Here is a 55,885-nt window from a genome sequence, read left to right as displayed (position 1 = left end):
TCGTCGACCAGCGCCCGGCCGCCGAGCTGCAGCGGGACCTGGGCGCAGCCGGCCTGGATGCGGACGAGGCCGGCTGCGCGGGGGGAGTAGGAGGACAGCCGCAGGGCGGCGACCCCGCGGGGTCCCAGTGAGGTGCAGACGGCGGGCCCGAAGAGCCGGCGTGCGGCGGCGATCCGGGCGTCGGAGAACGAGCCGAGGCAGATGCGGTCGGCGACCTTGAGCCGCCTGACCGTGCGCACCAGGGGGGCCAGGACGCCGGCGGCCTTGATGTCGAGGTTGAAGCGGACGTCGGGCCAGGCGCCCAGCAGGTCCTCCAGCCGGAGGATCGGCTCGCGCCCACCGATCCGCGCCGTCGACACCTCCGCCCAGGTCAGGTGCTCGACCCGCCCGGGGCGGTCGGTGACCCGTTCCAGCGTGGGGTCGTGGAAGACGACCGGGACGCCGTCCGCGGTCACCCGCACGTCCGTCTCGAGGTAGCGGTAGCCCAGGTCCACGCAGGCCTGGAAGGCCGGCAGGGTGTTCTCGAGGTGCTCGATCGCCCCGCCGCGGTGCGCCATCGCCAGGGGGAGCGGCCCGTCGAGGTAGGCGTAACGCGCGGCGGGCACGACGACACGCTAGTGGGGCCGGGCGCGCCGGTCAGCGCGCACCCACGGCGGCGGCCATCCGCTCCACGATCGTCGTCAGGACCGGCCTCGGTGTCGCGAAGTTGAGTCGGACGTGCCCGGCTCCCGGCGGCCCGCACTCCGGTCCGTCGACCAGCGCCACGCCGCCCCGGTCGAGGAAGAAGGCGCCCGCCGAGCCCTCGAGACCCAGCCGCCGGCAGTCCAGCCAGGCCAGGTAGGTGCCCTCCGGCGGCGTGTAGCCCACCTGCGGGAGCCGCTCGGCGAGGAGCTCGGCCAGGAAGCGGCGGTTCCCGTCCAGGTACGCCAGGACGTCGTCCAGCCACTGGGCGCCCTCGTCGTAGGCGGCCGTCGCGGCCAGGACGCCCGGTGTGGACGCGCCGTGGCCGTACAGGAAGCCGACCCGTGCCCAGTGCTCGGCGTCCTCGGCGTTGGACAGGATCAGCTGCGCCGTCTTGAGCCCCGGCACGTTCCAGGCCTTCGACGTCGACGTCGCCGTGACGGTGTGCCGGGCCGTCTCGGGGGACAGGGAGGCGTAAGGGCGGTGCGTGGCGCCCGGGTAGACCAGGGGCGCGTGGATCTCGTCGGCGAAGACCCGGGCGCCGGCGGCCGACACGACGTCGGCCAGGGCCAGCTGCTCGTCGACGGCGAAGACCCGGCCGAGCGGGTTGTGCGGGTTCACGTGGACGACGAGGCGGGCACCGCGGTCGAACGCTGCCGCGATGCCGTCGAGGTCGTAGCCCATCCGGCCGGCGCGATCGACCATGGGCACCTGGATCAGCTCGCGGCCCAGCGCGCCCGGGACGGCCAGGAACGGCATGTAAGCCGGGGTCGGCAGGACGATCGGGGTCCCCGGCGGCGTGAACCGCTCGATGGCCGCCTGCAGGCCCGCGACGACGTCGGCCAGCGGCGTGATCCATGCCGGAGGCACCTCCCAGCCGTACCGCCGGGCCTGCCAGCCGGCGCAGGCGCGCGCCATGTCCGCGGCGGCCTCCGGGGTCAGGTAGCCGAGCTGCCCCCGCTCGACGGTCCCGGACAGGCTGCGGGTGACGACGGGCGCGGTGCCGAAGTCCATCTCGGCGACGAACGCACCGATCGCCGTCCCGTACCGGGTCCACTTGAGGCTGCGGCCCTCCCGCAGACCGGCCTCGGTCAGAGCGTCGAACGCCGGTAGCCCGGGAGGCTCCGATATGGCCATCCGACGCCTCCTGCGCTGTTGTCGGGCGTGTTCGCCCAGGACTGTCGCCTGTGACGTCTACCGTGCCCAGACGTGGCAGAGCGACACGCAGCGGGCACGGCGACCGAGGTTCCCGTCGCCCCCATCCCCAACCGGGGGAGCGGGGAGCAGCGGCGGTGCGGTTGGTGCCGCCGCGTCCTCCCCGAGCAGGGGTCCGTGGGCCGCCCGCGGTTGTACTGCGGCCAGGCGTGCCGTCAGCGGGCCTACGAGCAGCGGTCGGCGACGGCGAAGGCGGGCCTGCCGGGCGACGTCGTCCTCGTGTCGCGCACGGAGCTCGACGGCCTGCAGGACCGGCTGTACCAGCTGCGCTGCGCGTTGGAGGACGCACAGACGCTGCTGACCGAACGCCCGACCAAGGCCGAGCTCGAACGCCAGCTCGCCGAGCTGCTGCGCTCCACCGGGCGCCTGGACCGGCTCTGGGTCACCGAGCGCACCGGCTGATCCGTCAGTTGTTGCCGGTGCCGCTCCCGGAGTCCGGGTCGGAGTCCTCGTCCGGGTCGCTGTTGTCCGGCAGGTTGCCCTGCGACTCGTCGGAGGGATCGTTCCCGCTGGTGTTCTCCGCCGTGTCCTTCGGTGTGCCCGTGCCGCTCTCGGTCGGGTCGCCGCAGGCGGTCAGCGCGCCTCCGCCGACCAGCGTCAGGGCGGTGATGAGCGCAACGATCGGTCGTCGGATCTCCATGTCCTCGACCCTACGAACACCCGGACGCCGGCGCCCGTCGAGCCGCCCATATCACCTTCCTAACGTCACTGTGACGTTAGACGGGTGGTGTAGGCGGATGGGGGGACCAGCCATCCGGGGGCGGTCACGAGCCGCTGAGCCGGTCGAACAACAGGCCTGAAGCTCTTGATCTTGGTTTCCGAGGAAGCAAGATCAACAGAGCGGGGGAGTTGATCATGAAACGCGAACCGCCGGCGGGCACGAGTTCGCAGCAGTCGGGAGCGACCGCCCAGTGCCGACGGGGTGGCGCGGCTCCGGGGTGCGGGCGCCGGAGGACGACGAGCCCGGCGGATTGCCGACGGTGGTGCGCGGCGGCGTGTGGATGGTCGACCGGGCGCACGTCGGGTCGGAGTTGATCTTGGACGCCGAACCCCCTTCTGAGCCTGCTGAACCAGCGCCGATAATGCACATTATGTCAAGTCATCTGGACGGGCCGCTCCCGGACCCGGCTCCCCAACGCTCAGCTGCAGCCACTCGGCCAGCCGGTCGATCTCCTCGCGCACGTCGTCCCGCATCGCCCCGGTGAACGGCACGTCCTCGTGCAGCGCGTGGACGACGAGCCGCCCGTCCTTGCGGTCCGCCGTGGCATCCAGCTTCCCCACGAGCCGGTCGGAGTGCAGCACCGGCAGCGCGAAGTAGCCCCATCGCCGCTTGTCCTTCGGCTTGTACATCTCCAGCTGGTACTCGAAGCCGAAGAGCTCCTCCGCCCGCCGCCGGTCGTGCAGCAGGCGGTCGAACGGTGAGAGCAGCGCCGTCCGCCCGGTGAACGGCTGCCCGATCGCCGCGGGATCGACCCGCCACTCGCCGGGCACGCCCTCGACGGTCGCCGGCTCCCCCGCGTCCCCGACGTCCCCGGGCTGCATGGGGAAGGCGGTGGTCTTGGCGCGGGCGATGCCGAGTGCCTGCAGCCGGCGCTGGTTCCGGATGCAGTGGGCCTCCTCCGCCGGGACGACGTCGACGTCCTCCGGGTAGACGCGTTCGGCCAGGTCCCACAGCCGCTGCCGTCCGCGCCGTGCGGCGATGGCCACCTCTCCGCGCATCATCAGCGACTCGAGCAGCTGGGTGACGTTCTGGTTGTGGGTCCAGCCCGTCGACACCCAGGGCACGACCGCCGTGTCCGGGATGTCGCGCGACAGCAGCGGGCCGGCCTCCCGCAACCGGGCGAGGACGTCGCGCCGGAACGACTCGTTGCTCCGCAGCCACTGGCGGCGGCCCTCCCACTGGGGCCAGGCGGCCATGTCCGCCCGGTACAGCCGCAGGTCCTCGATCGGCCGGATGAGCGCGTTCAGTTCGAACAGGGTGCGATCGCGCTCCAGCGCTTCCGTCAGCTGCGCCGTCGCGTAGCCGGATCCCAGACGGCTCCACGCCACCAGGTCCGCGTTGGGCGCGATCGCCGCCGTCGGGTCGATCTGCAGCAGGGTCAGCCGGCGGACGACGTCGAGCAGGTCCCCCGGCCGGTGGGCATCCAGCAGCTGTGCCCGCACGGCGATGGCCCGCGCCTCGGCACGGTCGAGTCGGTGGGTCACCTGCTCGCCGCCCGGCCGGCCCGCTCCGCCCGTTGACTGCACACCGGCTCGCCCAGCTCCATCTCGGCGAACGACCGCGGCCAGTCCGCCGCCCCGTAGCCGGCGTCCAGATCCGTGTGGTGCAGCTCCAGCTCGACCAGGCGGCGCACGAGCAGCTCCTCGACCGGCAGTGACCCGGCGGGCCCCTGCACCTCGCCGTCCCACGAGACATTGGCCGCGTCGATCTGCGTCAGTAGTTGCTCCCTGTCGGCGGTCATCTCGCCGACCGTATCGCCGCGCTCGCCGCCGATGAGTTCTCCGGCGCCCGGGGTCTCTGCTCAGGACAGCGCAACGACCAACCTCGAGGAGTCCGCATGCCGAGCACCGTCCGGCCGATCATCGTCAGCAACGACCTCTCGCGCCTGCTCGCCTTCTACACCGGCCTGTTCGGCGCCGAGGAGGTTCAGCGCTTCCCCGACGACGGCCCGGTCTTCTACGTCGGCCTCACACTCGGCGACTCCGAGCTCGGCCTCTCCTCCGACGACTCCGTCGTCCCCGGGGCTCCGGGCCGGATGCTGCTGAGCATCGAGGTGCCCGACGTCGACGCCCTCCTCCCCCGGGTCACCGAGCTCGGGGGCTCGGCCCCCGGGCCCGCCAACGACATGCCGTGGGGTCAGCGCGTCGCCCACATCACCGATCCGGACGGCAACGTCGTCAACCTGACGGAGACCCGCTGAGCACTGCTGTCGGCGTCCTTTCGTCACGGTGACTCAACCCCCCGCTCTCGTGCGGGACGCGTGCCCGGACGACGCCACGGGTAGCCGGAACCGCATGACCGAACAGCGTCCCGACACCGACGAGCGCGACGAGCCCGGCGGAACACCGTCCCCCGGGCCGGACAGCCTGGCCGCGAAGCCGGTGACGCCCGGCTTCTCCGACGAGACGACCCGCCCGAGTGCGGTGCCGGGCACCTACGACGCCGACGAGGACGACCAGCAGCGGGGCCGGGCGGTGAAGCCCGGCAACTGACGGGTCCGTCCGGCGCGTCGATACCATCGCTGCTCCGCGAGCACCGAGGAGCGACCGCATGCCCGAGCTCGACCGCGTCGACGACGTCTACGTCCTCGACCTCGGGAACACCGAGAACCGCTTCTCCCCCGACTGGCTGACCGCGCTGGAAGAATCGCTGGGGATCGTGGAACAGGCAGCGGGGCCCCGCGCCCTCGTGACGACGGCGACCGGGAAGTTCTTCTCCAACGGGCTCGACCTCGAGTGGCTGGGTGCGCACGGCGACCAGCGGGCGGCCTACATCGCGCGCGTGCAGGCACTGTTCGCGCGCGTCCTGGCCCTCCCGGTCGTCACGGTGGCCGCGCTGCAGGGGCACACCTTCGCCGCGGCCGCGATGCTGTCTCTCGCCCACGACCACCGGGTGATGCGTGCGGACCGGGGCTTCTGGTGCCTCCCCGAGGTGGACATCGGCCTGCCCTTCGCGGCGGGCATGTCCGCCCTGATTCGGGCGCGGCTGCCACCGCAGGCCGCGCACGAGGCCATGGTCACCGGGCGCCGTTACGGCGGCCATGACGCCCTCGCCGCCGGGATCGTCGACCAGGTGGCCGACGAGGACGGCGTGCGGACGGCGGCCCTCGACGTGGCGCGGCTGCACGCGGCGAAGGCCGGCCCGAACCTCACCACGATCAAGGCCGGCATGTACGGGCCGGTGCTCGACGCGCTGCGCGGGAACCCGGGCCTCGGCTGAGGTCAGCGGCTGGAGACGGCGACCCGCAGGCCCAGGCCCACCAGCACGGTGCCGCTGACCGCCTCCAGCCGTCGCCGGATGCGGGGACGGCGGAACCAGGCACCCGCCCGGGCGACGCCGGCCGCCAGTCCGAGGTACAGGGCGGTCTCCACGGTGATCTGCAGCAGCCCGAGCAGCGCCGTCGTGACGAACACCGGGCCGTCGGCCGGCACGAACTGCGGATAGAAGGCGATCATGAAGACCGCGGCCTTCGGGTTCGCCAGCTGCACGACGACGCCCTCACCGAACGCCCCCCACCAGCGCCGTCGTCCCGGCGGCACGGGCAGTGGGGCCACCTCGGTATCGGGGTTCCGCCGCTCCAGCCAGGCCGCGCGGAACGCGCGCAGCCCCAGGTAGAGCAGGACGGCCGCGCCGACCACGCGGAGCACCAGGTAGCCGACCTCCGACGCGGCCACCAGCGCCGCGAACCCCGCCCCGGCGAACAGCGCCCAGCAGTAGAGGCCCAGTTCGAGGCCGAGCACGGTCGGCACCGCGCCGGACAGTCCACGCAGGGCCGCCCGCCGGAAGATCAGCGCCATCGCCGGTCCCGGCGACGCCGAGATCAGCAGCACCGCCAGCAGGAAGGCCGGCAGCGAGGTCGCGAGCTCCACGCCCGGATGCTCGCACCGCCGCTCCACCGCCGTCGACCGACTATCTGCCGACACGCCCCGCTCCCCCGGGCTGCCCGGGAACGCCCAGGTCGGTGCGGTTGACTCCCAGGCGTGGACGCCCTCGGCCGGTTCTGGGCACAGGTGACCGCGACGACTCCCGACCTGCGGCCGGAGGTCCTGCTCGGCAGCGCCGCGGTCGCCGCGCTGCTGGTCCTCTCCCCCACCCTCTGGCGGCCGACCCGCCACGTGGTGACGATCGCGCACGAGGGCGCCCACGGCCTGGTCGCGCTCGCGGCCGGACGGCGGCTGTCGGGCATCCGGCTGCACTCGGACACGTCCGGGCTCACCGTTTCCGCCGGGAAGCCCAGCGGCCTCGGCATGGTCCTCACCTGCGCGGCCGGCTACACCGGGCCCGCGCTGTTCGGCCTGGGAGCCGCCGCGCTCCTGGCCGCCGGGCACGCCATCGGGCTGCTCTGGGCGCTCCTCGCGCTCCTCGCCCTGCTGCTGGTGCAGATCCGCAACTGGTACGGCCTGTGGTCGGTGCTCGTCACCGGGGCGGTCGTCTTCGGCGCCACCTGGTGGCTGCCCCCCGAGGGTCAGGCGGCCTTCGCAGCCCTGGCCACCTGGTTCCTCCTGCTGGCCACACCACGGACCGTGCTGGAGCTGCAGACCTCCCGGCGGAGACGGCGCGCGCCCGACTCCGACGCCGACCAGCTGGCCGGTCTCACACCGTTCCCCGCGCTGTTCTGGGTCGGCCTCTTCCTGCTGGTCGACGTCGGCGCCCTGCTCCTCGGCGGGTACTGGCTGCTGACCTGAGCTACCTGCGGGCGCGCCGGCGCGGCTCGCAGCCCACGGGCTGGCTCACCGGGTCCACCTGCGGCGGGGGCGGGATGTCGAGCACCATGTCCGTGTGGTCGACGGTCACCTGCCGGCCGTGGTGGCGGATGTCGAGCGGTTCGCCGTCCTCCAGGCGATAGGTGGCCTGCCCGGGCGTCACGGTGACGGTCAGCTTGCGCCCCCGGTAGACGACCCGGAACCGCATCCGGGTGATCCGCTCGGGCAGCCGCGGGCCGAAGGTCAGCTCCCCGTTGTGGTCGCGCATCCCCCCGAAGCCGGCCACGGCCACGGTCCAGCCACCGGCGAGCGAGGCGATGTGCAGGCCGTGCCCCGAGTTGTGGTGCAGGTTCTGCAGATCGGTCAGCGCCGCCTCGGCCCAGTAGTCGTAGGCGAGCTGCAGGTGCCCGGTCTCGGCCGCCACGACCGCCTGCTGGCTGGCCGAGAGCGAGGAGTCCCGCGTCGTCCGGGCCTCGTAGTAGGCGAAGTTGGCGATCTTCTCCTCGAGGGTGAACGCGTCCCCGCGCAGGTGCAGCGCCATCACGAGGTCGGCCTGCTTGACCACCTGCTTGCGGTAGATCTCGAAGTACGGGTAGTGCAGCAGCAGCGGGTACTTCTCCTTCGGCGTGTTCGCGAAGTCCCACTCCTCGTGGTGGGTGAACGCGTCGGACTGCATGTGCACCCCGCGCTGGGTGTCGTAGGGCACCGCCATCAGCGACGCCGCGCGCAGCCAGACCTCCACCTCGTCCGGATCGACGTCCAGCCGTCCGGCGACGTCCGGCTGGCGCTTGACGGCCTCCGCCGCCTCCCGCAGGTTCCGCTGCGCCATGAGGTTCGTGTAGACGTTGTTGTCGACGACGGCGGTGTACTCGTCCGGCCCGGTCACCCCGTCGATGCGGAACCCGTGCTCGGTGTCGAAGTGCCCCAGCGACGCCCACAGCCGGGCGGTCTCGATCAGCAGCTCGGTGCCGAAGTCGCGGTCGAAGTCCTCGTCCTGGGTCGCGTTCCAGTAGCGGACGACGGCGTCGGCGATGTCGGCGTTGATGTGGAAGGCCGCCGTACCCGCAGGCCAGTAGCCCGACGTCTCCTCACCGCGGATGGTCCGCCAGGGGAACGCCGCCCCCTTGCGGCCGAGCACCCGGGCCCGGTCGCGGGCCATGTCGAGGGTGGAGTGCCGCCACCGCAGCGCGTCCCGCACGGCGTGCGGGGCGGTGTAGGTGAGCACCGGCAGCACGTAGGTCTCGGTGTCCCAGAAGGTGTGCCCGTCGTATCCGGGCCCGGTCAGGCCCTTGGCGGGGATCGGCTGCCGCTCGCCGCGCAGCCCGGCCTGCAGGACGTGGAACATGCCCACCCGCACGGCCTGCTGCAGCTCGTCGTCGCCCTCGATCTCGACGTCGGCCTCGTCCCAGTGCTGGTCGAGCAGCTCGCGCTGCTCCCGCACGAGCCGGTCCCAGCCGGCCAGCTTGGCCGTGGCCAGCGCGGCCTCGACCTGGTCGCGCAGCGCAGGCCCGGACCGCCGCGACGACCAGCCGTAGGCCAGGAACTTGACCAGCTTCAGCGAGCCGCCGGGCGGGATCCGGGCGGCCAGCGTGTACCGGGCGAGGTCGCCCATGGCCTCGATGTCCTCAGTGCTGCTGTCCGGGATCTCGATGGTGTGGTCCATGCCCGCCGCCATGCGCAGGCGGCTGCGCTTGGTCTGGTGCACCAGCACGGCTCGCCGTCCACGGCCCACGGCGAGCTCGGACTGCAATGGCCTGGCCATCGCGGCCGCGGCGCGGGGGTCGTCGTCCTCGGTCGGCACCGCCTCGTTGGCCAGCAGGTCCGACTGCAGGGCGACATACAGGTCGCCGAGGTCGTCGGTCAGCTCCACCTTGTACTCGATGGCCGCGATCGACCGTCGGGCCAGCGAGACCAACCGGGTGCTGGTGACCCGCACCTTGCGGCCACCCGGTGACAGCCACTCCGTCGACCGGCGCAGCACGCCGGCGCGCAGGTCGAGGGTTCGCGTGTGCTCGATGATCTCGCCGTAGTCGAGGTCGAGCGGTGAGTCCTTCACCAGCAGTCTGATCAGCTTGCCGTCGGTGACGTTGACCATCGTCTGGCCCTGCTCGGGGAAGCCGTAGCCGGCCTCCGCGTAGGGCAGCGGGCGCTCCTCGAAGAACCCGTTGAGGTACGTGCCGGGGATGACCACCGGCTCGCCCTCCTCGAACGAGCCACGCATCCCGATGTGGCCGTTGGTCAGGGCGAACACCGATTCGTGCACCGCGAGGGAGGCATGGTCCAGCCCGACCTCGGTGAGCGACCACGGCTCGATGGGGAAGGTCGCGCGTCCCTCCGTCATGCCCCGGCCCCCAGCAGCTCAGACAGGTCCTGCACGACGACGTCCGCACCGTTCGCCGCCAGTTCGTCGGCATGGCCCACGCGATCGACCCCGACGACGTAGCCGAAGTTCCCCGCCCGGCCCGCCGCAACCCCGGATATCGCGTCTTCGAAGACGACCGCCTCGGCGGGATCGGCGCCCAGCAGGCGCGCGCCAGCCAGGAAGGTGTCCGGTGCCGGTTTGCCCCGCAGCCCCTCACGGGCGGCTACGACCCCGTCGACCCGGACGTCGATGAGGTCGGCGAACCCGGCCGCGCCGATGACCTGCTCGCCGTTGGCCGAGGCGGTGACCACCGCCGTCGCGAGCCCGGCCTCCTTCACCGCCTTCAGGTAGCTGACGGAGCCCGGGTAGACCTCGACCCCGTGCTCCTCGAGCTCCGCCAGCACGAGCACGTTCTTGCGGGAGGCGATGCCCTGGACGGTGGCCGCGTCGGACGGGTCGCCCGGCGACCCCTCCGGCAGCACGATCTTCCGGCTGGCCAGGAAGTCGCGGACGCCGTCGGCGCGGGGCTTGCCGTCCACGAAGCGGTTGTAGTCGAGCTGACTGAACTCCGGCGCCCCGCGTTCGTGGACCCGCAGGAACTCGTCGAAGGTGCGCTTCCAGGCGGCCATGTGCACCGTGGCCGTCCTGGTCAGCACACCGTCGAGATCGAACAGGCAGACGCGGACGGAATCCGGGAGGCCCAGGGACCCAGGAGCTGGCACGTCGGCGACGCTACCGGCGCGTCGTGCTGGGAACCTGTCAGAACGGTTGCAGTCGCGTGACGTCGCCCGGGCAGCCCCACCCGTCCCGTCGAGCGGTGCGGCCACGGCCTGCCTAGGGTCCGGTGCGGGGAACAACCCCCGGACCGAGGAGACGACCGCCATGGCCGACCGGCCGACGCCGCCCAACCCCTACGACTTCCTACCCCAGGTGCCGAGCTTCACCGTGACCAGCAGCGACTGCGCGGACGGCGAGACGCTGCCGATGCCGCACGTCAGCGGTGTCATGGGGGCCGGTGGCGAGGACCACTCCCCCCAGGTGTCCTGGTCCGGGTTCCCCGAGGGCACCAAGAGCTTCGCGGTGACCGTCTACGACCCCGACGCGCCGACGGCCAGCGGCTTCTGGCACTGGGCGGTCGCGAACATCCCGGCCACGGTGACGGAGCTGCCGAGCGGGGCCGGCGACAAGGACAGCCCGCAGCTGCCCGAGGGCGCGGTCCAGCTGCGCAACGACGGCGGGTTCGCCGGGTACGTGGGCGCCGCTCCCCCGTCCGGCCACGGCGCCCACCGCTACTTCGTCGTCGTCCACGCGGTGGACATCGAGACGCTCGACGTCACCGCGGACACCACGCCCGCCGTCCTCGGGTTCAACCTGTTCTTCCACACGCTGGGTCGCGCCACGCTCGTGAGCACGTACGAGGAGGCCTGAGGTGTCGCTGCGCACCTGAACGCATGCGCAGCGCAGGGACACCCAGGGATTCCATGAATCCTGAAGCAATGCCTCTCCCGCGGAGGACCATGGGGGCATGGCGACGGTCCGCCCGCCCCGCTCGCGCCCGGCAGCGCTGAGCCGCGGGCGAGGGCTGGTCTGGCTGGCGCTGCTCGTGGTCCTGGCCGAGGTGTTCCTCCCGCGGGCGCAGGCCGCCGCCGACCGACCGCCGGCCCACGTGGTGCCGGCGGTCGTGGCCGCCTACGGCGGCATCGGCACGCTCGCGGTGGTCCTCGGCCACCAGTTCACTCCGGGGCGGGAGCCGGCACTCGGGCCCCGCGGCCACCGGACGGTCGGGTGGATCGCGCACAACGGGGCCGCCGACCGGCCGTTCCCGACCGCTTCCATGGTCAAGCTGTTCATGGCCGCGGACATCCTGCACCGCAACCGCATCGGCGAGATCCGACTGGACCGGACCGAGTTCGCCCTGTTGCAGGACATGATCCGGCGCTCCGACGACCCGGCGGCCTCGGCACTGTGGGTCCGCTACGGCGGCGGCCGGATGGTCAGCGACGTCGCGGCACGGTACGGACTGACCGGCACCGCTCCCCCGGACGTACCTGGCCAGTGGGGGCAGGCGACCACCACGGCCCGCGACCTCGCCCGCTTCTTCGCCCTGCTGCCGGTCGTGGCGCACCCGTTCGACGCCGCCGCCCTCCAGGTGTGGATGCGGACGGCGACCTCGGAGGCCGCCGACGGCTTCGACCAGAGATTCGGCCTCCTGGCGGCCGCTCCGGCCTTCACCGCGGTCAAGCAGGGGTGGATGTGCTGCGTGGGCGGCAACCGGCACCTGCACTCGGTCGGCATCGTGGGCCACCGGATCGTCGTGCTGCTCAGCGAGGTGCCGAGATCGGTGACCGACGATGCCGCCCGTGCGGCGCTGACCGCCGCGGCCGGCGCACTGCCGCGGCCCCGCGTGCCCTGACCGCGGGATCAACAGGGCGACGCGGGCTCCGCGACGGCGGCGGTCGCCAGGCGGGCGAACCCGACGCGCTCGTAGATCCGGGCGACGTCGTCGTCACCTGCGGCGAGGAAGACCATGTCGGCGGTCTCGGTGGCGTGCGCGACCAGCGCGGAGGTGATGCCGGCTCCCAGGCCGCGTCCGCGCAGCCGCGGCAGGGTGGCCACCCCCACGACCTCGCTGACCTCGGTCCCGTCGATGTCCACCGGCTGGTGCGAGCCCACGGCCACCGGCTCGCCGTTCTCGACGGCCACCATCATCACGGTCCGCCCCGAGGCGATCCGCTCGCGCAGCGCGGCCGTGCGGGCGAGCGCCTCGGCCGAGGAGTCCAGCGGCACGTCCAGCACGTCGCAGGCGCCGCCGGGGTGGGCGAAGGCGGTGGCGGCCACCCGCTGGTAGCGCGGCAGCTCCGGGTCGTCGGCGCCGACGAGGTAGAGGCGGACACCGACCGGCAGCAGGACCTCGACGGGATCGGCGGCCACCAGCAGCGGCAGCTCCTCCACGCTGAGTCCGGCCGCCCGGGCCGCCGCGGCCGTCTCCGGCGAACGCTCCGGCACCCACTCCACGGCGGCGGGCAGACCGGCCGCCTGCAGCAGGCCGACGGCGGCGCGCACGTCGTCGGCGGTCACCGGTCCGGCACCGGACCGCGGCCGGGCCGGGTAGGGCCAGGCGGGATCACCGATCGGGACGTCGAGTGCGCCGGCGGTCTGGATCCGCGCGTCCGGCAGGGGCGCAGCGGCGAAGTAGCGCTCGATGCACTCGAGCAGCCCCGGACGGGTCGGCACACGAAGAACCCTAGACGCGGACGTCGTCGGCGAGCCGCTCCCGGGCCCGTTCGCCCGCGCGGCCCACCCGGGCGGGTGACCCGCGCGTTCGCCGGGGGCGCCCCGGACGGCACCATGTGTGCCGTGACGTCGGAAACGCGCAGCTCGGTCTCGCCGTACGCGGTGTTCGACCGCGACTCGTGGCGAGCTCTGGCCGCCGGTTCCCGACTCCCCCTCGACGAGGCCGAGCTGCGCGCGCTGGCCACGCTCGGCGACCGGATCGACCTCGACGAGGTGGCCACCGTCTACCTGCCACTCGCCGAGCTCCTCGACCTGCACGTCGCGGCGAGCCGCCGGCTGTGGGCGGCCCAGGCGGAGTTCCTCGGGAACACCACCGCCAAGGTCCCGTTCGTCATCGCCGTCGCGGGCAGTGTCGCCGTGGGCAAGAGCACCACCGCGCGGTTGCTCCAGACCCTGCTGGCCGCCGCACCGGGTTCCCCCCGGGTCGACCTGGTCACCACCGACGGCTTCCTGATGCCGAACGCCGCCCTGGACGCCCGGGGACTGCTCGGCCGCAAAGGCTTTCCGGAGAGCTACGACCGGAGGGCGCTGATCCGTTTCCTCGCCGACGTGAAGTCCGGGCGCGACACGGTCACGGCACCGGTCTACGACCACCAGTCCTACGACATCGTCCCGGACGAGTTCCAGGAGGTCGACCGGCCGGACATCCTGGTGGTCGAGGGCCTGAACGTCCTGCAGGCCGGACGGCGGACCGACGGCACCGCGCCCGAGGTGTTCCTCTCCGACTTCTTCGACTTCTCCGTCTATGTCGACGCTGCCGAGGCCGACATCCAGCGCTGGTACGTCGAACGGTTCCTGGCGCTGCGCCGGACGGCGTTCCAGGACAGCACCGCCTACTTCCACCGCTTCGCCGGGCTCACCGACGAGCAGGCCCGCGAGACCGCCCTGGACATCTGGGCCGCCGTCAACGGGCCGAACCTGCGCAGCAACATCGCCCCGACCCGCTCGCGGGCGCGGCTGGTCCTGCAGAAGGCCACCGATCACTCGGTGCGCCGGGTCCTCCTCCGCAAGCTCTGAACCGCGCGACTCGCCGGTCCCACCTGCGGAGACGCCGCAGGGTCACAACCGGGGCTGGCAGTACCTGACGACTCCTTCGGGTGATCTGGTGACCTTGCTCACTCCACCGCTCTTCAGGACGGGCGCACACTTGCCGAATCTGGTAATCGGACGAACACGGTAAGTAACTCTCGGCACCGTGCCGGGAGGCCGAACGGATGTGACGCGATGTGCCACCACGTAACGACCTGCCCCGACGCCACCAGCGAGGCGCGTGACCTCGCCACCGTCGTCAGCAGCCACCCCGAGCAGGGGTGGAGCCTGCTGTGCAACGGCGTCGTCCTGTTCGACGACGACGGCGAGCTGCTCCCCGACGGCAGCGCCGTCCCGGACCACCACACCTGGCTGGCTCCCGAGCTCGCCGGCGCCTAGACGACCGCTCCGCCGGCCGCGGCGCTCTTGGCGGCGGCCTCCAGCCGGCTGCGGTGGCTCTCCCACCACGCCCGGTCGACCTCGGGCATGTTGTCGCTGCCTGCGCGCAGGCCGGCGACACCGTCGATGAGCTCGCGCACGATGTCGGCGTGACCGACGTGCCGGTCGGTCTCGGCGATGACGTGCACGAGGACCCGGTGCAGGGTCACCTCCGCGCGGTCACCCTGCCACCACGGCACCCGGCCGGGGGCCTCCAGCGGGAGCACCCCGATCGTCGCGTCGGCGTGCGCCCACGCCCGCCGGTACAGCGACACGACGTCCGCGCGGGACTCCTCGGCGGTGGCCCACATGTCCCAGTTGGGGTTCGAGCCGTCGTCCTCGATCCAGGCCTTCGCGTCGGCGTCCGGCCGGCCGAACGTCTCACCGAAGTAGCCGAGTTCCACGTAGGCCAGGTGCTTGACCAGGCCCAGCAGGTTGGTGCCGGTCGGGGTCATCGGGCGCCGGACGTCGTACTCCGACAGCCCCTCCAGCTTCCACAGCAGGGCGTCGCGGCCGCGTTGCAGGTAGTTCTGGAGGTCGGCCTTCGCGTCGGTCATGCCGGCCAGCCTGTCAGGACCGGACGACAATCTCCCGTGCGCCGGCAGCCTCAGGCCTGCGCGCCCACCACGTCCGCCGTCGTCCCCAGGTCGTCCGGTGCCCCCGCGCCGCGCGCCGGTACGTGCCCGTTCTCGGCAGGCGCCGAGTCGTGCTCGAAGTCGTGCTCGGCGAACGCCTCCGGCGGCGGGCACGAGCAGACCAGGTTGCGGTCGCCGTAGGCCTGGTCGATCCGCCGCACCGGGCTCAGGTAGCTGCGGCCCTGGAGACCGCGCACCGGGTAGACCGCGGTCGTGCGCGGGTACGGGCGGTCCCACTCCCCCGCCAGCATCGCCAGCGTGTGCGGGGCGTTCCGCAGCGGGTTGTCGGTCCGGTCGTACTCCCCGCTGGCGACCTTCTCGATCTCCCCGCGGATGGCGATCATGGCCTCGACGAACCGGTCGAGCTCGGCCTTGTCCTCGCTCTCGGTCGGCTCGACCATCAGCGTGCCGGCCACCGGGAAGCTCATCGTCGGGGCGTGGAATCCGTAGTCGATCAGTCGCTTGGCGATGTCGTCGTTGGTGACGCCCGTGGACTTGGTCAGCGGCCGGATGTCGAGGATGCACTCGTGCGCGACCAGGCCGGTGGCGCCGGTGTAGAGCACCGGGAAGTGGTCCTTCAGCCGCGCCGCCACGTAGTTGGCCGCGAGGATCGCGTGCTCGGTGGCCGCGAGCAGGCCGTCGGGGCCCATCAGGCGGACGTAGGCCCAGGAGATGGGCAGGATGCCGGCCGAGCCCCACGGGGCGCCGGAGATCGGGCCGGGCCCGGTCTCCGGTCCGGCCGGGACGACCGGGTGGTTGGGCAGGAACGGCACCAGGTGCTCGCGGACGCCGATCGGGCCGACGCCCGGGCCGCCGCCGCCGTGCGGGATGCAGAACGTCTTGTGCAGGTTCAGGTGACTCACGTCGGAGCCGAAGCGCCCGGGCTTGGCCAGCCCGACCATCGCGTTGAGGTTGGCACCGTCCACGTAGACCTGACCGCCGGCGTCGTGCACGGCGCCGCAGATCTCCTGGATGTCGACCTCGAACACCCCGTGCGTCGACGGGTAGGTCAGCATGATCGCAGCGAGCCGCTCGGCGTGCTGGTCCACCTTGGCGTGCAGGTCGGCGACATCGACGTTGCCGGCCTCGTCGCAGGCGACGACGACCACGCGCATGCCGGCCATGACTGCGCTGGCGGCGTTCGTGCCGTGCGCGGAGCTCGGGATCAGACAGACGTCGCGGTGCTCGTCCCCCCGGGAGCGGTGGTAGCTCCGGATGGCCAGCAGGCCGGCGAACTCGCCCTGCGACCCCGCGTTCGGCTGGACGCTGACGGCCGCGTAGCCGGTGACCTCGGCGAGGGCGTCGCACAGCTCCTGGATCAGCTGGGCGTAGCCGCGCGCCTGCTCCAGCGGGACGAACGGGTGCAGGTTCGCGAACTCCGGCCAGGTGATGGCGGCCATCTCGGTGGCGGCGTTGAGCTTCATCGTGCAGGAGCCGAGCGGGATCATCGTGCGGTCGAGCGCGAGGTCCTTGTCGGAGAGGGCGCGCAGGTAGCGCAGCATCGCGGTCTCGGAGCGGTGCGCGGAGAAGACCGGGTGGGTGAGATACGGCGTCCGGCGGCGCAGCGCGGCCGGCAGGGCGTCGTCGCCGTCCCCGTCGACCTCGCCCGGCTCGACGCCGAACGCAGCGGCGACCGACCGCAGGATGTCCACCGTGGTCGTCTCGTCGCAAGCCACCGCCACCGTGTCGGCGTCGACCAGGCGCAGGTTGATCCGCCGTTCGGCGGCAGCCGCGACGACCTCGGCAGCGCGACCGGGGACAGCGACCTCGAGCGTGTCGAAGAAGTGCTCGTGCCCGAGGTCCAGGCCGCCGGCGCGCAGCCAGCCGGCCAGGGCGTACGCGCTGCGGTGCACGCGCGCCGCGATCGCGGCCAGCCCCTCGGGGCCGTGGTAGACGGCGTAGGCGCCGGCCATGACGGCCAGGAGGACCTGCGCGGTGCAGATGTTGCTGGTCGCCTTCTCGCGGCGGATGTGCTGCTCGCGGGTCTGCAGGGCGAGCCGGTAGGCGACATCGCCGTCGGCGTCGACCGACACCCCGACGAGCCGGCCGGGCAGCTGGCGGGCCAGGCCCTCGCGGACGGACAGGTAGCCGGCGTGCGGGCCGCCGTACCCCATGGGGACGCCGAAGCGCTGGCTGGTGCCGCAGGCGACGTCGGCGCCCCACTCCCCCGGCGCCTCGAGCAGCGTGAGCGCGAGCAGGTCGGCGGCGACCACGACGGCGGCGCCTGCCTCGTGCGCGGCCGCGGCGAGGGCCCGGTGGTCGCGGACGGCGCCGCTCGCGCCCGGGTAGGACAGCAGGACGCCGAAGGCGCCGGCCTCGGGCAGGTCGGCCGGCCAGCCGGCGGAGAGGTCGGTGACGTGCAGCGTGATGCCGAGCGGCTCGGCCCGGGTCTGCAGGACGCCGAGGGTCTGCGGGAGCGTGTCGGCGTCGACGACGAAGACCGCCTCGGGCTTCGCGCGGCCGGCCCGGCGGACGAGCGTCATCGCCTCCGCGGCCGCGGTCGCCTCGTCGAGCATGGACGCTCCGGCGACGTCGAGGCCCGTCAGGTCGGCGACCATCGTCTGGAAGTTGATCAGCGCCTCGAGCCGGCCCTGGCTGATCTCCGGCTGGTACGGCGTGTACGCGGTGTACCAGGCGGGGTTCTCCAGGACGGTGCGCTGGATGACGGCCGGGGTGACCGTGCCGTAGTAGCCCAACCCGATCATCGAGGTGTAGACGTCGTTGGCGTCCGCGCGCTCGCGCAACAGACCCAGGACGGCGGCCTCGTCCTGCGCCGCCGGCAGGTCCAGCGGCGTCCGGTCGCGCACGCCCTCGGGGACGCAGGCGTCGACGAGCGACTCGAGCGTCGCGTGGCCGACGGCCGCCAGCATCTCGGCGGTGTCACCGGGGCGAGGCCCGATGTGCCGAGCGGCGAACGAGCCCGCCGGGTGCAGTGAACTCAGGGACGGTAGCGAACCGGCCAGCGGCGCGGTCTGAGCACGGTCGACCATTACTCGAACGCTACCAGCGGACATCGCCACGCCGGAGCGCAGGAAACAGACGTCACACGGGTCCCGACGAGCGGGGTCCCGGAGGGCTCCCCGAGGAGAGGACGGGGCACCACTCGCGCAGCGGTCCCGCCGAGCGGGGGCCCGGAGGGTCCCCCGAGTCGGGACGGGCAGGGCTCAGTGCAGCAGGGGCACGGCACCTGGCCGCGGTTGGAGCCCGTAGGGCGACAGGTTAGACAGCGGCGCGCGCCCGACGGCGCATCGAGAGCTCGTCGTCGCTCGCGTTGACCGGGCCGCCGTCGATCCGCTCGGCAGGGAGCTCGGCGAGCTCACCGGAGAGCTCGCGCAGCGCGCCGGAGACTGCGATGCCGAAGACGCCCTGGCCGCCGGCGAGCAGATCCACGACCTCCTCGGCCGAGGTGCACTCGTAGACGGTGGCGCCGTCGGAGAAGAGGGTGACGTTCGCGAGGTCCTTGATGCCGCGGTTGCGCAGGTGGTCGACGGCCTTCCGGATGTTCTGCAGCGAGACGCCGGTGTCCAGCAGCCGCTTGACGACCTTCAGCACCAGGATGTCGCGGAACGAGTACAGCCGCTGCGTGCCCGAGCCGGTCGCGGTGCGGACCGAGGGCGCGACCAGGCCGGTGCGGGCCCAGTAGTCGAGCTGGCGGTAGGTGATCCCTGCAGCGGCACACGCCGTCGGGCCGCGGTAACCGACGAGATCGGTGTCGACCTCGTCGTAACGCGGCGCGCCGACTGCGGCGTCGCTGAAGAGCTGACCCTGGGAGCCGTTGCTCTGGTCGCTCACGTCAGCGTCCTCCTCTGGTCCCGCAGCGCTCCCGCGCTCCGGGTCGACGGCCCTGCACCTGAAGGGGTATTGCACCCACTGACCTCAGGTGTCACACCGTTGTTGTTCGCCGACCGTAAGCCGGGCGCTGGGGTCGGTCAACTGAGCGGGGCGGCGTGTCGCCCCGCTCATCATTTCGAGTGGAGGTTCTGAGCGTCGCTGCCGATAACGATCGGTTCGCCTCAGGCCCGCTCCCGGGTACCGCCCCGAGCGTGCGAGGGGCGGGGAGGAGGGGGTCCTTCCTCATGCGGGGCCGCCCGAACCCGACCCCGCGCCGAAGTCCTCCGGCGAGATCTGGTCGAGGAACTCGCGGAACTTCTCGACCTCGTCCTCCTGCTCGTCCGGGATCTCGATACCGACCTCGTCGAGCAGGTCGTCGGCGCCGTAGATCGGCGCACCCGTGCGGACGGCGAGGGCGACGGCATCCGACGGACGGGCGCTCACCACGCGGTCGTCGCCGAAGACGAGCTCGGCGATGTAGATGCCGTCGCGCATCTCGGTGATGTTCACGGCCTCAAGCGTCGCCCCCAGCGTGCGGACCACCTCGCGCAGCAGGTCGTGGGTCATCGGCCGGGCCGGACGGACGCCCTGCTGCTCGAAGGCGATCGCAGCGGCCTCGACGGCGCCGATCCAGATGGGCAGGTACCGCTCCCCCTGGGTCTCCTTGAGCAGCAGGATCGGCTGGTTCCCGGGCAGTTCCACCCGGACACCGACGACTCGAAGCTCCTGCACGGTGCGGCTCCCTCAGCTGCAGGCCCGATGGGGTGGGCGGGCGGTCGTGTCGTGAAGCGGGGCGTGCGGCGGGCGGGTCAGGTGCGTCGGCGACGTCCATCTGCGACCCCTCCACGGTACGCCGGAGTCAGGGGCGCAGGAGTTCCCGCAGGCGTGCCTCGAGCAGCGCCGTGTGCAGCTGTGCGGACAGCGTGGCGAGCTCACGGAGCTTCTCGGTGGCGCGGGTCCGGGCCTCCTCCGAGCGCGCCCGGAGCACGGGCGCGACCAGCTGCTCGACCAGCCCGGCCTCCCGTTCCACGCCGGTCCGGTAGACGCGGAGGTGCCGCGGCTCGATGCCGTGCCGGGCCAGACCGGCCGCGGCCCGGGCGATCGGCAGGTCGCCGGCGGGGTGGCGGCCGTCGGCGTCGGTGGCCAGCAGGCCGAACTGCACGCAGTCGGCGAGCTGCTCGGGCTCCAGGCCGGCCGCCCGCGCGAACTGCTCGGCGGTGAGCGGCGGAACCCCGGACTCGGCACCGTCGTCCTGGCCGGCCGGCGGCGGCACCGTCGCTCCGGTCACCGCACCCGGGGGCAGCGGCTCGCCCCGGTCGAGGGCCTCGAGGTGCTCCTTGATGACCCGCAGCGGCAGGTAGTGGTCGCGCTGCGCGGTCAGGACGTAGCGCAGCCGGCTCACGTCGGCGCGGGAGAACTTGCGGTACCCCGACGGCGTGCGCTGCGGGTGGACCAGGTCCTCGGACTCGAGATAGCGGATCTTGCTGATCGTTACGTCGGGGAAGTCGTCGCGAAGAACGGCCAGCACCTCGCCGATGGTGAGCCGCGGCGTGTGCTGGTCGGCGGCGTCCCCGAGCGCGTTGTCGCGCTCGGGCACGGCCGTCACGTCCTGTTCTCGCCCGGGCCCTGGGCGGGCGATCCGGGCGACGACGCCCACATGGGTGCGCTCACTAGCGAGCGGCCGGCTCGCCGGTGCGCGGGCCGGTGAGGTACACGAGGCGGAACTTGCCGATCTGCACCTCGTCACCGCCGGCAAGGGTCGCGACGTCGACCGGCTCGCGGTTGACGTAAGTGCCGTTGAGGCTGCCGACGTCGTGCACGGAGAAGCCGCCGCCCTCGCGGTGGAACTCCACGTGCCGGCGGCTGACCGTCACGTCGTCGAGGAAGATGTCGCTGTCGGGGTGGCGCCCCGCGGTCGTGACGTCCTGGTCCAGGAGGAACCGGCTGCCGGCGTTCGGGCCGCGCTTCACCACCAGCAGCGCCGAACCCGCCGGCAGGGACTCCACCGCGCCGGCGTGCGCATCGGCCGCGGACTCGGCGATCTCGGGCTGCTCGCTGGAGTCCTCGCCGCCGACCTTGGGGATCACGCTGGTCGACTCGCCGACCCGCTCCTGGGAGAGCGCCGAGCCGCACTGCGCGCAGAAGCGACTGCCCTCGGGGTTCTCGTGTCCACATCGAGTGCAGTGCACGTTGCGTCTCCTCCGGTGCGAGGGCCCGCCGCGGGCCTCGGAACGGGCCGCTGGCGGCCGGCGGACGACGGACCGGACAGTCCGTCGAGGGTCGGCTGCCGCGAGCTGAGCGGCGGGCCGTGGGTCATGGAACCAGCCGGTCGGCCCGAGGGTCAACCGGACGTACAGGGTGAGGAACGGCGGGTTCCCCGGCAGCTCACCGGGGCGCCGGACGCCTCAGCGAGATCATAGTGATCTAGCCGCCACCGAGCCCGGCGGCGGCCCGCTCACGACCCGTCGACGAGGGACTGATAGGCGTCGGCGTCGAGCAGCTGACCGATCGGGTCGCCCCCCTCGCCGTGGACGGCGATGTCGACCAGCCAGCCCGCACCGTAGGGATCGGCGTTAATCGTCTCGGGGGCGTCGGCGAGCGCCTCGTTCACGGCCGCCACGACTCCGGCGACCGGCGCGTAGACGTCGGACACCGACTTGGTGGACTCGACCTCGCCGATCGGGGTGCCCGGCCCAACCTCGTCGCCCACCGAGGGCAGCTGGACGAAGACGATGTCGCCCAGCGCGTCCTGCGCGTGGTCGGTGATCCCGACCCGCACGACGGTGGCCGTGCCGTCTGTGCCCTGCACCAGCGCCCACTCGTGCTGGTCGGTGTACCGGCGGTCGTCTGGCGTGGCCATGCGTCGATCGTCTCCTGAGGAGGTCGGTGGTGCGGGACCGGCCTGGGCCGGCGGGGCGCTAATCGCCCGTGTCGGGGGAAGCGTATTGAGGCGTGTCGAGGGGCCGCAACGCGTCCACGACCAGCTCGTCGGACTGGTTGATCGACACCGACGCGCCGCGGCTGGTGAACCGCGGCACCACCCCGCCGGGGATGTTCATGGCCGTCTCCATGTTCTGCGGGGAGCCGATGACGACGAACTCGTAGGGCGCGATGATGGGCCGTCCGTCGATCATCAGGCTGCCGGGGTTCCCGGTGACCGCGGTCGAGACACCCACCCGCACGCCGTCGATCTGCATCGTCTCCGCACCCGCCCCCCGGAGTTCCTGGATCGCGTCGAGGATGTCGGCCACCCGCACCACGTCCTCGGGATCGCGGACGGTCATGGTCAGCCCCGGCCCCTGGGCGGCGATGGTGCCGTTGAGGATGCCGATCGCCTCCGCGCGCCGGCGGGCCTCCTCCAGCGCCGCCGCCGACTGGCTGTCGGAGCTGGTGAGCTGCTGCAGCGCGTTGCGCTGGTCGCTGATCTGCTCGCGCAGCCGCTCCTCGCGGGCGTTGAGGTCGTCGAGGATGCGGACGAGGTCCTCCTCGCGGGCGCCGGCCAGCAGCTGGTCGTTCCCGACGTTCCGCACCTGGACGGCGAAGGCGAAGCCGAGCAGCAGGGTGAGGACGCCGATGAGCGCCGCTGCCAGCGGGTCCCTGCGGCGGCGGGCCGTGATCGCGACCTTGCTGCGGACGACCTCGGTCGCGGGCACGGCTGCCGGAGGTTCGGTGTCGGCCTGCCCGGAGTCGTCAACCGTTTCTACGGGCTCGGCCGGCTCGTCCGCCGGCTGCACCTCGGGCTCCTCCGTCACGTCGGGCTCGGGCTCGGGCTCGGCCGCCACCTCGGCCTCCGTGTCGGCCGCCGTCTCCGGCTCGGCCGCCGTCTCCGGCTCGGCCGCCGTCTCCGGCTCGGCCGGCTCTGCGGGGGCCTCTTCCGCAGTGGGCGAGGGCCGCTCCCCCAGCCGCCCCCGCCCGAACGGGTGCGGCACGGCGTCGTCGTCGTCCGGGTCCGGAGACCCGGGGCGCCCCTGCGGCTGGTCCTCGGTCATGCCCGGAACACGTGCCGTCGGATGGCTGCGGCGTTGCCGAAGATCCGGATGCCGAGGACGACGACGACCGCGGTGGACAGCTGCGCGCCCACGCCCAGCTGGTCGCCCAGGAAGACGATCAGCGCGGCGACGACGACGTTGGACACGAACGAGATGACGAACACCTTGGCGTCGAAGATCCCGTCCAGGCGGGCGCGGAACCCGCCGAAGACGGCGTCCAGGGCGGCCACGACGGCGATCGGCAGGTAGGGCTGCAGCCACAGCGGGACGGTCGGGTCGAAGAAGAGTCCGAGGAGGACACCGGCCGCGAGTCCGAGGATCGGGATCACGGGTCAGCCTCCCGGCGTGGGGTCGGTGGCGGGAGCGTCCCCCGCGGGGGCCTCCGGCACGGCGATGCGGAGCTCGGGCGTACTGGCGGCGGGCAGGGTGAGCTCGTCCTTCCGGGCGTAGTCGAAGCGCAGTCCGAAGGATTCGGAGATGAAGCCGAGCGAGCGCACCTCGGGGCTGAGGAGGAACCGGCCGGCCATCGTGTCGGGGTCGCCGATGGCGCTGATCTCGTAGGGGTTCATGACCGGCTTGAAGTCGACCAGGACGGCCTCGCCGGCGAAGCGGATCGCGGTGAGGGGCCCCAGTCGCTGGCCGTTGATGCTGACGGCTTCGGCGCCGGCGGCCCACAGGGCGTTGACCACGAGCTGGAGGTCGCCGTCGCGCACCCGGCCGCGGGGGTCCTCCTCGGTCGTCCCGCCGACCGGGTCGTCGTCGGCCGTCGGGTCGGCGTTGGCCAGGGTGACCAGCACCCCGGGCCCGGTCACCCGGACCGCCGCGGACCCGCGCTCGGCGCCGGCCAGCTCGTCCAGCACGTCCTGGCCGACCTCGGTGGCGGCCAGCACCTCGTCGCGGGTACGGGTGACCTCGTCGCTGAGGTCCTCGAGCTGGACCGCGAGCTCGTCGCTGATCGCCGACTCGCGGTCGATGTCGCCGACCAGCGCCTCCCGCACCTCCTCGCGGCCGTCGGCCCCGGCCGCGGCCTGGTCGTAGGTGACCGAGACGAGCAGACCGGCGATCGCCATCGTCAGCGCCACGATCGCCCGCCCCCGCCAGCGCGGGCGGGCCGGCGACTGCCCGGCCGCACGGGCAGCGGCCGCCTGCGCGTACGCCGGGTCGAGGGTCTCGGCGAGGACGTCGTCCAGCAGCGAGGCCCCCAGGGAACGCGGGGCACCGCCCCGCGGGGTCGTGGTCACGGCGACGCCGGCACCGTCCGCTCGGCCCGCACGATCCCCGCCACCTGGACGACGTAGAGCAGCCCGGCCAGCAGGTAGAGCGCCGTCCCCCAGATGGTGAGGGCCCAGGCGAACGGTTCGCAGGCCCGGGCGAGCCACCCCGTCCCGTCGGCGATCAGCAGCACCGGGAAGGCGTAGAGGAGCAGCAGCGTCGCCGCCTTGCCCAGGTAGTGCACCTGCAGCGGCGGATACCCGTAGGCCCGGAGCACCAGCAGCATGACGCCCAGCACGAGCTCCCGGCCGACCAGCAGCGCCGTCACCCAGAGGGGCACGATGTCGCGCAGGGTCAGCGCCACGAGCGTGGCCACGATGTAGAGCCGGTCGGCGGCCGGGTCGAGGAGCGCGCCCAGCCGGCTCCCCTGGTTCAGCCAGCGGGCCAGCTTGCCGTCGAGCCAGTCGGTGAAGCCCGACACCATGAGGATGACCAGGGCCCAGCCGTCCTCCTCCGGGCCGAGCAGCAGCCAGAGGAACACCGGCACGCCGAGCAGCCGCAGCACCGAGAGCGCGTTGGGCAGGGTCCACACCCGGTCGGGCAGGTCCTCGCGGTCCAGCACCACCGGGGCGCCGGCCGGCCGGTCCGAGGGAACGGGAACAGGCGCCGACGGACCGTTCGACGACGTCACCACGCCTCCACCCCGCCCGACAGCCCGCTGCACACCGTGCCCGAGGCTAGTAGAAGGACGGCGTCCTCCTCACCACTCGCAGGCCTGCGGCGAGCCTCTGGACGGGCCGACCCTAGGCGGGGACCGCCACCGAGGCGGGGGCGGCCTCGTAGCCGAGCGGGCTCCGGGAGAAGCTCCCGGTGCCGTGGGTGACCGAGCGCAGCACCCCCGGGTAGGTGAGCAGCTCGATCTCGGGCACCTCGGCGCGCACCGTCGTCCGGTCGCGGGACGGATCGGCCTCGCTGCCGGTGACGCGGGCCCGTCGTCCGGACAGGTCGCTCATCACCGCCCCGACGAACTCCGCGGGGACGACGACCTGCACCTCGCACCAGGGCTCGAGCACCCGGGTGCCGGCGGCCGCGGCCAGCTCCCGCAGCGCCAGCGCACCGGCCGCCTGGAACGCGGCGTCGGAGGAGTCGACCGAGTGGGACTTGCCGTCGACCAGCGTCAGGCGGACGTCGACGAGCGGCCGGTCGCCGCTGATGCCGCGCTCGGCCTGCGTCCGGATGCCCTTCTCCACGCTGCCGTGGAACTGGCTGGGCACCGTGCCGCCGACGATCTTCTGCTCGAAGACGACGCCCGATCCGGGCGCCCCGGGTTCGGCCTCCACCACGACGACGGCGTACTGCCCGTGGCCACCGGACTGCTTGACGTGCCGCCCGGTGACCCGCGCCGACCCCGCAAGCGTCTCCACCATCGGGACGCGGACGGGCACGGTGTTCACCGCGACGCCGTGCCGGGTGCGCAGCCGTTCGAGCAGGACCTCGGCGTGCGCCTCCCCCACGCACCACAGCAGCAGCTGCCCGGTGTCCGGACGGCGCTCCAGCCGGACGGTCGGGTCCTCGGCGACGAGCCGGGCCAGTGCCGTGGCCAGCCGGTCCTCGTCGGCGCGGGATGCCGCCTCGACGGCGACCGGCAGTTGCGGGACGGGGAGCTCCCAGGGCAGGACGACCCGCGGGTCCTCCGGGGAGGACAGGGTGTCGCCGGTCTCCGCGCTGACCAGCCGCGCCAGCGCGCAGATGTCCCCCGCCGGGCAGGCCGCCACCGGGCGCAGGGTGGCGCCGAGGGGCGAGGAGATCGCGCTGACGCGTTCGTCGACGTCGTGGTCGGGGTGCCCCCGGTCGGCCAGGCCGTGGCCGGAGACGTGTACGGGGGTGTCGGGTCGCAGCGTGCCGGAGAAGACCCGGACCAGCGACACCCGGCCGAGATAGGGATCGGTGGTGGTCTTCACGACCTCGGCGACGAGCGGCCCGTCGGGGTCGCAGGTCAGCGGGGGGGCCGCGGAGCCGTTCGGGCGGTAGACCGTCGGGCAGCCGTGCTCCATCGGGCACGGGAAGGCCGAGACGAGCAGGTCGAGCAGCTCTGGTACGCCGACGCCGCTCAGCGGGGCGACGCACAGGACCGGGTGGAAGTGCCCACGGGCGACCGCGGTCTCCAGGTCGCTGACCAGATCGGCGACGACCAGTTCCTCTCCGGCGAGGTAGCGGTCCATCAGCGTCTCGTCCTCGCTCTCGCCGATGATCCCCTCGATCAGCTCGCCGCGGAGCCGGTCGGCGTCGACGGCGGCCGTGTTCGCCTCGGGATGCGGCTCGAGCAGCGACACCAGGGACCGCACCGCGCCGTCCGGACCCCGCTCGAGCAGGTGCAGCGGGAAGACCCCCTCCCCCAGCATCCGCTGGCACATCCGGACGGCGTCGTCGACGTCCGCGCGGGCGCGGTCGAGCTGGGTGATGACGACGGCGCGCGGCATGCCCACCGCGGCGCACTCCTCCCAGAGCTGGACGGTGGTGGCGTCCACGCCGTTGACGGCGGAGACGACGAAGAGGGCGGCGTCCGCGGCGCGCAGGCCCGCCCGCAGCTCACCGACGAAGTCAGGCGACCCGGGGGTGTCCAGCAGGGTGATGCGGTGGCCGTCGTGCTCGACCGTGGCCACGCCGAGCGACACCGAGCGCTGCTGGCGGACCTCGACGTCCTCGGTGTCGAGACAGGTGGTGCCGTCCTCCACCCGGCCGGCCCGGGGCAGCGCACCGGTGGCGACGAGCAGGGCCTCGGCCAGGGTGGTCTTCCCCGACCCGGCGTGGCCCACGAGGGCCACGTTGCGCACTTTGCCGGCGGGACGCGGTGCCGGCGCCGTCGCGGTGTCCTTCGCCATGAGTTCGGCCCCTCAGCTTCGTGAGGGGCCGGGTCGGACGACGGCCGGGGTTCCGGCCGGGTAGAACAGCGCGGTGTGCCCGTCGGGCGCCCACCGCACGCGGTACGGCGGACCACCGCCGGGCTCATGGCACTCGATCACCTCACCGGTGCGTTCCGGCTCTCCCTGGTGGGTCGAGTGGACGACGATCGTGTCTCCGACATGGGCTTCCACGGCAGTCTCCAAGGCGTTGCCCGGCTGTGTCCTGCATCACAGCCTGCCCGTACCGGGGGGCCCGATCAAGGCCCTGACGAGTGCGACCTGCGCGCGGGCGGCGCGTCGTGGCCCAGGCGTTCAGCGGCCCGCGGCGAGGAGGGCGGACAGCTTGTCGAGGCTGTCGTTCCAGCCGCTGCGATGCAGGGCGAGCCGCTCGTCGGTCGCGAAATCCCCCTGCCGCAGCGACAGCTCCGTGGCGCCGCCGGCGTCGGCCAGGGTCAGCGTCACGACCGTCTCCCGATCGTCGGGCGTCGGCTCGTCCCAGCGGAAGGTGTAGGCGAGTGCGGACGGCGGGGTGACCTCGAGGAACTCCCCCGACACGTGGAACCGGTCGCCGTCGGGTGGCTGCATCGTGAACCGGTAGCGGCCGCCCACCCGGAGATCGAGCTCGATCTCCGGGGTCGTGAACAGGCGCGGCCCCCACCACCTGGCCAGGTCGTCGGGCCGGATCATCGCGTCGAAGACCCGTTCCCGGGGCGCCGCCACCACGTGCCTCAGGAACAGGACGAACGGGCCGACCGGCCGGCTCATGCCGAGACCTTCCCACCGTGGTGCGCGGGGATGGCCTTTCCCGCCCGTGGCAGTGGTCGAATGCGCCGGAACAGCCCGTCGACGGACCGGGAGGCATCAGCGATGGCGCAGTACGTGGAGGCCGGCGGGGTGCGCACCTGGTACGACGAGGTCGGCGACGGCGAACCGCTGGTCCTGATGCACGGCGGCCTGGTGGACGCGCGCTTCTTCGCACCGAACCTGGCCCCGCTGGCCCAACGCTTCCGCGTCTACACGCCCGAACGGCGCGGGCACGGCCACACGCCCGACGTCGAGGGACCGATCACCTACCAGCTCATGGCCGACGACACGATCGCCTTCCTGGACAAGGTGATCGGCGGCCCGGCGGACCTGGTCGCGCACAGCGACGGCGCCTTCGTGGCGATGCTGGTGGCCATGCAGCGTCCCGATCTGGTCCACCGGCTGGTGATGATCAGCGGCGGGTTCGACAAGTCCGGCGAGGCGGCGCCGGACATGGAGTTCGACGTCGACCAGGTGGTGGCGTTCCTGGGCGAGGCCTACGGCGAGGTGTCACCGGACGGCGTGGAGCACTTCCCCGTGGTGGTGGCGAAGATCGGCGAGATGATGAAGGCCGAGCCGCGGATGGACGTCGCCGAGCTGTCCCGGGTCCGTGCCCGCTCGCTGGTCATGTTCGCCGACGACGACCTGATGACCCTCTCGCATGCGGTCGAGATGTTCGAGGCGCTGCCGGACGCCGAATTGGCCGTCGTCCCCGGGACGTCGCACTTCCTGACGCAGGAGAAGCCGCACCTGGTGAACGCGCTGGTGCTGGACTTCCTCACCAACGACCCGGTCCCGACCGTCGCACCGATCCGCCGGGCTCCCCACCCCGACTGACGCCGACCGGCCCAAGGCTCCGGCCACCCGGGATCGCGCAGCGGTCAGCCGCCGTACGCCGACCCGTGGCCCGCGAGCTGCTGACAGGTGTTGGCCAGGTCGCCGGACGGCGGACGGTGCACGACCTGGCTGACCGGCGGGGCCTCGCCGGCCGTGACCCACTCGGTGAGGCGCTGGAACGCCTCGCGGTAGCAGGGCAGGATCGGCCGGATCTCGGCCGGATAGAGGTCGGCACGGTCGTCGACGTGGTTCCCGTCCTCGATCGTGTAGTAGCGGTGCAGATCGCTCCGGCCGGCGTCGGCGATCATCGCCGTGTAGACGTCGGAGTCCGCGCGGATCGGCAGCAGGGCGTCGAGGTCCCCGTGCAGGGTGAGCATCGGCTTGCCGATGTCGCCGGTCAGGGACACCGACGCGACGGCGTCCTTCACTGCCTGCGGACGCGAGGCGTAGTCGTACTCGGCGTCGCAGGCCGTCGGCGTCCCGGGGGCGGTACCGGTGCGGCAGAACGGTGTCCCCGCCTTGGTCGCGCCGTCGTACTCGGGGTCGAAGGCCTCGCGGTAGCTGCGCTGGGTGAGGTCCCAGTAGACGGCGTAGTGGTCGGGCCACAGCACCTCGGAGCCGGGCTCGAACCCGACGTCGTACATGCGCTGGCGGGCGGCGGGATCCACCGCGGCCTGGGGGTACTCGCGCAGCGCCGTCGGCAGGTAGGTGAAGAGGTTGGGCCCGTCGGCGGTCATCAGCGTGCCCTCCCAGTCCACGCCGCCGTCGTAGAGCTCGGGCCGGTTCTCCAGCTGCCACCGGGTGAGGTAGCCGCCGTTGGAGATGCCGGTCATCCACGTGCGGGCCGGGGCGGAGCCGTACCGCTGGGCGACGACCTCCTTGGCGGCGACGGTGAGCTCGGAGACCCGGTCGTGCCACTCGCGCACCGCCTGGCCCGGCGCCGAGCGCGAGCCGTTCTCGTAGAAGGAGGTGCCGCTGTTGCCCTTGTCGGTCGAGGCGTAGGCGTAGCCCTGGGACAGCATCCAGTCGCTGAGGATGTAGTCGGGGGCGTACTGCTTGCGCACGCCCGGCGCACCGGTGATCACCAGCTGGCCGTTCCAGTTCTCGGGCAGCCGGATCACGAACTGGGAGTCGTGGTTCCAGCCGTAGGTCGTGTTCGTCGTCGAGTCGTCCGGGAAGTAGCCGTCGATCTGGATCCCGGCACCTGCCGGCGGATTCACGGTCTGCTTGGAGTGCAGACCGGCCCAGTCGCTGATGTCGCTGCGGCCCTTCGCGGCCAGTGCGGTGGCCGACAGGTCGGTCTGGCACTCCGCGCGCTGGAGCTCCGCCCCGGGCACCTGGATCGCCTCCATGCCGGAGCACGGCCCGCCCCCCGTCGCGCCGGCAGGGGTGGTCAGCCACGACGCGACCAGCACCGGGACGAGGGGCAGGAGCAGCAGGCGGCGAACCGAGAACATGGGCATTCCCCTTCGAGGAAGCGGCGACCATCGGCACTGATCAACGAGCCGGGACCGCCGAGGTGACGCCCGCCACCGGCCCGCCCGATAGCGTGACCTGCGACATGCCCGCCCTCCCCGGTAAGGCCGCCCCGCTCATGGACGCGATGTTCAGCCCCCAGACCGACGCCGCGATCGCCTCCGCCCGGCAGCACTCCGTCGGCGACCTGCTGCGCCGGACGGCCGCCCGGTATCCGGACAAGCTCGCCGTCGTCGCCGGCGATCACCGGTTCACCTACGCGGAGTTCGAGGCCGCCGCGAACCGCACCGCACATGCCTTGGCCGACCGGGGGCTGGCGAAGGGCGACCGACTGGCGCTGCTCAGCCACAACTCGTGGCAGTACGCGGTGCTCGCGTTCGCCACCGCCAAGCTGGGCGTCGTCCTCGTGCCGATCAACTTCATGCTGGGCCCGGACGAGATCGCCTTCATCCTCCGGCACTCCGGGGCCACCGGGATGGTGAGCGAGGACGCGCTGGCGACCACTGCGGAGAAGGCGCTCGCCACGGCCGAGGTGCAGGGCGGCGTCCGCGGGTGGATCGGGCTCTCCGGAGCTGCGGCCGGGGCCGGCTGGGAGGACGTCGACGCGTGGTGGCGGGCGGGCGACGAGAGCGCGCCGGACGTCGCGGTGGCCGACGACGACCCCCTCCGCCTGATGTACACGTCGGGCACCGAGTCCCGTCCCAAGGGCGTCGTGCTCTCCAGCCGTTCGCTGATCAGCCAGTACGTCAGCTGCGTGATCGACGGGGGCATGAGCGCCGACGACGTCGAGGTGCACGCGCTCCCGATGTACCACTGCGCCCAGCTCGACTGCTTCTTCTCCGTCGACGTCTACCTCGGCGCGACGAGCATCATCCTGCCGTCGCCCGACCCGGCGGCGATCCTCGCCACCATCGCGCGCGAGCAGGTCACGAAGCTGTTCTGCCCCCCGACGGTGTGGATCTCGCTGCTGCGACACCCCGACTTCGACGCCACCGACCTGAGCAGCCTGCGCAAGGGCTACTACGGCGCCTCGGCGATGCCGGTGGAGGTCCTCCGCGAGCTGCAGCAGCGGCTTCCCGACGTCGCGCTGTGGAACTTCTACGGCCAGACCGAGATGTCCCCGCTGGCCACGATCCTGCGCCCGGACGAGCAGCTGGAGCGGGCCGGCTCGGCCGGGCGGGCGGCGCTGAACGTGGAGACGCGGGTGGTCGACGACGAGGGCACCCCCGTTCCGCCGGGCGAGGTCGGCGAGATCGTCCACCGCAGCCCGCACGCAACCCTGGGCTACTACGAGGACGAGGAGAAGACGGCGGCCGCCTTCGCCGGTGGCTGGTTCCACTCCGGCGACCTCGGCGTCCTCACGGCGGACGGTTACCTGTCGGTGGTCGACCGCAAGAAGGACATGATCAAGACCGGCGGCGAGAACGTCGCCAGCCGCGAGATCGAAGAGGCGATCTACGAGCTGGACGGCGTCGCCGAGGTCGCCGTCTTCGGCATCAGCCACCCGCACTGGATCGAGGCGGTCACCGCGGTCGTCGTCCCGAAGCCGGGCGCCGCGATCAGCGCGGACGACGTGAGTGCGCACGCCCGCGCCCGGCTCGCGTCCTACAAGCGCCCCAAGTACGTCGTGCTGGCCGACGCCCTGCCGAAGAACCCCAGCGGCAAGATCCTCAAGCGCGAACTGCGCGAGGTCCACGCCGGTCTGGCGCAGACCGATGCGGGGATCCAGGACGGCTGACGGGAGACCACTGCTCCGCGGTCAGGCGGTGCGCGCCTCGTGCAGCGCCCGCCGCAACTGCCGGCGGGTGCTCACGCCGACCTTCGCGAAGACCTTGCGGAGATGCGACTCCACCGTCCGGGAGCTGAGGTACAGCTGGGCGCCGATCTCCGGGTTGGTGAGCCCCTCGGCAGCGAGCCGGGCCATGTGGCCCTCTTGGGCCGTGAGTTCTCCCGCCGCCTCCACGGAGCGTCTGCGAACGGTCTCGCCCGTGGCGAGGAGCTCGCGTCGTGCCTGATCGGCGAACGCCTCGACCCCCATCGCGGTGAATGCTTCGCAGGCGGTCCGGAGCTGGGCCGGGCGGCGTTCCGGCCCCTGCGCTGCCGCCCGCCGGCTCAGACAACCACTTCGGCCAGCGACTCCGGGGCGAACAGCTCCTCGGGCTCGTAGCGCCGAGTCGCCAGGCCCTGCTCGTGGGAGTACCGGAGGAAGGTCGACAGCGTCGTCCGGTTCGGTTCCAGGCCGTAGGGCCACCAGTCCTCGCCGAGGGCCAGTCGGGTGCGCTCCACCTCCGCCCACAGCCACGGCAGGGCGTACGGCAGCGCCGCTGTCTCCCCGATCCCGGCGAGCGCCAGCTGCTTGGCGGTGGCGCAGGCCTTGACCAGCTCGCGGGCGAGCCACCGGTGTTGCTGGTAGACGTTCCGGCGGATGACGAGCGTGTGCATGATCGGGAAGATGCCGGTGCGGGCGTGGTACTCGCGCTCGGCGGCCACCGGGTCGGGCAGCAGGCGGCGCAGCCCCCCGCGGTCCGGGCGGTTGAACGGACCGGGGTTGCGGGCGGAGTAGACGGCGTCGAGTGCGCCGCCGAGGAGCAGGTCGGAGAGCGTCTCCCCCGCACCGACAGGCTCGACGTCGACGTCCGGGGGCAGGTCCAGGCGCATCTTCTCCACGCGGCCGGCGGTGTCGAGCCCGCCGGTGCGGTAGCGGACCGACGCCACGGGGACGCCGTGGTGCTCGGCCAGGATGCCGCGGATCCAGACAGCAGCGGTGATCTGGTACTCCGGCACCCCGACGGTCGTCCCGGCCAGTTCCGCGAGGTCGGTGAGCGGGGAATCCTCGCGGACGTAGACGCCGCTGTGCCGGAAGGCGCGGGACGGGAAGACGGGTACGGCCACGAAGGGCGCGTCACGACCGAGTGTCAGGACGTAGCTGGACAGCGAGAGCTCCGCGATGTCGAACTCGGCGAAGCTCAGCATGCGGAAGAAGGTCTCCTCCACCGGCAGGTCGAGGAAGTTCAGCTCGACGCCGGCGATCCGCACCGTGCCGTCCCGGAGCGGCTGCATGCGGTCGTAGGCCTGGCAGGCCATGGTCAGTGCGGGCGCGGCCATGGTCGTCAGGGGAGGAACCGATCGAGGTCCGGCTCTTCTTCGAGCGTGCCGTACTCCACGGCCTTCGCCCCGAGCAGCTCCAGGGCCTCCCGGCTGAACTCGGTCCGGAAGGTGGGGATGACGATGCGCTCCAGCACCGCCGGCTCGATCTCGGTGTACGTGCCGGTGATCCGCCGGACCTCGTCGGGGTTCTCCTGCGAGTACTCCAGCGAGCGGTTCATGGCCCGCGTGAAGGCCTCCACCAGTTCGGGGTCCTCCTGCAGCAGCTGCTCGGAGGCGAAGACACAGGAGATGTCGAGCTCGGGGTGGAACTCCGAGAAGTTGTAGGACAGCACGCGCGCGCCCGCATCGACGGCCTCGGTGAGGAACGGTTCGAGGATCCAGGCGGCGTCCACCTGCCCGCCGTCCAGCGCCGCAGGCGCGTCCGGGAACGGGATCTCGACGAACTCCACCCCTTGCGGGTCGCCACCGGCCTCCTCGACGACCGACCGGATCGTCGTGTCCCCGATGTTGTTGAGGGTGTTCACCGAGACGGTGTTGCCGGGCAGCTCGGCCACGGACTGGATCGGCGAGTCACCGCGCACGACGACGGCACCGAAGTCCGGGTCACCGGCCGTGGAGTTGGCGTTGGTGATACACCGCAGGGGCAGCCCCGCCTCCACGGCGATCATCGTCGACAGGACGTTGCCACGGCCGAACTGGAAGTCCCCGGACACCACGCTCGGGACGACGGCCGCGCCCCCGGCCGCGGACTCGATGGTCAGCTCGATGCCCTCCTCCTCGAAGAACCCCTGGTCGACACCGAGGTAGAGCGGGGCGGAGTCGACGATCGGCTGCGTGCCGATGGTGACGGGGGTCAGGCCGCCGTCCGACTCGCCTCCCCCGGCATCATCGGAGCCGCCGCAGGCGACGAGGGCGAGCAGGGCGGCGACACCGGCCGCGGCGGCGCGCGAGCGGGTTGCGGTCATGGATGCACTCCTTGGGAGGATGGGCGGGCGCGGTCGCGCCAGAAGGCCCAGGCACGAGGGATCTGCGGTCGGTTGGTGGCGACGGTGGCGGCGCCCTCCTCGTCGGTGAGGTAGACGCACCCGCCGAGGCGCATCGCCTCGGCCTGGACCCGGGCGTTGACCTCGGTGTAGACGCCCCGGTACACCGCCTCCTCGAGCGAGGTGCCGACCGCGGTGGCCCCGTGGCCGCGCATGAGGACCACCGAGGCCCCGCCCAGTGCACGGGCCAGGGCGGCTCCGGATTCGGGCGTTCGGACCAGGAGGTCGGACGCCGGGCCGAGGGTGTCGCGCGCCTCGAACACCGGGACCTCGGGAGCCAGGAAACCGGCCATGTGCAGGACCGGCCGGAGCGGCGTCCCGGCCACGCCGAACGGGATGACCGCCGGCGAGTGGCTGTGCACGACGGCCTGCACGTCGTGCCGGGCGCGGTAGATCTGGGCGTGGATGTGCGATTCGAGGTACGGCGGACGGGGGTCCTCCGTCGTCCCGTCCAGCGTGAAGAGCTGGACGTCATCGTCGTCGACCAGCCCCGGGGCGAGATTTCGCGACAGCAGGAACGTGTCGGGGTTCTCTGCCGAGCGGACGCTCACGTGACCGAAGGCGTCCAGGATGGCCTGGTCGACGAGGATGTGGTTGGCCTCGGCGAGCGCCCTGCGCTGGGCGCGGAGCTCGCTCGACACGGCGCGGTCGGGTGCGTGCTCGCCCACAGGGTTCCTCTCGGTCACCGGGATGTCCTCCCTCGGATGGTGACCCGCGCCACGACCGGATCCGACAGGATTCTGTTGAGCAGAACCCCGTCCAGGGGCCGTTCATGGGGAACTCTCAGCCCCGCGAGGCGAGGTCCTGCTCGATGTCCCGCGCGGTGAGGGCCAGCACCGAGATGAGGTGAGACAGCCGCTCCTCGGAGAACCGCACCGTGGGCATCGACACGGAGATCGCCGCCTCCACCTGGTCTCCATGCGTCCGCACGCCTCTCCCGATCGCGGTGAGGCCGGCCTCGGTGCGTCCTGCATTGATCGCGAATCCGCGTTCCCGCACGGTGCGCAGCTCGCGGCGGAGCGCGTCGAGGTCCGGCCGCTCCCCCGGCCGGTCAGCCCACTTGTCCTCGGCGTAGTAGGCCTCGATCTGGGAGTCGGGCAGACCGGCCAGCATGAGCTTGCCGCCGGAGACCAGGTGCGCCGGGAAGACCATTCCCGTGCGGTCGCCCACACGCAGGGCCTGCGTGCACTCGACCGAGGCAATGAACCGGACGTGATCACCGGCGAGGATCTGCAGGTTCACGGTCTCGTGCACGCGCTCGACCAGCGCCTCCAGGTGCGGCAGCGCGACGGTCCGCAGCAGCGCGGTGCGCGACTGCGACTGCGCGCCGAGGGAGAGCACCGGCCCCGCCAGGTAGCGCCGCCGGTCGTCCTGGACGGCGAAGTCGCGGTACACGAGCATCGTCAGCAGCCGGTGCGCGGTCGAGCGGGCCACCCCGAGGCGCTCCGCCGCCTCCTTCACGCCGAGCGAGCCCTCCACCTGCAGGACGGTCGCCAGCTGCAGCGCGTGGTCGACGCTCGCAATCGCATAGGACGGCGAGGTCTTCACCCGAGAATCCTATGGCGGTCCTGCAGAACGCGGTCCCCCCGACAACTGGACTGTCAGAAACCGATCAGGGGCCGTGCCGGATCTCTCCGGAACGGCCCCTGACGTGCTCTGTCGGGCTGACAGGATTTGAACCTGCGACCCCTTGACCCCCAGTCAAGTGCGCTACCAAGCTGCGCTACAGCCCGCGTGCCGTGCGCCACCGGATACCCCGGGCCACGCGACGACCGCCTGAGCAGATTACCGCACCGCCGGCTGCGTCCTGACCGGTGGTTCAGCGCGGTGATCAGCCCTTGGTCTTGTCGCTCCCCCGGCCCTCGCGGACCTTGACCGAGACCTCGATCGGTGTGCCCTCGAAGCCCCACCGCTCACGGATCTTGCGCTCCAGGAACCGGCGGTAGCCGGCCTCCAGGAAGCCGGTCGAGAAGACCACGAAGCGCGGCGGGCGGATGTCGGCCTGCGTGACGTACTTGATCTTCGGGGCGCGGCCGCCGCGGGCGGGCGGCGGCGTCTCCTGGACCAGTGCCCGCACGAAGGAGTTCAGCTCCGACGTGGGCACACGGGACTCCCACGCGGCGAGCGCTGACCGCAGGTGGTCGGCGAGCTTGTTCACCCCGCGGCCGGTCGAGGCGGAGATGTTCACGCGGGTCGCCCACTTGATCCGGGCGAGCTCTCGCTCGATCTCCTTCTCCAGCTGCATGTGGCGGTCCTCGTCGAGGGTGTCCCACTTGTTGAACGCGATCACCAGGGCCCGGCCGGCCTCGACGACCTGGGTGATCACCCGCTGGTCCTGCTCGCTGATCACCTCGTCGGCGGCCAGGAGGACGACGGCGACCTCGGCAGCCTGGATCGCGGCCTCGGTGCGCAGGCTGGCGTAGTACTCGGTGCCGCTGGCGGTGTTCACCTTGCGTCGCAGGCCTGCGGTGTCGACGAACCGCCACTCCTCGCCGCCGAGCATCACCAGGGAGTCGACCGGGTCGACCGTCGTCCCGGCGACGGAGTCGACGACCGACCGTTCGTCCTTGGCCAGCCGGTTGAGCAGGCTGGACTTGCCCACGTTGGGCCGCCCGACGAGGGCCACCCGGCGCGGACCGCCCTCCTCGAGCTGCTCGCGCGGGGCCTCGGGCATCGCGTCGAGGATCAGGTCGAGCAGGTCACCGCTGGAGCGCCCGTGCAGGGCGCTGACCGGCTGCGGCTCGCCGAGGCCGAGCGACCACAGCTCGGAGGCGCCGGCCTCGCTGCGCTCGTCGTCGACCTTGTTCGCCACGAGGATCACCGGCCGGTCGCTGCGCCGCAGGATGCGGGCGGCGGCCAGGTCGGTGTCGGTGGCGCCGACGGAGCTGTCGACGACCAGGACGATCAAGTCGGCGGTGTCCATGGCGTACTTGGCCTGGCGGGTGATCGAGGCGCCCATGCCGGTGGCCTTCGGGTCCCAGCCGCCGGTGTCGACGACGGTGAACCGCTTGCCGTTCCACAGCGCCTCGTAGGAGATGCGGTCGCGGGTGACGCCCGGGATGTCCTGCACCACCGCGGCGCGGCGGCCCAGGAAGCGGTTGACGAGGGTGGACTTGCCGACGTTCGGACGGCCCACGACCGCGACGACGGGCAGCGGCCCGGTGGGTTCGGTCATGACCGCTCCCCCGCCCCGACGGTGGAGGCCGCCAGCTCGACGACCTTGTCGACGACGGCTTCGCGGTCGAGGTCGGTGCTGTCGACGACGATCGCGTCGACGGCCGGGCGCAGCGGGCTGTCGGCCCGGCTGCTGTCGTACTCGTCGCGGCGGCGCAGATCCTCGGCGAGGTCGGCGATCTCGGCGGCGGTGGTCAGGCCCAGCTGCCCGGCCCGCCGCTCAGCGCGGACCTCGGGGGCCGCGGTCAGGTAGACCTTGAGCGTGGCGTCGGGAAGGACGACGGTGCCGATGTCCCGGCCCTCGACGACCACGGCGTCCGCCGCCGCGACGAGCGCGCGCTGCTGGTCGACCAGCTGACGCCGGACGGCCGGGACCGCGGACACCGGGGAGACCGCGCGGGTCACCTCGGCGCTGCGGATCCGGTCGGCGACGTCGACGCCCTCGACCTGCACCAGCTCGGCGTCGGCCGTCGTCCCGACCTCGATGGTGGCGCCGGCGACGACGCGGGCGACCGCGTCGGCGTCGTCCAGGGAGACGCCGGAGTCGAGCACGACGACGGTGGCGGCCCGGTACATCGCGCCGGTGTCGAGGTAAGCCGCACCGAGCCGGGCGGCGACGGCGCGGGCGACGCTGGACTTCCCGGTGCCCGAGGGCCCGTCGAGGGTGATCTGCCCCCGAAAGGTGGCGGTCACTGCGCGATGTCCCGGCGGAGGGCGACGGCGCCGCGCAGGTACACGTGCTGGATGTCCGACCGGCTCAGCGGGGTCTCCACGTGCGCCATCAGGCGCAGCACCCGCGGCAGCGCGTGCGGCACACCGATCTCGGTGGCGCACATCAGCGGGACGTCGCCCATCCCCAGCTCGCGCGCGGCCAGGGCGGGGAACTCCGACACCAGGTCGGGCGTGGCCGTGAACAGGATGCTGATGACGTCGTCGTGCTCGAGACGGTTACGCTCCAGGACGGTGCTCACCAGCTCACGGGTCGCCTCGAGCACCTGCTCCCGGTCGTCGGCGTCGACCTGCGTCGCGCCCCGGATGGCTCGGACGGCCATGCACACTCCTCGTTCGATCTGCGGGCCCGGATCACCGGAGCCCTGTGAAGTCTAGATTCGCCGTCCGGAACGGCCGGTTCCCGAGGGAACCCGCGACTACAGGCCGACGGCCTCTTGCAGCGCGCCGAGCTCCTCGCGGGTGAGCTTGCGGATGGTGCCCGAGCGCATGGCCCGCAGCTCGATCGGGCCGACCGCCGTGCGGGTCAGCCGGGACACCGGCAGACCGACGTGGGCCAGGAGACGTCGGACGATGTGCTTGCGGCCCTCGTGCAGGACGACCTCGACCACCGACTGCCCGGCGTGGGTGTCCACGACCCGGAACGAGTCGACGGCGACCGGGCCGTCGTCCAGCTCCACTCCGGCCCTCAGCCGCCGGTGCAGGTCGCGCGGCACCGAGCCGCTGACCTGCGCGAGGTAGGTCTTCTTCACCTCGTAGGAAGGATGGGCCAGCCGGTGGGCCAGCTCGCCGTCGGTGGTGAGCAGCAGCAGGCCCTCGGTGTCCTGGTCCAGGCGGCCGACGTGCACCAGACCCTTGGCCAGGTCGCCCACCATGTCGCCGACCGTGGGCCGGTTGCGGTCGTCGCTCATCGCGGTGATGACGCCCGGGGGCTTGTTCATCGCGTAGGTGACCCGGTCGTCGCGGATCTCGATGCGGACGCCGTCGACGGCGATCTTGTCGACAGCGGGGTCGACCCGCATGCCCTGCACGGTCACCGGGCGGCCGTTCACGCTGATCCGGCCGGCCTCGATCATGTCCTCGCTGACGCGGCGGGAGCCGACGCCGGCCCGGGCCAGCACCTTCTGCAGCCGCTCGCCCTGACGCTCGTCGTCGTGCTCCGGGACGTCGCGGTCACCCGGGTGGGCGGGGGCGAGTTCCATGTCCTCGGACCAGCCGTCTCCGGAGGCGGTGGTGGTCTCGTCGTCGGGGTTTGCGGTGTTCATCGCCGCCCAGTCTCCCACCGTTCGGCGAGCCCCTCTGCCACGAGACTGCGATCTCGCCCGCCCGGGGCACCGAACGTGAGCGAGATCGCCGATCGGAGCCGGCCTGGAGCTAGCGTCGCCCCATGGAAGGGTCAGCCGAGGGTCGCCGTCTGCACCTGGCGACGGGCCTGACGACGGCGGTCACGGACGACGGCGACGGCAAGCCGCCGGTGCTGCTCCTGCACCCGTGGGCCGGTTCCCGCCGTTCGTTCGCCGCGCTGCTCCCGCTGGTGGTGCCGCGTGCGCGCGCGATCGCCGTAGACCTGCGCGGCCACGGTGACGCCGACAAGCCATCCGCCGGATACGAACTACCCACCCTGGCTGCGGACGTCGTCGCCACCCTGGACGCGCTCCAGCTGGGCCAGGTCGTGCTGGTGGGTGCCTCCAGCGGCGGGTACGTCGCCCAGCAGGTCGCCGTGGCCGCACCCGACCGCGTGGCCGGGTTGATCCTCGCCGGTGCGCCCCGCGACCTACGGGGCCGCCCGCCGTTCGTCACCGAGCTGGAGACCATCACAGACCCCGTGGACCCGGCGTGGGTGCGCGCCTTCACGGCAGGCTTCACCGACCTCGACCGGCTGCCGTCCTGGTACGTGGACCTCATGGTCGATGACGCACTGCGGCTGCCCGCGTCGATCTGGATGGCGACGTTCCACGGCCTCACGTCGTCGGTGCCACCCACGGACATCGGCGTGATCAAGGCGCCGACGCTCGTCATCAGCGGCGAGCGCGACGGGTTGCTCGGCCGTGAACAGACCGCGGATCTGGTCTCGGCCATCCCGGGTGCGCAGTGGATCGAGTACCCCGACACCGGGCATCTCGTGTTGGAGGAGCAGCCGGTGCGGTTGGCCGCCGACGTCGTCTCCTTCATCGACGGCCTCTCCGAGCAGGATCGGACCTGACCTTCCGCACGCGCCTGTGGACAGCCGGCCGGGCCTCGTCGCCGACGGCGTGACGCGCCCACTCCGACATCGCCGGGCGCCTTCATGATCGTCGCGGGCCTCGCCATCCTGGGCGTCACCATCGCCCGCCCCTGACGCCGGCCAGAGTTTCTTCAGCTGTCGGGGTGCTCGTCCAGCATCGCGGAGGTATCCGGCAGCAGCGGAGCGAGCTCCGGCAGGTCGGCGAGACTGCGCAGCCCGAGCCGCTCCAGGAACAGCGGCGTCGTGGCATAGAGCCCACCACCGCTGTCCGGGTCGGTGCCGATCTCGTGCACCAGGCCTCGCGACAGCAGGGTGCGCATGACGCCGTCCACACCGACCCCGCGGATGCCCGAGACGCGCGCGCGGGTCACCGGCTGGCGGTAGGCGATCACCGCGAGCGTCTCCAGCGCCGCCTGGGTGAGCCGGCTGCGCTGCCCGTCGACCAGGTACCGCTCGACGACGGGCGCGTGCTCCTCCCGCGTGTAGAGGCGCCACCCCTCCCCCACCTTGCGCAGCGTGAGACCCGACCGTCGCTCGTCATAGCCGGCAGCGAGGTCGGCCAGGCCGGCCCGGACCTCCTCGACGGGGCACCGCAGGGTGGCGGCGAGCGTCTCCTCCTCGACTGGGTCGTCCATGACGAACAGCAGTGCTTCGAGCCCGCCGGAGAGCTCTTCGGGAGACAGGAGTTCGAGGGGCTCCTCGTCGGGTGCGGGCTCCCCCGCCGGGACGTCGGCCGGTGTCGGGTCCTGGGCCGGCGGCGAGCCGGCCGGTGATGGGGCGGGCAGGGGTTCCGGCTCGACCACCGGCTCGGGCTCCGTCGGCGCCTCTGCCGGTTGCTCCGCCACCCGGCTGGCGAGTGCCTTCGCGACGGCGTCCCAGGTGGCCGGGTCACCGTCGCCACGGTCCGTGGCCTCCACCCGGGTGGCCTCGAGCTCCGCGGCCAGCGCGTCCCACGAGATGGGGGGCGGTTCGGGCCGATCCTGCTCGGTCACGAGTACTCCTCGTCCAGATCTTCGGTGGCAGCGTTCTCGGCGACGTCGTCGTCCTCGGCCGGCATCGACCCGCCGGTCCACCGCACGTGCAGCTCCCCCAGCGGCGTGAGCTGTTCGAACACCACCCGCTGCTGGCGGTACAGCTCCAGGAGCGCGAGGAAGCGCGCGACGACCTCGTTGGTGTGCTCGCAGTCGGCCGTCAGTGCACGGAAGCTGGCCGTCCCGGAGCGCGCCAGGTGGCTGCGGACGACGAACAACTGCTCGGCGACGCTGACCGCCGGGGCGTGCAGGTGGGAGACGCTGACGACCTCGGGCGCCTTGGGCGTGAGCGCGCGGGAGGCCAGCGCGGCGAACTCCTCGACAGTCAGGTCGAGCGTCACCTCGGGCACCAAATCGGCGAACCGCGGCTCGAGGCCGGCCTCGCGCGGGAACCGGTGCGCGGCCTCGGTCTCCCGCTCGCGCAGGAACGCCGCCGCCAGCTTGTAGGCCTTGTACTGCAGCAGCCGAGCGAACAGCAGGTCGCGGGCCTCGAGCAGCTCGAGGTCCTCCTCGTCCTCCACGTCGGCGGCGGGCAGCAGCCGCGCGGCCTTGAGGTCGAGCAGGGTCGAGGCGACGACGAGGAACTCACTGGCCTGCTCGAGGTCCAGCTCGCTGCCGAGCGCCCGCAGGTGCGCGATGAACTCGTCGGTGACCTTCGACAGCGCGATCTCGGTGACGTCGAGCTTGTGCTTGCCGATCAGCTGCAGCAGGAGGTCGAACGGGCCCTCGAAGTTGGTGAGCTTGACCGTGAAACGAGCGGGCGCGGCCCCGTCGGCCTCAGAGGCCGCCGGAACCGCGCCGGTACTGCTGCTCACGGACGCCGAGCGTAGTGAAAGGACCGCTCAGTTCCCGCGGAGACGGCGAACCAACACGGAGTCGTCGCCACGGTCGCCGAGGTCGGCGAGGATGACGGCGATCGCCTCACGGACGATCCGACCGCGGTCGGCGGCGACGCCGTGCTGGCCCCGGAGGGTCAGCCGGGCACCTTCCAGGGCGAGGAGCTCGTCCGCCGAGATGTAGACGGTGATCTTCTCGTCGTGCTTGGTGCGGTCGATCCGGCTGCGCGCGGGGCGCCCCCGCGTCGGGATGTTCGGCTGCATCGTCGGCGCCTGCTGCACCGGCGCCGTGCGGTAGGACGCGAGGTCGTCCGCGGCGCCGCCGGGCACCAGGGTGAGGGGTGGCTGCTCGGCCGACTCGTCCGAGCGCCGTCCACCCGCTCCCCGCAGGGCCGGCGAGCTCGTGGTGGTGCTCAGGCTGGGCAGTTCCGTCACCTCGGAGACCGAGGGAGAGTCGGTGCGGCGGAACAGCTCCGACGCACCGGGCAGCACGGGCCTACGCGTCATGACGCCGCCTCGCTGACGCTCGTCGGACTCATGACACAGGTCGCTCGGCTCGTGTGTGCCCTCGCAAGCTCGGTCACGACTTCTCCTCGCTGACGCTCGTCGTCGCCGTGCCCAGGTGCTCCGCTCATCAGTGATCTCGCTAGCTCGATCACAGGGCCAGCACCTCCTTGGCGAGGTCGCGGTACGCCGCGGCGCCCGACGACGTGGGCGCCCACGTGGTGATCGGCTGGCCGGCGACCGTGGTCTCCGGGAACCGCACGGTGCGCTGGATGACGGTCTGGAACACGGTGTCGTCGAACGCCTCGACCACCCGGCTGAACACCTCGCGGCAGTGCACGGTCCGCGAGTCGTACATCGTCGCGAGGATCCCGGAGATCTCCAGCGACGGGTTCAGCCGCTCCTTGACCTTGTCGATCGTGTCGACGAGCAGCGCGACCCCGCGGAGGGAGAAGAACTCGCACTCCAGCGGGATGATCACGCCCTGCGCGGCGGTGAGCGCGTTGACCGTCAGCAGTCCGAGGGACGGCTGGCAGTCGATCAGGATGTAGTCGTACTCGTCGCGGACGTCGGCCAGCACCCGCAGCAGCGTCTGCTCACGGGCCACCTCGCTGACCAGTTGCACCTCGGCAGCCGACAGGTCGATGTTGCTCGGCACCAGGTCCAGGCCCGGGATGTCGGTCGGCACCCGCACGTCGCGCAGGGTGGTCTTCCGCTCCATCAGGGCGTTGTAGATCGTCCGGTCCATGTTCTGGGCCGGGATGCCCAGTCCGACCGACAGCGCACCCTGGGGGTCGAGGTCGATCAGCAGGACGCGCCGGCCGTACTCGGTCAGCGCAGCACCCAGGTTGATGGTGGACGTCGTCTTGCCGACGCCACCCTTCTGGTTGCACATCGCGATGATCCGGGCTGGCCCGTGCTCGGTGATGGGCTTGGGCTCGGGCAGCTTGTGCTGCCGCGCCTTGGCGGGGTCCTGGCGGGACACCGCCCCCATCTCTGGGCCGCTGTCCTGCGGGCGCGCGACGGCAGAGGCCGCGTCCGCTCGGGTAGCCATGGGTCTTGTTGCCTCCACCTCGTGCCCGATCCCGGTCGATCCGGGTGCGGTCAGCCGTCCTGCCCGCTCGGGTGTGAGGAGGACGCTAGGGAGTGCGGAAGCTCTTCCCACGGAGGCACGCCGCGCGACATGTCGACATGGCGACCAATGACAACAGCTGTGACTGCACAAGGCGAAACCGGTCCAGATACTGCCAACTGAGCGCCGGAACGGATGTCAGCTGCGGGCCCGCGGATGGCTCGTCGCGTAGACCTCGCGCAGCCGGTCGACGGTCACCAGCGTGTAGACCTGCGTCGTCGTCACCGAGGCGTGGCCGAGTAGTTCCTGGACGACGCGGACGTCGGCCCCGCCGTCGAGCAGGTGCGTCGCGAAGGAGTGCCGCAGGGTGTGCGGCGAGATCGCTGTGGCATCGACTCCGTGGGCCCCCCCGGCGCGCTCCGCGGCCGACCGCAGGATTGACCAGGCGCTCTGCCGCGACAGTGCTCCGCCCCGGGCGTTCAGGAACAGCGCACCCCCGCGCACCCCACCACGGCTGTTCGCCGCCAGGGCCGGGCGGGCCCGCACCAGGTACTCCTCGACGGCCCGCAGCGCGTAGCTGCCGACCGGGACGATCCGCTCCTTGCCGCCCTTTCCGGCGAGCCGGACGGTCGACTGGCCGCGGTCGAGGTCGTCGACGGCCAGCCCGACGGCCTCGGAGATGCGGGCGCCGGTGCCGTACAGCAGCTCCAGCAGTGCCTTGTCCCGCAACCCCCGCGGCCCCTCCAGCGTCCCGGCGGCCTCGATGAGCGCCACCACCGACTCCACCGGCACCGCCTTGGGCAGCCGACGGGCCGGCGTGGGCGGCTTGACCTCGTGCGCGACGTCGTCGGGCACCAGGCCGTCGAGGAGGGCGAACCGGTGCAGGCCGCGGACGGCGACCACCGCCCGCGCCGCCGACGTGGCCGACAACGGCGGGTGGTCGTCGTCCCCCTGGCGGAGCGCGGTGAGGAAGCCGGACACGTCGGACTCGGCCACCTCGCGCATGCCCCGCACCCCCGCGGCGGCGAGGTACTCGGTGTAGCGCCGCAGGTCGCGGCGGTAGGACGCGATCGTGTTGGCGGCGAGCCCGCGCTCGACGGTCAGGTGATCGAGGTAGCCGCTGACGACCCGAGCGGGGTCCGGACCGGCACCGACATCGGCGGTGAGCGTCAGTGCAGGACCTCCTGGAGCGGCACGGCCGCCATGCCGTGGGCCTCGGCCACCTCCGGCAGCACCACCTGGCCGTCGACGACGTTCACGCCGTGGGCGAGCGCGGGGTTGCCGGCAACGGCCGCGGCGGTGCCCTCGTTGGCCAAGGCCATGACGTACGGCAGCGTCACGTTCGTCAGGGCGTGCGTCGAGGTGTTGGGGACGGCGCCCGGCATGTTGGCCACGCAGTAGAAGACCGAGTCGTGCACCCGGTAGGTGGGGTCGTCGTGGGTGGTCGGGTGCGTGTCCTCGAAGCAGCCACCCTGGTCGACGGCGATGTCGACGAGCACGGATCCAGGCTTCATCCGGCTGACCAGGTCGTTGCTGACCAGCACGGGCGCCTTGGCGCCGGCGACCAGCACCGCGCCGATGACGAGGTCGGCGTCGAGCACCGCCCGCTCGACCTCGTACGCGTTGGAGGCGACCGTCTGCAGGTGCCCCTGGTAGATCTTGTCGGCGGCGCGGAGCTTGTCGATGTCGCGGTCGAGGACGACGACCTCCGCCTGCATGCCGAGCGCGATCGCCGCGGCGTTCATCCCGGAGACCCCGGCACCGATGACGACGACCTTCGCTGCATAGACGCCGGAGACCCCGCCGAGCAGGACCCCGCGGCCGCCGTGCGCCCGCTCCAGGCTGTGCGCCCCTACCTGAGGAGCCATCCGCCCGGCCACCTCCGACATCGGCGCCAGCAGCGGCAGGGCGCCGTCGGCGGTCTGGACGGTCTCGTAGGCGATCGCCGTGGTGCCGGAGGCCACCAGCGCGTCGGTGCACTCCTTCGAGGCGGCGAGGTGCAGGTAGGTGAACAGCGTCTGGCCGCGCCGCAGCCGGTCGTACTCCTCGGCGACGGGTTCCTTGACCTTCAGCAGCAGGTCGGCGTCGGCCCAGACGTCGTCGGCGCCGGGCACGATCTGCGCCCCGGCGGAGGTGTAGTCGGCGTCCGGGATCGAGGAGCCCTCCCCCGCGCCGCGCTCGACCAGCACCTCGTGCCCGGCCCGCACCAGCTCGGTCACACCGGCAGGCGTGAGCGCCACCCGGTACTCCCGGTTCTTGACCTCTCGGGGAACCCCGACCCGCATCGTCTGTCTCCTGGTCCTGGCGGGTCGGTTCCCGAGGGTGACGGGTTCCCCCACCGCGTCGTGGGTGCGCCCGGTCGGGGCGCGGCCTCGGGCGGAGTGTAGGCACGCCCACCACTCACCCTCGTCCCCTCCGGGCGGTTCGGGACCCATCCGGAGGGGGTGAACCCTCCGGACCCGGCGTGTCGCACCGTGCTCGGCCGCTGCCACTGCGCGCCCGGGCGCCGCGACGGAGGATTCCCGGATGCAGCTCTACGCCCAGCACCCCGCCGTCCGGGTCCGCCAGGTCGCCGCTGACGTGGGCATGCTCGCCTGGGTCGTGGTCTGGGTCGTGGTCGCGCGGGCGGTGCACGCGGCCGTCCTGGTCCTCGCCGAGCCGGGCCAGGCCGTCGAGGACCTCGGGCGGTCCGTCGCCGGCAGCATGAACTCGGCCGCCGACGCGGCGGAAGGGGTTCCACTGGTCGGTGACGAGCTCGCCGCGCCGTTCGGTTCCCTCGCGGACGCGGGCGGGTCGGTCTCGGGTGCGGGGCAGTCGGCGCAGGACGCCGTCGGCACCCTGGCCACCGTGCTCGCCGTCGTCCTGGTGGTGCTCCCGGTGGGCTGGCTGCTGCTGCACTGGCTGCCGTGGCGGCTGCGCTACGCCCGGGAGGCGGGCGCGGCCCGGCGACTGATCGCCGGGACGCCGGACCTCGACATCCTGGCAGCCCGGGCGCTGGCCACGGCTCCGCTCCCCCGGCTGGCCGCGCTCCCGGCCGGCACCGGCGCCGCCTGGCACGCGGGCGATCCCGCCGCCGTGCGGGCGCTGGCCGCTGTCGAGCTGGGCCGACTGGGCCTGCGACTGCCCGACGACATCCAGAGTCTCACACGGCGTTGATTGCCTTGGCGTCGCGGAAATAGCTGCGCATGACCCGTAGCCCCGCACCTTCCAGGAGCAACCGGTCGTGCAGGTGAGACCGGTCCAGTTCATGGAGGTGCTTCACATGCTCAAGCTGGTCACCAGTTGCGTCCCGCTGAAGCGAGGCGCGCTGCGTGTACCAACCCCGTACTGAGTACAACTCCGCGCCGACGTACTGCTGCCCTGCATTTGGCGCCGCGGCTGCCTCCATCTTTAGCCCATCACGCACTAGTGGAGTTCGCGTTCGGTGCGTCGCGATCCGCCTTCGCAGGTTCTTCGTCTGACCGACGTAATAGACCCCGTAGCATTCAACGCGATCACATATACGGAGGGCTGTTCATCCACCGAAGCTCTGTCCGCCCGCGTCGATCGCTTGTTTCTGTGGACATCAACGACTTTGTAGTGCGGGTCGTGGAGGTCGAAGAAGCCAAGCCTGGTCATGTCCAGAAAGACGTTGAGCACGTCGATGGGGCCCATCGGCCCAGTCCCCGTCACGTGAGCCAGGCTAGGTTCTCCGGCTCGCGGTACCCGTGACTGAGTCAGTCGGAAGTCGTCCTGCCACTACATCGAAGCCGCGGGCGAACAAGTCGTGGTGAGATGTCCGACGCCGTCACGGCGAACGCGGAGTCTTGGCGGTGGGCAGCAGCGTCAGCCGGCGTCGGCGGGACGCAACCGGGCCGACGTGGCCCGGACCTGCGCCGCGGCCAGCAGGCCGGCGACCGCCGAGGAGTTGCGGATGTCCCCGTCGAACACCCGCTGGACGGCGTCCGTCAGCGGCACGCGCTCGAGGGTCATGTCCGCCTCCTCGTGCTCCACGAGGAATCCCTCGGGCCGGTCGACGGCCGAGAGGTCCTCGGCGAGGTAGATCTGCACGAGCTCGTCGCTGAAGCCCGGCGAGTTGTTGACGGTGACCAGCAGCGACCACCGGCCGGCGGCCAGCAGTGCCTCCTCGGCCAGCTCCCGCTTCGCCGTCTCCAGGGGCGGTTCGCCGTCCTCGTCGCGGAGCCCTGCCGGCAGCTCCCAGAGGTGCCGGCCGACGGGGTGCCGGTACTGGCGCAGGAGGAGGACCCGGTCCTGGTCGTCCAGCGCGACGACCGCGACGGCACCCGGGTGGTGCACGACCTCCCGGACGCTGCTCCCGCCGCCGGGCATGGCGACGGTGTCGCGGCGCAGCGAGATGACCCGGCCCTCGTAGACCTGCTCGCTCTCGAGGACCTGGAACTCGTGCGGCATCAGATGCCGACCTTCTCCGCCTCGTCGACCGGCACGGGCAGCCGCGCGGCCTCCTGGTAGTCGATCGCCGCCTGCACGAACGCGGAGAACAGCGGGTGCGGCCGCGTGGGGCGGCTCTTGAGTTCCGGGTGGGCCTGCGTGCCGACGTAGAACGGGTGCGCCTCGCGGGGCAGCTCGGCGAACTCCACCAGCAGCCCGTCCGGCGACGTCCCGGAGAAGACGAGGCCCGCCTCGGTCAGCCGGTCACGGTAGGTGTTGTTCACCTCGTAGCGGTGCCGGTGCCGCTCGGTGACCTCCGTGGACCCGTAGGCGCCCGCGGCCACCGAGCCCTTCTGCAGGTCGGCCGGGTAGCTGCCCAGGCGCATGGTGCCGCCGAGGTCCCGCTCACCGGCGATGACGTCGACCTGGCTGGCCATGGTGGCGATGACCGGGTCGGGCGTCTCGGCGTCGAACTCGGCCGAGTTCGCCTTCTCCAGCCCCGCGACGTCGCGGGCGTACTCGATGACCATGCACTGCAGGCCGAGGCACAGGCCGAGGGTCGGGATGCCGTTGGTGCGGGTGTAGCGCAGAGCGCCGAGCTTGCCCTCGATGCCGCGGACGCCGAAACCGCCGGGCACGCAGACGCCGTCCACGCCGGCGAGCGCGTGCGCGGCTCCCTCGGGGGTGTCGCACTCGTCGGAGGGCACCCAGCGGATCTGCACCCGGCTGCGGTGGGCGAAGCCACCGGCCCGGAGGGCCTCGGTGACCGACAGGTAGGCGTCGGGGAGGTCGATGTACTTGCCGACGAGGGCGACGGTGACCGTCTCCTTCGGCGAGTGCACGCGGTCGAGAAGGTCACCCCACACGGTCCAGTCGACGTCGCGGAAGGGCAGCCCGAGCCGGCGGACGACGTAGGCGTCCAGGCCCTCGCGGTGCAGCACCTTCGGGATGTCGTAGATCGAGGGCGCGTCCGGGCAGGAGATGACGCCCTCGGCCTCGACGTCGCACATCAGGCTGATCTTGCGCTTGAGGTTCTCGCCGATCTCCCGGTCGGAGCGGCAGACGAGCGCGTCGGGCTGGATGCCGATGCTGCGCAGGGCGGCGACGGAGTGCTGGGTCGGCTTGGTCTTCAGCTCGCCGGACGGCGCGATGTAGGGGATCAGCGAGATGTGCAGGAAGAAGCAGTTGTCCCGGCCGATCTCGTGCCGCACCTGGCGGGCCGCCTCGAGGAAGGGCAGCGACTCGATGTCGCCCACGGTGCCGCCGATCTCGGTGATGACGACGTCCACCCGGTCCGGACCCTGCCCGCCGGCCATGATCCGGGACTTGATCTCGTTGGTGATGTGCGGGATGACCTGCACCGTGTCGCCGAGGTACTCGCCGCGCCGCTCCTTGGCGATCACTTCCGAGTACACCTGGCCGGTGGTGACGTTGGCCCGACCGGACAGGTCGATGTCGAGGAAGCGCTCGTAGTGACCGACGTCCAGGTCGGTCTCCGCGCCGTCCTCGGTGACGAAGACCTCACCGTGCTGGAACGGGTTCATCGTCCCGGGGTCGACGTTGAGGTAGGGGTCGAGCTTCTGCATCGTGACGCGAAGGCCACGGCTGGACAGCAGGGCACCCAGCGAACTCGCTGTCAGTCCCTTGCCGAGAGAGGACACAACGCCGCCAGTGACGAAGACGTACTTCGTCGGCTGGGAGTTGTGAAGGAGCCCGAGATCACGTGCCTGAGACGGTCGATCCACGGGAAACGACCGTAACACGATCGGCGCCCTCGACCGGCCCGGAGTGGGGAGCGCCACCCGATGTCTCCCCCGAACCGGTGCCCCCGCTGCCTGCTCCCGCGGCCAGCCAGACCATCAGCGGCACGAGGAGCGCCGCGGCCGTCGCGGGCAGCGCGACACCCGAGTCGTTGACGGCGGCGCCGAGCGCCAGGCTCAGCGACGAGGCGATCAGGACCGAGCGGACGACGAACACCTGCCCGGCCGAGAGTCCCGCCGGGCCGCCCACCTCTTCCCCGACCCCGCTCCGCAGCAGACCTCCGGGACGCACCAGCCAGGCGGCAGCGACGATCGCCACGGGCAGCATCCAGGCGAGCGGGCTGCGCAGCAGGATGTCGAGGTTGGCCTGGCCCTTGCGGCTGATGACCGTCCACGCCTCCCCCGTCAGCACCTGCTCGACGAACCGGCCCAGGTGGCTGCGATCGGCGGCCGGGCGCATCCAATCGAGGACGGCGACGGTCCCCACCGCGACGACCGCCGCGGCGAGGATCGCGACCAACCGGACGACGGTCACCCGGACCCGCGCCAGCAACATCGCCAGCAGGAGGAATCCCGGCAGCGCGGCCAGGACGCCGCCGAAGTCGCGGCCGAGACCCGGCGCGCCGATGACGGCGACGGTCAGGAGGCCCAGCACGAGCACGGTGCCGCCCGTCGCGACCCGGGCGCGCGCGGGCCCGGCCCGACGACCCACCGCGACGGCGAGGGCGGCGGTGACGCTGAGCGCGCTCACCGACATCAGTCCGAAGGTGAGGTTGCCGTAGCCGGTGAAGCGGCCGGCCACGATCGCGTCGTACCCGAGGAGGCCGTTGAGCTCCAGCGTCGAACCCGTCAGCACGTCCGCGAGGAGCGTGCCGAAGGTGAGGACGAGCACCGCGAGGGCGGGGCCGAGCCGACGCCGCCGCCAGGGCCCCAGCAGGGCGATCGCGGCGACGACCAGATCCGCGGCGAGCACGGCCGCCACCAGGGCGGGCAGTGGCGCGCCGCTGCGCTCCCACGGCACGAGTCCCGCGAGGTAGGTGGCGATCGGCAGCGCGGCCGCGGCGATGGCCAGCCCACGCAGCACCCGACGACCCACCCCCCAGGGCCCGGCCGGGTTGACCCCGAATCCCCCGAGCAGCAGCACCCCCAGCGCGACCAGGCCGGCGGAGACGAACACCAGGGCCCAGAAGAAGACCCCGGTGTTGCGGTGGTGCACGGTCGCCGCGGTGTTGATCCACTCCAGCTCCTGCACCGCCTGCGTCAGCGCCGGCCGTTCCCCGGTCATCCGCAGCGGCTGGCCGTTCATCGACGCCGGCTGGTCCAGACCGAGCGCATCGAGCGCCGTCGGCGCGAGGTCGATGAGCTGGACGAACGGCGCCCGCCCCGTACTGGCCGAGCTCAGCCAGCCGGTGGGACCGAATCCGGGGCCGGACGCCATCCCCACGTGCAGCTGCGGACGACCGTCGTTGACCTCGGAGATCCCGGCCAGCAGGACGAGCGTGTCGTCGTCCATGGACGCGACGGCGGCGCGCAGTTGTCCCACGGCGCGGTCGATCCGCTGCAGCGCGGCGGCCCGGGCCTCCGGCTCCGTGCCCTCGTCGGTGCGGTCGACCCCGGGCTCCCCGGCGTCGGTGAGCTGATCGAGGGAGACGAGGGTGAGCGCGCAGCCGGCCAGCACCCCGGCGAGCTCACCCGGGTCGGGCGGCAGTTCGTCGACGCGGGCGATCTCCACGCCCGGGACGGCCACGGCGAGCGTCGCCGCGCGTCCCGACACGGTGGCGCAGCCGACCGCCCCGCCCAGGGCTCCGGGCTCGGCCCCGAACCGCGCGGTGCCCTCGTCCTCCGCCGTCCGGACGACGGTGGCCTCCGGATCGATCAGCGCGACGCTGGCGGCCCGCTCCTGGAGCCCGCAGTGCGCCAGCGAGGTGTCCAGCGGTGGCTCGGGCTGGGCGCCGTCCGGTGCCGGCGTCGGCGCGGCCTGGTCGTCGGGAAGGGGCACGGTCGGCAGCGGTACCGGCGGCAGGCCCTCGTCGGGGCCGGGGACGCGGGCGCGGTTGCCTGCGCCCAGGGTGGCCCAGCCGTCGAGGACGCAGGTGGTCGAGCGGGCGGCACGGACCGACAGCGCGCCGATGGCCGAGTCTCCGGCCATCGCCCAGAGCTCCGGCGTCCCGTCGGGGTCGATGTCGCTCCACGTGAGGCCGGGGACGCCGACCACGAGGACCCGGGCGACCTGCGCCTCGTCGGCGACGGCCGCGGAGGGGAGACCGAGCAGCACCGTGAGCAGGACGAGGAGCACCGCCGCGCCGCGGCCCGGCCGGCTCATGGCGACCCGCCGCCCGGCGCGCCGAGCAGTTCCCGGTAGACCGCGACGATCTGGCGGCCGGCGGCCTGCTCGTCGGGCCAGCCGGCGGCCTGGCGGCGGCCGGCCTCGGCCAGCTCCGCGGCGTGCGCGGGATCGCCGAGCACGCGGACGACGGCGTCGGCCAGGGCACCGGCATCGCCGACAGGCACCAGTTCGGCCCCGTTCCCGACGAGTTCCGGAATGCCGCCGGCGCGGGTGGAGATCAGCGGCGTCCCCGCCCGGAGTGCCTCCTGCGCGGTGAACGGGCTGCCCTCCCAGCGCGAGGGCAGCAGGCACGCGTCCGCGGCGGCGAGCAGGTCGGCGACGTCCGAGCGGCGTCCGAGCAGCAGGATGGGCAGGCGCTCGGCGCGGATGCGGTCGGCCAGCTCGGCCTCCAGCGGCCCGTCCCCGGCGATCGCGACGAGGGGCGCGGGCGCCAGCGAGCCCGCGCGCTCCCACCGGCCGACGGCGTCGAACAGGACGTCGTAGCCCTTCTGCGGGTGCAGCCGCCCCACGGCGACGAGCAGCGGTCGGCCGTCGTCCAGGCCCAGCTCGTCGCGCACCTCGGCGCGCGTCCGGGTGGCGGGCGCCAGGGGCGGGGCCAGGGCCGGCACGACCCGGACGTCGCGGGCGCCCAGCCGGCGGGCGTTGACGGCGAGGTCGCTGGACACGGCCAGCACGAGGTCGGCAGCCCGGATCGTCAGGCCCTCGACCGCCCGCAGCAGCTTCTGTTTCGGGCCCGAGCTCTCCTGCAGGGCGTTGTGCAGCGTGAGTACCAGGGGCCGCTGCCGCTCCCCGGACAGCCGGCGGGCCGCCGCGGCGACCAGACCGGCGCGCAGGCCGTGGGCGTGCACGAGGTCGGCCCCGGCGGCCGCCGCGCGCAGCTGGACGACCGCGCGGCCGTCGGCGACCGGGTTCAGGCCCGAGGAGATGCCGACCGGCCGGAAGTCGGCACCGACGGCGCGAAATCCGAACAGCTGCTCGGTGGCGGGTGCGCCGCAGACCCCCACGGATGCGCCGGCCGCGCGGATCGCGGGCACGATGGTGCGCACGTGCGTGCCCACCCCGCCCGCGCTGGTGGCCAGCACCTCGACGACACGGCGGCCGCGCAGGGGCGACGCCTCGGTCACCGTGCACCTCCCGTCGTCCCGGCGCGCTGTTCGTCCGGCGTGCGCAGCGCCTGCACCGCCCCGGTGAGGGCGGCCCGCGCCGTCCCCATCATGACGGCCGCGGCGATCACCAGCACGATCGCCGCGGCGACCAGGCCCACCCCGATGGCGACGAGGACCCCGTCGCGGGGCACCGGATCGGCGCCGAGGGCCTGGGCGGCCAGGAGGCCGGCGGCCGCACCGAGCGCGCTGCCGACCAGGGCCGCCGTGCCACTGCGGACGACGCCGTGCAAGGCACCGGGGCGTGCGACCCGCGCGACGACGACGAGCAGGCCGAGACCGGCCACGGTCACGCCGATGCTGTGCCCGGCGCCGAGGGCCAGGCCCCGGTCCTCCACGGGCAGCAGGCGGGACAGCACGACGTCTGCGGCCACGGCCAGCAGCCAGCCGCCGAGCACGCAGGCGGTGGGCGCCTTCCACAGCCCGCGGGCGTACAGGGCGCGGGTCAGGAGGGCCACCAGCGCGTATCCGACCAGGCCGGGGGCGAAGGCGATGATGGTGTCCCGGAGTGCGGCGACGGTCGAGGCCGGGGCGGTGACGAGGAAGACGCGGGCCATCGGTCCCGACACGGCCACGAGGACGCCGGCCGCCACCGCCGAGGCGGCCACGACCAGGACGGCGGCCGGGGCCAGCTCCCGCCGGTAGCCGGCCTCGTCGCGCACCTCCGCCCGCTCGGCGAGGCCGGGGTAGGCCGACGTGGCCAGCGGCACCGCGAGCGCGGCCCACGGCACCAGGAACAGCGTCAGCCCGGCGAAGTACACGACCTGGGTGCCGTCCGGGCCGTCGTTGGCGAGCCGGATCGCGACGGCGGCCACGGCCTGCTGGCCGGCGAGGGTCAGCACCCCGGCCAGGGCCAGCCGCCGCACCCGGGGAGCGGCACCCACCGGGAAGCGCAGCGCCGGCCGCAGGCCCAGCCGGAGCCCGCGGACCGGGACGAGCAGGCTCAGGCTGAGCGCCACCACGCCGAGCGTCGTCCCCACGCTGAGCACCAGCTCGGCGGGGGTGGTGAGGTCCTCGATCTCCTGGCTCCCCCCGATGCCGGCGAAGACCAGATAGGCCGCGGCCACCACGACGCTGGACAGCAGCGGCGCCAGCGCCGGCCCGGCGAAGCGCCGGTGGGCCTGCAGCACGCCGGCCAGCACGATGCCGATGCCGTAGAGCACGACCTGGGGGGCGAAGACGAGCAGGAAGCGCGCCGCCAGAGCGACCTCCGCGCTGCTCCCGCCGCCGAGCAGCAGTTCGGCGATGGGCTCCGCCGCGAGTGCGATGACCACCGCGAGGGGCGTGAGGATCAGCAGGGTCCAGCCGAGCAGCGCCGACGCGGTCCGCCGCACCTGCTCCCGGTCCCCGGTCGCGATGCCGCCGGCGAGCATGGGGACGACGAGGCTGGCCAGCGCACCGCCCGCGACCACCTCGAAGACGATGTTCGGGACGGTGTTCGCGGCGAGGTAGGTGTCACCGGTGCTCTCGGCGCCGACGGTGTTGGTGAAGACCAGCGTGCGGCCGAAGCCCGCGAGCCGGGCGAGGAGCGTGAGGACGGCGATCAGCGCCGCGGCCCCGGCAACCCCCCGGGCGACAGTCCGCCCACTCACGATGGACGGCGGCCGAGCCGGTCCAGTTCTCGCAGACCCGGGGTGGCCTCGATGACCTTCGTGAAGCTGACCTTCTCGCTGGCCAGGGTCAGCGCCACGACGCCGGCGAGCAGGCCGACCCGCGGCGCACGGCCGGGGATCGACGCGAGCCGCAGGCCGAGCAGCGCACCGAGGGCATTGGCACCGCAGTCACCGAGCATGACCCGCTCCCCCAGGTCGTCCGGGAGCACGGCGGCCGTGGCACCCAGCGGGCCGGCGACCAGGCCACCGGCGGGCCCGCGGAGGGTCGCCGCGGCCACCAGGGCGCCCGCCTTGCCGGCCCGGCCGGGGCGCAGGTCCAGGAGGTTGATCAGGTTCGCGGTGCCGGCGACCAGGCCGGTGGTGAGGACGCCGTCGACCAGGGCGCCGGCGCCGCGGTCGCGCCGGGTGAGGACGGCGGCGACCGCCGCAGCCGCCCCGATGCCGGCGACCTTGACGGCCCCGGCCGAGACGCGCCCGGCCCTGAGCGCGGCGAGGTGGCCCGCCAGGCCCTTGTCCCTGGCCTGCTCGGGACGGGCCCCGGCGAGGTCGTCGTACCCGCCCACCAGCCCGGAGACGGCACCGACCACGACCGCTGCGGCCCGCGTGCCGGCCGGGGCACCGAGGGCGGCGGTCACCGTGGCGGAGGCGGCGAGCGCCGGACCGCCCAGGAGCGTGACCGGGCGCTTGGCGTAGTTCATCCGCCGCCACGGCACGCCCGCGCTGCGATCGGTGAGCGCGGCCGCGCCGGCGAGGGCCGAGATC

General features: G+C 72.9%; 58 protein-coding genes and 1 tRNA gene (1 of these 59 cut by a window edge). 13 read left to right on the top strand and 46 right to left on the bottom strand.

Annotated elements, in window-relative coordinates:
* Both E4P38_RS19020 and E4P38_RS19015 read right to left on the bottom strand, forming a co-directional pair.
* Positions 1-605: the 5' portion of a glycerophosphodiester phosphodiesterase gene (locus tag E4P38_RS19020; protein ID WP_209309198.1), read on the bottom strand. Its footprint begins 172 nt before the window's first position; the window shows 605 of its 777 coding nt (coding positions 1-605); the start codon lies at positions 603-605; its stop codon lies beyond the left edge, outside the window.
* Positions 606-636: 31 nt separating this feature from the next.
* Positions 637-1,818 carry an aminotransferase class I/II-fold pyridoxal phosphate-dependent enzyme gene (locus E4P38_RS19015; RefSeq protein WP_135133526.1) on the bottom strand — a complete coding sequence of 394 codons (1,182 nt, stop codon included), beginning with the start codon at positions 1,816-1,818 and terminating at the stop codon, positions 637-639.
* 72 nt (positions 1,819-1,890) lie between these two features.
* Here E4P38_RS19015 and E4P38_RS19010 point away from each other — a divergent pair, with 72 nt between their 5' ends.
* Positions 1,891-2,298, top strand: coding sequence for a hypothetical protein (locus tag E4P38_RS19010; RefSeq protein WP_245161150.1), 408 nt, complete (start codon positions 1,891-1,893; stop codon positions 2,296-2,298).
* 4 nt (positions 2,299-2,302) lie between these two features.
* Here E4P38_RS19010 and E4P38_RS19005 read toward each other — a convergent pair whose 3' ends face one another.
* The 3 genes from E4P38_RS19005 to E4P38_RS18995 form a co-directional block, all read right to left on the bottom strand.
* Positions 2,303-2,536 carry a hypothetical protein gene (locus E4P38_RS19005; RefSeq protein ID WP_135133525.1) on the bottom strand — a complete coding sequence of 78 codons (234 nt, stop codon included), beginning with the start codon at positions 2,534-2,536 and terminating at the stop codon, positions 2,303-2,305.
* A 449-nt stretch (positions 2,537-2,985) separates the two neighbouring features.
* On the bottom strand, positions 2,986-4,101 hold the full coding sequence (locus tag E4P38_RS19000; RefSeq protein WP_135133524.1) for a crosslink repair DNA glycosylase YcaQ family protein: 1,116 nt from the start codon (positions 4,099-4,101) through the stop codon (positions 2,986-2,988).
* Complete coding sequence (locus tag E4P38_RS18995) at positions 4,098-4,358, bottom strand: hypothetical protein (protein ID WP_135133523.1); 261 nt, start codon at positions 4,356-4,358, stop codon at positions 4,098-4,100. Before E4P38_RS18995 ends, E4P38_RS19000 begins: the two co-directional genes overlap by 4 nt.
* A 96-nt stretch (positions 4,359-4,454) precedes the next feature.
* Here E4P38_RS18995 and E4P38_RS18990 point away from each other — a divergent pair, with 96 nt between their 5' ends.
* The 3 genes from E4P38_RS18990 (at position 4,455) to E4P38_RS18980 (ending at position 5,836) form a co-directional block, all read left to right on the top strand.
* Complete coding sequence (locus E4P38_RS18990; RefSeq protein WP_135133522.1) at positions 4,455-4,817, top strand: VOC family protein; 363 nt, start codon at positions 4,455-4,457, stop codon at positions 4,815-4,817.
* Between the two features lie 94 nt (positions 4,818-4,911).
* Positions 4,912-5,109, top strand: a complete 198-nt coding sequence (locus E4P38_RS18985) for a hypothetical protein (RefSeq protein WP_135133521.1) — start codon at positions 4,912-4,914, stop codon at positions 5,107-5,109.
* A 58-nt stretch (positions 5,110-5,167) separates the two neighbouring features.
* The gene (locus tag E4P38_RS18980; RefSeq protein ID WP_135133520.1) at positions 5,168-5,836 is read left to right on the top strand and encodes an enoyl-CoA hydratase-related protein; all 669 of its coding nucleotides are present in this window, start codon (positions 5,168-5,170) and stop codon (positions 5,834-5,836) included.
* Positions 5,837-5,838: 2 nt separating this feature from the next.
* On the opposite strand, the gene E4P38_RS18975 is transcribed toward E4P38_RS18980, so the two are convergent.
* Complete coding sequence (locus E4P38_RS18975) at positions 5,839-6,486, bottom strand: LysE family translocator (protein WP_135133519.1); 648 nt, start codon at positions 6,484-6,486, stop codon at positions 5,839-5,841.
* Positions 6,487-6,597: 111 nt separating this feature from the next.
* On the opposite strand from E4P38_RS18975, the gene E4P38_RS18970 reads away from it, so the two are divergent.
* Complete coding sequence (locus tag E4P38_RS18970; RefSeq protein ID WP_167760623.1) at positions 6,598-7,302, top strand: M50 family metallopeptidase; 705 nt, start codon at positions 6,598-6,600, stop codon at positions 7,300-7,302.
* A gap of 1 nt (position 7,303) precedes the next feature.
* Here the strand turns inward: E4P38_RS18970 and E4P38_RS18965 are convergent, their stop codons facing one another.
* Complete coding sequence (locus E4P38_RS18965; protein WP_135133518.1) at positions 7,304-9,661, bottom strand: glycosyl hydrolase family 65 protein; 2,358 nt, start codon at positions 9,659-9,661, stop codon at positions 7,304-7,306.
* Entirely contained in the window at positions 9,658-10,404 is a 747-nt protein-coding gene (locus E4P38_RS18960; RefSeq protein WP_245161149.1) for an HAD-IA family hydrolase, read from the bottom strand. The genes E4P38_RS18965 and E4P38_RS18960 overlap by 4 nt, the downstream gene beginning before the upstream one ends.
* Positions 10,405-10,564: 160 nt before the next feature.
* On the opposite strand from E4P38_RS18960, the gene E4P38_RS18955 reads away from it, so the two are divergent.
* Together E4P38_RS18955 and E4P38_RS18950 are read left to right on the top strand one after the other, a co-directional pair.
* Positions 10,565-11,110 carry a YbhB/YbcL family Raf kinase inhibitor-like protein gene (locus E4P38_RS18955; protein WP_135133516.1) on the top strand — a complete coding sequence of 182 codons (546 nt, stop codon included), beginning with the start codon at positions 10,565-10,567 and terminating at the stop codon, positions 11,108-11,110.
* A gap of 97 nt (positions 11,111-11,207) precedes the next feature.
* A complete protein-coding gene (locus tag E4P38_RS18950; protein WP_135133515.1) occupies positions 11,208-12,095 on the top strand; it encodes a serine hydrolase in 888 nt (295 codons plus the stop codon).
* 8 nt (positions 12,096-12,103) lie between these two features.
* Here the strand turns inward: E4P38_RS18950 and E4P38_RS18945 are convergent, their stop codons facing one another.
* Positions 12,104-12,916 carry a GNAT family N-acetyltransferase gene (locus tag E4P38_RS18945; RefSeq protein ID WP_135133514.1) on the bottom strand — a complete coding sequence of 271 codons (813 nt, stop codon included), beginning with the start codon at positions 12,914-12,916 and terminating at the stop codon, positions 12,104-12,106.
* A gap of 114 nt (positions 12,917-13,030) precedes the next feature.
* On the opposite strand from E4P38_RS18945, the gene coaA reads away from it, so the two are divergent.
* Complete coding sequence (coaA, locus tag E4P38_RS18940; protein ID WP_135133513.1) at positions 13,031-13,993, top strand: type I pantothenate kinase; 963 nt, start codon at positions 13,031-13,033, stop codon at positions 13,991-13,993.
* A 207-nt stretch (positions 13,994-14,200) separates the two neighbouring features.
* Complete coding sequence (locus tag E4P38_RS18935; protein WP_135133512.1) at positions 14,201-14,404, top strand: DUF5999 family protein; 204 nt, start codon at positions 14,201-14,203, stop codon at positions 14,402-14,404.
* Here the strand turns inward: E4P38_RS18935 and E4P38_RS18930 are convergent.
* The 14 genes from E4P38_RS18930 to E4P38_RS18865 form a co-directional block, all read right to left on the bottom strand.
* Positions 14,401-15,000: a DinB family protein gene (locus E4P38_RS18930; RefSeq protein WP_135133511.1), complete on the bottom strand. Its 600-nt coding sequence runs from the start codon at positions 14,998-15,000 to the stop codon at positions 14,401-14,403. The two genes, E4P38_RS18935 and E4P38_RS18930, sit on opposite strands and share 4 nt — an antisense overlap.
* Positions 15,001-15,050: 50 nt before the next feature.
* Entirely contained in the window at positions 15,051-18,068 is a 3,018-nt protein-coding gene (gene gcvP / locus E4P38_RS18925; RefSeq protein WP_135133510.1) for an aminomethyl-transferring glycine dehydrogenase, read from the bottom strand.
* Between the two features lie 229 nt (positions 18,069-18,297).
* The gene (locus E4P38_RS18920) at positions 18,298-18,870 is read right to left on the bottom strand and encodes a MerR family transcriptional regulator (RefSeq protein ID WP_209309197.1); all 573 of its coding nucleotides are present in this window, start codon (positions 18,868-18,870) and stop codon (positions 18,298-18,300) included.
* A gap of 282 nt (positions 18,871-19,152) precedes the next feature.
* The gene (locus E4P38_RS18915) at positions 19,153-19,641 is read right to left on the bottom strand and encodes a bifunctional nuclease family protein (RefSeq protein ID WP_135133508.1); all 489 of its coding nucleotides are present in this window, start codon (positions 19,639-19,641) and stop codon (positions 19,153-19,155) included.
* Between the two features lie 127 nt (positions 19,642-19,768).
* On the bottom strand, positions 19,769-20,515 hold the full coding sequence (locus E4P38_RS18910) for a MerR family transcriptional regulator (RefSeq protein WP_135133507.1): 747 nt from the start codon (positions 20,513-20,515) through the stop codon (positions 19,769-19,771).
* Between the two features lie 64 nt (positions 20,516-20,579).
* Positions 20,580-21,098, bottom strand: coding sequence for an FHA domain-containing protein (locus tag E4P38_RS18905; protein ID WP_135133506.1), 519 nt, complete (start codon positions 21,096-21,098; stop codon positions 20,580-20,582).
* Positions 21,099-21,364: 266 nt separating this feature from the next.
* Positions 21,365-21,769: a glycine cleavage system protein GcvH gene (gcvH, locus tag E4P38_RS18900; RefSeq protein ID WP_135133505.1), complete on the bottom strand. Its 405-nt coding sequence runs from the start codon at positions 21,767-21,769 to the stop codon at positions 21,365-21,367.
* 58 nt (positions 21,770-21,827) lie between these two features.
* Positions 21,828-22,898 (bottom strand): DUF881 domain-containing protein, encoded by a 1,071-nt coding sequence (locus E4P38_RS18895; protein ID WP_209309196.1) that lies wholly within the window; start codon positions 22,896-22,898, stop codon positions 21,828-21,830.
* On the bottom strand, positions 22,895-23,227 hold the full coding sequence (locus E4P38_RS18890) for a small basic family protein (RefSeq protein ID WP_097183245.1): 333 nt from the start codon (positions 23,225-23,227) through the stop codon (positions 22,895-22,897). The genes E4P38_RS18895 and E4P38_RS18890 overlap by 4 nt, the downstream gene beginning before the upstream one ends.
* Before the next feature lie 3 nt (positions 23,228-23,230).
* Positions 23,231-24,139, bottom strand: coding sequence for a DUF881 domain-containing protein (locus E4P38_RS18885; protein ID WP_135133504.1), 909 nt, complete (start codon positions 24,137-24,139; stop codon positions 23,231-23,233).
* Positions 24,136-24,801 (bottom strand): CDP-alcohol phosphatidyltransferase family protein, encoded by a 666-nt coding sequence (locus E4P38_RS18880; RefSeq protein ID WP_245161148.1) that lies wholly within the window; start codon positions 24,799-24,801, stop codon positions 24,136-24,138. Before E4P38_RS18880 ends, E4P38_RS18885 begins: the two co-directional genes overlap by 4 nt.
* Positions 24,802-24,913: 112 nt before the next feature.
* Positions 24,914-26,992, bottom strand: a complete 2,079-nt coding sequence (locus tag E4P38_RS18875) for an elongation factor G-like protein EF-G2 (RefSeq protein ID WP_135133503.1) — start codon at positions 26,990-26,992, stop codon at positions 24,914-24,916.
* 12 nt (positions 26,993-27,004) lie between these two features.
* Positions 27,005-27,205, bottom strand: coding sequence for a DUF1918 domain-containing protein (locus E4P38_RS18870; protein WP_135133502.1), 201 nt, complete (start codon positions 27,203-27,205; stop codon positions 27,005-27,007).
* A gap of 120 nt (positions 27,206-27,325) precedes the next feature.
* Positions 27,326-27,778: an SRPBCC domain-containing protein gene (locus tag E4P38_RS18865; RefSeq protein WP_135133501.1), complete on the bottom strand. Its 453-nt coding sequence runs from the start codon at positions 27,776-27,778 to the stop codon at positions 27,326-27,328.
* 102 nt (positions 27,779-27,880) lie between these two features.
* Here E4P38_RS18865 and E4P38_RS18860 point away from each other — a divergent pair, with 102 nt between their 5' ends.
* A complete protein-coding gene (locus E4P38_RS18860; protein WP_135133500.1) occupies positions 27,881-28,654 on the top strand; it encodes an alpha/beta hydrolase in 774 nt (257 codons plus the stop codon).
* A 44-nt stretch (positions 28,655-28,698) separates the two neighbouring features.
* Here the strand turns inward: E4P38_RS18860 and E4P38_RS18855 are convergent, their stop codons facing one another.
* Positions 28,699-30,111, bottom strand: coding sequence for a tannase/feruloyl esterase family alpha/beta hydrolase (locus E4P38_RS18855; RefSeq protein ID WP_245161147.1), 1,413 nt, complete (start codon positions 30,109-30,111; stop codon positions 28,699-28,701).
* 104 nt (positions 30,112-30,215) lie between these two features.
* On the opposite strand from E4P38_RS18855, the gene E4P38_RS18850 reads away from it, so the two are divergent.
* The gene (locus tag E4P38_RS18850) at positions 30,216-31,868 is read left to right on the top strand and encodes an acyl-CoA synthetase (protein ID WP_245161146.1); all 1,653 of its coding nucleotides are present in this window, start codon (positions 30,216-30,218) and stop codon (positions 31,866-31,868) included.
* A 21-nt stretch (positions 31,869-31,889) separates the two neighbouring features.
* On the opposite strand, the gene E4P38_RS23910 is transcribed toward E4P38_RS18850, so the two are convergent.
* From E4P38_RS23910 to E4P38_RS18800, 10 genes are all read right to left on the bottom strand, one after another.
* Entirely contained in the window at positions 31,890-32,168 is a 279-nt protein-coding gene (locus tag E4P38_RS23910; RefSeq protein WP_135133499.1) for a helix-turn-helix transcriptional regulator, read from the bottom strand.
* A gap of 74 nt (positions 32,169-32,242) precedes the next feature.
* Entirely contained in the window at positions 32,243-33,235 is a 993-nt protein-coding gene (locus tag E4P38_RS18840; protein WP_135133498.1) for an ABC transporter substrate-binding protein, read from the bottom strand.
* Between the two features lie 5 nt (positions 33,236-33,240).
* Complete coding sequence (locus E4P38_RS18835; protein ID WP_135133497.1) at positions 33,241-34,203, bottom strand: ABC transporter substrate-binding protein; 963 nt, start codon at positions 34,201-34,203, stop codon at positions 33,241-33,243.
* A complete protein-coding gene (locus E4P38_RS18830) occupies positions 34,200-34,967 on the bottom strand; it encodes a class II aldolase/adducin family protein (protein ID WP_209309195.1) in 768 nt (255 codons plus the stop codon). Before E4P38_RS18830 ends, E4P38_RS18835 begins: the two co-directional genes overlap by 4 nt.
* A 97-nt stretch (positions 34,968-35,064) precedes the next feature.
* Entirely contained in the window at positions 35,065-35,829 is a 765-nt protein-coding gene (locus E4P38_RS18825; protein WP_135133496.1) for an IclR family transcriptional regulator, read from the bottom strand.
* Between the two features lie 111 nt (positions 35,830-35,940).
* Positions 35,941-36,014: transfer RNA gene (locus E4P38_RS18820), tRNA-Pro, on the bottom strand.
* A gap of 98 nt (positions 36,015-36,112) precedes the next feature.
* Entirely contained in the window at positions 36,113-37,456 is a 1,344-nt protein-coding gene (der, locus tag E4P38_RS18815; RefSeq protein ID WP_135133495.1) for a ribosome biogenesis GTPase Der, read from the bottom strand.
* Positions 37,453-38,148, bottom strand: a complete 696-nt coding sequence (gene cmk / locus E4P38_RS18810; RefSeq protein WP_135133494.1) for a (d)CMP kinase — start codon at positions 38,146-38,148, stop codon at positions 37,453-37,455. Before cmk ends, der begins: the two co-directional genes overlap by 4 nt.
* The gene (gene aroH / locus E4P38_RS18805) at positions 38,145-38,507 is read right to left on the bottom strand and encodes a chorismate mutase (protein WP_135133493.1); all 363 of its coding nucleotides are present in this window, start codon (positions 38,505-38,507) and stop codon (positions 38,145-38,147) included. Before aroH ends, cmk begins: the two co-directional genes overlap by 4 nt.
* A gap of 96 nt (positions 38,508-38,603) precedes the next feature.
* Positions 38,604-39,449 carry a pseudouridine synthase gene (locus E4P38_RS18800; protein ID WP_135133492.1) on the bottom strand — a complete coding sequence of 282 codons (846 nt, stop codon included), beginning with the start codon at positions 39,447-39,449 and terminating at the stop codon, positions 38,604-38,606.
* Positions 39,450-39,571: 122 nt separating this feature from the next.
* Between E4P38_RS18800 and E4P38_RS18795 the strand changes: the two genes are divergently transcribed.
* The gene (locus E4P38_RS18795; RefSeq protein ID WP_135133491.1) at positions 39,572-40,387 is read left to right on the top strand and encodes an alpha/beta hydrolase; all 816 of its coding nucleotides are present in this window, start codon (positions 39,572-39,574) and stop codon (positions 40,385-40,387) included.
* Between the two features lie 152 nt (positions 40,388-40,539).
* On the opposite strand, the gene scpB is transcribed toward E4P38_RS18795, so the two are convergent.
* From scpB to ald, 6 genes are all read right to left on the bottom strand, one after another.
* A complete protein-coding gene (gene scpB / locus E4P38_RS18790; protein WP_135133490.1) occupies positions 40,540-41,400 on the bottom strand; it encodes an SMC-Scp complex subunit ScpB in 861 nt (286 codons plus the stop codon).
* Positions 41,397-42,254, bottom strand: a complete 858-nt coding sequence (locus E4P38_RS18785; protein WP_135133489.1) for a ScpA family protein — start codon at positions 42,252-42,254, stop codon at positions 41,397-41,399. The genes scpB and E4P38_RS18785 overlap by 4 nt, the downstream gene beginning before the upstream one ends.
* A 27-nt stretch (positions 42,255-42,281) precedes the next feature.
* Positions 42,282-42,782, bottom strand: coding sequence for a hypothetical protein (locus tag E4P38_RS18780; RefSeq protein ID WP_135133488.1), 501 nt, complete (start codon positions 42,780-42,782; stop codon positions 42,282-42,284).
* A 148-nt stretch (positions 42,783-42,930) separates the two neighbouring features.
* Complete coding sequence (locus E4P38_RS18775) at positions 42,931-43,773, bottom strand: AAA family ATPase (RefSeq protein WP_209309199.1); 843 nt, start codon at positions 43,771-43,773, stop codon at positions 42,931-42,933.
* 276 nt (positions 43,774-44,049) lie between these two features.
* Positions 44,050-45,024, bottom strand: a complete 975-nt coding sequence (locus E4P38_RS18770; protein ID WP_135133551.1) for a site-specific tyrosine recombinase XerD — start codon at positions 45,022-45,024, stop codon at positions 44,050-44,052.
* Positions 45,021-46,136: an alanine dehydrogenase gene (gene ald / locus E4P38_RS18765; protein WP_135133486.1), complete on the bottom strand. Its 1,116-nt coding sequence runs from the start codon at positions 46,134-46,136 to the stop codon at positions 45,021-45,023. The genes E4P38_RS18770 and ald overlap by 4 nt, the downstream gene beginning before the upstream one ends.
* A gap of 241 nt (positions 46,137-46,377) precedes the next feature.
* On the opposite strand from ald, the gene E4P38_RS18760 reads away from it, so the two are divergent.
* Entirely contained in the window at positions 46,378-47,007 is a 630-nt protein-coding gene (locus E4P38_RS18760; protein ID WP_135133485.1) for a hypothetical protein, read from the top strand.
* Positions 47,008-47,676: 669 nt separating this feature from the next.
* Here E4P38_RS18760 and E4P38_RS18755 read toward each other — a convergent pair.
* The 6 genes from E4P38_RS18755 to E4P38_RS18730 are packed head-to-tail and all read right to left on the bottom strand — an operon-like array spanning position 47,677 to position 55,884.
* Positions 47,677-48,261, bottom strand: a complete 585-nt coding sequence (locus E4P38_RS18755; RefSeq protein ID WP_135133484.1) for an NUDIX hydrolase — start codon at positions 48,259-48,261, stop codon at positions 47,677-47,679.
* Positions 48,261-49,985 carry a CTP synthase gene (locus E4P38_RS18750; RefSeq protein ID WP_135133483.1) on the bottom strand — a complete coding sequence of 575 codons (1,725 nt, stop codon included), beginning with the start codon at positions 49,983-49,985 and terminating at the stop codon, positions 48,261-48,263. Before E4P38_RS18750 ends, E4P38_RS18755 begins: the two co-directional genes overlap by 1 nt.
* Entirely contained in the window at positions 49,960-52,323 is a 2,364-nt protein-coding gene (locus E4P38_RS18745; RefSeq protein ID WP_135133482.1) for a hypothetical protein, read from the bottom strand. The genes E4P38_RS18750 and E4P38_RS18745 overlap by 26 nt, the downstream gene beginning before the upstream one ends.
* Positions 52,320-53,471, bottom strand: coding sequence for a glycosyltransferase family 4 protein (locus E4P38_RS18740; RefSeq protein WP_135133481.1), 1,152 nt, complete (start codon positions 53,469-53,471; stop codon positions 52,320-52,322). The genes E4P38_RS18745 and E4P38_RS18740 overlap by 4 nt, the downstream gene beginning before the upstream one ends.
* On the bottom strand, positions 53,468-55,102 hold the full coding sequence (locus E4P38_RS18735) for a lipid II flippase MurJ (protein ID WP_135133480.1): 1,635 nt from the start codon (positions 55,100-55,102) through the stop codon (positions 53,468-53,470). Before E4P38_RS18735 ends, E4P38_RS18740 begins: the two co-directional genes overlap by 4 nt.
* Positions 55,099-55,884: a hypothetical protein gene (locus E4P38_RS18730; protein WP_135133479.1), complete on the bottom strand. Its 786-nt coding sequence runs from the start codon at positions 55,882-55,884 to the stop codon at positions 55,099-55,101. The genes E4P38_RS18735 and E4P38_RS18730 overlap by 4 nt, the downstream gene beginning before the upstream one ends.
* Between the last annotated feature and the right edge of the window lies 1 nt (position 55,885).

It is taken from the genome of Blastococcus sp. CT_GayMR16, assembly GCF_004570875.1.
Classification (GTDB): Bacteria; Actinomycetota; Actinomycetes; order Mycobacteriales; family Geodermatophilaceae; genus Blastococcus_B.
Note: the sequence above shows the minus strand (reverse complement) of the source record. Positions and strands in the feature narration are given on the sequence as shown.

Coding starts and splice junctions, on each gene's coding strand:
- E4P38_RS19015 (WP_135133526.1), bottom strand. CDS start 1,818: ATGGCCATATCGGAGCCTCCCGGGCTACCGGCGTTCGACGCTCTGACC.
- E4P38_RS19005 (WP_135133525.1), bottom strand. CDS start 2,536: ATGGAGATCCGACGACCGATCGTTGCGCTCATCACCGCCCTGACGCTG.
- E4P38_RS18995 (WP_135133523.1), bottom strand. CDS start 4,358: ATGACCGCCGACAGGGAGCAACTACTGACGCAGATCGACGCGGCCAAT.
- E4P38_RS18990 (WP_135133522.1), top strand. CDS start 4,455: ATGCCGAGCACCGTCCGGCCGATCATCGTCAGCAACGACCTCTCGCGC.
- E4P38_RS18985 (WP_135133521.1), top strand. CDS start 4,912: ATGACCGAACAGCGTCCCGACACCGACGAGCGCGACGAGCCCGGCGGA.
- E4P38_RS18980 (WP_135133520.1), top strand. CDS start 5,168: ATGCCCGAGCTCGACCGCGTCGACGACGTCTACGTCCTCGACCTCGGG.
- E4P38_RS18965 (WP_135133518.1), bottom strand. CDS start 9,661: ATGACGGAGGGACGCGCGACCTTCCCCATCGAGCCGTGGTCGCTCACC.
- E4P38_RS18955 (WP_135133516.1), top strand. CDS start 10,565: ATGGCCGACCGGCCGACGCCGCCCAACCCCTACGACTTCCTACCCCAG.
- E4P38_RS18950 (WP_135133515.1), top strand. CDS start 11,208: ATGGCGACGGTCCGCCCGCCCCGCTCGCGCCCGGCAGCGCTGAGCCGC.
- coaA (WP_135133513.1), top strand. CDS start 13,031: ATGTGTGCCGTGACGTCGGAAACGCGCAGCTCGGTCTCGCCGTACGCG.
- E4P38_RS18935 (WP_135133512.1), top strand. CDS start 14,201: ATGTGCCACCACGTAACGACCTGCCCCGACGCCACCAGCGAGGCGCGT.
- E4P38_RS18930 (WP_135133511.1), bottom strand. CDS start 15,000: ATGACCGACGCGAAGGCCGACCTCCAGAACTACCTGCAACGCGGCCGC.
- gcvP (WP_135133510.1), bottom strand. CDS start 18,068: ATGGTCGACCGTGCTCAGACCGCGCCGCTGGCCGGTTCGCTACCGTCC.
- gcvH (WP_135133505.1), bottom strand. CDS start 21,769: ATGGCCACGCCAGACGACCGCCGGTACACCGACCAGCACGAGTGGGCG.
- E4P38_RS18895 (WP_209309196.1), bottom strand. CDS start 22,898: ATGACCGAGGACCAGCCGCAGGGGCGCCCCGGGTCTCCGGACCCGGAC.
- E4P38_RS18875 (WP_135133503.1), bottom strand. CDS start 26,992: ATGGCGAAGGACACCGCGACGGCGCCGGCACCGCGTCCCGCCGGCAAA.
- E4P38_RS18865 (WP_135133501.1), bottom strand. CDS start 27,778: ATGAGCCGGCCGGTCGGCCCGTTCGTCCTGTTCCTGAGGCACGTGGTG.
- E4P38_RS18860 (WP_135133500.1), top strand. CDS start 27,881: ATGGCGCAGTACGTGGAGGCCGGCGGGGTGCGCACCTGGTACGACGAG.
- E4P38_RS18855 (WP_245161147.1), bottom strand. CDS start 30,111: ATGTTCTCGGTTCGCCGCCTGCTGCTCCTGCCCCTCGTCCCGGTGCTG.
- E4P38_RS18850 (WP_245161146.1), top strand. CDS start 30,216: ATGCCCGCCCTCCCCGGTAAGGCCGCCCCGCTCATGGACGCGATGTTC.
- E4P38_RS23910 (WP_135133499.1), bottom strand. CDS start 32,168: ATGGGGGTCGAGGCGTTCGCCGATCAGGCACGACGCGAGCTCCTCGCC.
- E4P38_RS18840 (WP_135133498.1), bottom strand. CDS start 33,235: ATGGCCGCGCCCGCACTGACCATGGCCTGCCAGGCCTACGACCGCATG.
- E4P38_RS18835 (WP_135133497.1), bottom strand. CDS start 34,203: ATGACCGCAACCCGCTCGCGCGCCGCCGCGGCCGGTGTCGCCGCCCTG.
- der (WP_135133495.1), bottom strand. CDS start 37,456: ATGACCGAACCCACCGGGCCGCTGCCCGTCGTCGCGGTCGTGGGCCGT.
- aroH (WP_135133493.1), bottom strand. CDS start 38,507: ATGGCCGTCCGAGCCATCCGGGGCGCGACGCAGGTCGACGCCGACGAC.
- E4P38_RS18800 (WP_135133492.1), bottom strand. CDS start 39,449: ATGAACACCGCAAACCCCGACGACGAGACCACCACCGCCTCCGGAGAC.
- E4P38_RS18795 (WP_135133491.1), top strand. CDS start 39,572: ATGGAAGGGTCAGCCGAGGGTCGCCGTCTGCACCTGGCGACGGGCCTG.
- E4P38_RS18780 (WP_135133488.1), bottom strand. CDS start 42,782: ATGACGCGTAGGCCCGTGCTGCCCGGTGCGTCGGAGCTGTTCCGCCGC.
- E4P38_RS18775 (WP_209309199.1), bottom strand. CDS start 43,773: ATGGGGGCGGTGTCCCGCCAGGACCCCGCCAAGGCGCGGCAGCACAAG.
- ald (WP_135133486.1), bottom strand. CDS start 46,136: ATGCGGGTCGGGGTTCCCCGAGAGGTCAAGAACCGGGAGTACCGGGTG.
- E4P38_RS18760 (WP_135133485.1), top strand. CDS start 46,378: ATGCAGCTCTACGCCCAGCACCCCGCCGTCCGGGTCCGCCAGGTCGCC.
- E4P38_RS18755 (WP_135133484.1), bottom strand. CDS start 48,261: ATGCCGCACGAGTTCCAGGTCCTCGAGAGCGAGCAGGTCTACGAGGGC.
- E4P38_RS18745 (WP_135133482.1), bottom strand. CDS start 52,323: ATGAGCCGGCCGGGCCGCGGCGCGGCGGTGCTCCTCGTCCTGCTCACG.